We start from the raw sequence: 55,127 nt of genomic DNA on the forward strand, positions 1-55,127 counted from the left end.
TCCCCACGGTCCAGCGGAAGGTCATCGCACCGATCGACGCACCCGACGGCTACGTGCTCGTTGGCGGCGAGCTCGTGCCGTACGACCCGAACCTGCTCGACCCAAACCTGGTCGAGCAGTTCAACAACACCGGAGCCGCTGTTCAGGCCGACGGCGGAAACTGGCTCGTCGACAATGGATTCGCCGACGCACCCCAAGCCGACCGCATCGCCGCAGGCACGGCCACCGGCATCATCGCCGGCGGCGCCACCGGCTTCGCCGCGTCGATGGTTCCTGCCGCAGTGATCACCGGCACCGGAGCCGCGATCGGCGGCGCACTCGGAGTCGCGGCCACCACCGGCACCGGTGCCATCGTCTGGGGCGGCCCAGTGGGCTGGGTGTTCATTCCCGGCGCAGCAGCACTCGCTGGCGCGGGCGTGGGCGCTGCCCTCTCGGCACCGATCGTACTGGGTCTGACCGGGGCAGGGGCTGCCATCGGCGGCGTCCTCGGTGCCACCGTCCTCGGCGGCGAGCAGCAGATCATTGAAGAGCCCGCACCGCTCCCGGCGCCCGAGAGCGTCCCGGCGCCCCCTGCCGCGCCACTGACCGTCGACGCCCCCGGCACCCAGAACGCCATCGACACCACCATCGGCCAGGCGGTCAGTGATGCCCAGGTCTGGACCGAACCCGCCTACGAGCCGGTCAAGGGGTTCACCACGACGGTCCTTGAGCAGCCTGCTGTGGCGGACACCGTAGCCGCGGTGAACACCGCCGTCGCTCCTGTACTCGAGCAGGCGAATGCCGCACTGGCAGGTCTGAACCTCGCGATCTGACCTCCGGGTGCAGCCCGACCACCACCACTGTGGCCGGGCTGCACCCGAAGGTTCGACCCGTTCCTCACCTCAACCCCCGGAAAGGCCTGCTGTGGCACCCCCCGACCGCACCACCGACACCGACGACGGAACCGACGACTGGTTCCCCAAGCCTGTCGTCGACGAGACCGTCACCGCCGCAGCAGCTTCCGGGTATCCAACCGAGCGCAAGCTGACGGTCCTGGCCGAGCATCAGTCCGCCGATGTCGATTCGGACGACGACTGGTACGACGTCGCCGTGGACCAGCCTCACCTCGGCCACTCAGCCGCGCCGGCGGACGCATACGGCTCCTTCGATGCTCGTACCGCCGTGCTCCGTAACCAACGCCCCTACAGCGCACCGCAGCCGCCCGCACCGTCGTCGTGGTGGCGCAGGCATCGCGCGGGTGTCGCGGTCACCGCAGCGATCGCCGTCCTCGGCGGCAGCATCACGGGCGCGGCAGTCCTGGCCACCGGTCTCGGCGGCGAACCGGAACCGGCTGCGCCGATGGCTCGGGGCGACATCGTCACCACCACAGCCGTTCCGACCTCGGCGGCTCCCGCGGCGGCCGGTGCGGCCGCAGCCGATGTCACCTGGTGCAAGGGACAAGCAGACGGCGACCCGGTCACCGAAGACAGCGACGACCCGGGTGCAGTGGCGATCTGGCGTTTCGAGAAGGCCTTCTACTTCGACCGCGACGGAGCCGTTGCACGCGCGGCCGGTGCACCGGATGCGGTGATGGCCTCCGCTGGGCGCCTGCAAGAGGGCATCGACCAGCTCGAACCGGCCATTGAGTTCTGTGTCCTGGCAGACCCTGTTGACGCCGGCGTCTATGACGTGACCGTCGTCGAACGCGGACCGGGGATCGATGGCCGTATCAGCGGTCAACGGATTACCACCACCGCGGCGCAGGACGGCACGGCGCTTATCGCTGCCATCGTCCCGCGGCCCCTATGACCAGGCACATCCGCCAGGCCCCACCGAAGAAGAGAGAAGCCGTGCACACAACCATCGACCAGGTTCGCCGCCTCACCCCTCGCCTGCTCGCCGCCACCGCAGCGGTGACCATCGTGGTCTCCGCCAGCGGTGTCGCGGCCGCGCAGCCGTCCGCGACACCGTCCCCGTCGAGCGGAAGCGAGGACTGCCCGGTACTGCATCTCGTGGTCGTCCCCGGCACCACCGAGATAGACGAGAACTCATCACCGGACACCGATTCCGGCTTCTTCTCCCGCCTGACCGTCCCGGCGATGCGCGACGCGAACTCCGGCGAGGGACCGGCTCTGGAGCGCAGCTACGTCCCGTACCCGGCGAGCTTCGGCGGTAAGCCGGGGGACCGCTCCGCCGTTCCGTACGCCCAGTCCGTCGATATCGGCGTCGAGAACACCACCAACATGATCGCCGACATCGCCGCACGCTGCCCTGGCACCAAAGTCTTCCTCTCCGGTTACTCCCAGGGCGGCGAGGTCGCTTCCCAGGTGACCCGTGAAATCGGCGCAGGTACCGGTCCGATCGACCCCGACCAGTTCGCCGGTGCGGCGCTGTTTTCCGACCCGACCCGTGCCGAAGGTGAAGACGTGCTCGCCAGCGGCAACGCAGCACCGGCACCGGCACCGGGAACCGACGGTGCAGCCGTGGACACCGTCCAGCTCGCCCCCGCTGTGGCCGCAGCGCGGCCTGTCGGTGGCGGTATCGCGCCGACACCGAAGATCGCCGGGTTCGGAGCCGTATCGGACCGTGTCGCCTCCTACTGCACGGCAGGCGATCTGGCGTGCGACACCCCCGTCGACGCCCCGGCCGCGAAGCTCGTCGCTTCCATCGCCGGTCAGTCCTCGATGGACACCCGCGACCCCGTCCGCATTCTCACCGACGTCTCTACCGCTGTCGGACGTACTGCCCTGATGACCGGTGCCTCGGTGATCAACGACAACATCGACTTCGACTCGAAGGCCGGACGATTCGAGGTCAATTCGTCCTCGGAGACGGTGCTGTCGAAGATGGCGAAGTACTCCGACCCGTCCGCGACGTCGCCCGACGAGATGATCGACGAAGGCCTCAGTGCGGTCACCAAGATCGCTGGAATGGCCATCGGCGCAGCGATCACCGTCGCCAAGGACGTCATCACCCCCGAAACCATCGGCCAGCTCGCCACCGTCGGCCTGACGAACCCACCCGCAGCCTTGGGCATCCTCGCGACGAAGGTCCTCTCGTCGGCGGTCAAGCTCGTGCCCCCGGCAACGATCGACTCCGCCGTCGACGTCGCGTTCAAGGAAGTGTCGAACACCATCGACGAAAACGCCGGCCTCGCGCAACTTGTCACCGACACCTCGTACTGGAACACCGCGACCAAACACGGCTCCTACGACAGTGTTCCGGTCGGATCGAAAGGTGAAACCCCCGTCGAGCTGACTGTCCGGTGGATCGTCGCACTCGCTGCCGACCTGACCGGCGATCAGTCTCTCGCCGACAAGGTCGGGGCAGTGATCAACCAAGGCGCGGCATTGTTCGCCACCACCGACACCGTCCGCAGCGCCGGGAGCATCCTCGCCGCCCACGCCACTGTCGGGGCCACCGGTCCCGCCAGGACCGCAGCGGCTACCACCACCTCTGACGTGCCTGCCGCAGCACCCACGACCGTCTCACCGACCACCACTCGGTGACCGAGAACGCCGGAGAAGGAGGTGCGCCCGAGATGGCCGCACAACCAGCAGAGCACCGTGACTACTACCGAGACGGCGATTCGTCGGTCACCCCGGCCGGGCTGCGGATACCGCCGTCGACGCGCCGGGCACCGATCCACGAGAACCCGGTCTCGGTCCACGGTCGCCCGCCCGTGATGTGGCTCCTTGCCGCTCACGGACGCTCCGGCGCAGGCACACTCGCTCAGATCTGGGCCCCGGCGGGCGACGCCCGCCGGGGCTGGCCCGCCGCCGACCGCCACCGAGGCGTCGTGGTCGTCTCACGCACTGACCGCGACGGACTCGCCGCCGCGCACGATCTGCTCCTGCAATCGGCCGCAGGACTGACCGGCGGATGCACCCTCCTCGGGTTGGTGCTGGTTCCCGACGCACCCGGCCCGCTCCCGAAAACACTGCGTAGACGTGCCGACGTCGTCGCCTCCGCAGCACCGGCAGTCTGGCGAATTCCGTATGTCGAGGATCTGCGCACCCACAGCCAGAACGAGCTGGCGATCTGGACTCCTACCGCACCCGACCCACCCCCACCTGGACGAATGACGGCACCGTCGTCCGGTTCGACGGTGCCAAGGAATTCGCGAACCTCCAGGTCGGATACGACCCCGCGCAGCGGTGGGTGCTCGTGTTCGCGGTCACGATGATGACCGGACTACTGGTGTCCCTGGTCATCACACGTCGCCGTGTCTGGTTCCGGGTCCACCCCGGCGAGCGCGGTCTCTCGCCAGTGGACATGGGTGGCCTGGCTCGCACCGATCACGCCGGCTGGGGACCGGAATTCCAGACCCTTCGGTTGAAGATCTGGCCGCACACGCAGAGCCCGTCCGAGAACCACGACAGAGAAACGGTGTAGCACCATGCCGATCGACGACACCCTCGCCCGGTGGAGCGACATCAGCTTCGAGACCGCCTTCGTGGTCTATCTCCTCGCCGCGATCGCATTCCTCGCACAGCTCGCAACGACCCGTAGCGCGGAACTGCACAATACGGAGCGACTTCGTGCTCGGATCATTGCTGCCACGTCGACGACGCCCGGACGCATTCCCGACGCACCCCGGCGAGTTCCATCCGAACGTTTCGGGCGTAGCGGACTCGGGCTGGTGATGGTGGCACTGACCCTGCATATCGGGTCGATCATCCTTCGCGGGATCGCCACCGGCAGGCCGCCGTGGGGCAACATGTACGAATTCGTCTCGGTCACCTGCGCAGCAGGTGTAGTCGCTGCACTGGTGGTGCTGCGCTCGACGCAGCTACGCACCCTGTGGTTGTTCGTTCTGGTGCCGACGTTGATCCTGCTGTTCGTCGCCGGCACCGTGCTGTACGCCGACGCAGCACCGGTGGTACCGGCACTGCAGTCGTACTGGCTGCCGGTGCACGTCTCCATCGTCTCGCTCGGCAGCGGGGTGTTCCTGATCTCCGGGGTTGCGAGCGCGCTGTTCCTGATCCGCATGAAGCATCCCGAGGACTCGGGCAGCCGCGTGAGCCGGATCGCAGCCCGCCTGCCCTCCGCGCAGACACTGGACATCGTGGCCTACAAGACCACGATCTTCGCCTTCCCGCTCTTCGGCGTCGGCGTCATCCTCGGCGCTATCTGGGCCGAAGCCGCGTGGGGCCGGTTCTGGGGCTGGGATCCGAAAGAAACGGTCTCCTTCATCACCTGGATCGTCTACGCCTCCTACCTGCACGCCCGCGCCACCAGCGGGTGGCGCAACACCCGCGCAGCATGGATCAACATCGCCGGATTCGTGGCGATGCTGTTCAATCTGTTCATCATCAACATGGTCGTCTCCGGCCTGCACTCCTACGCAGGCCTGAACTGATGACCGCTATCTGCCTCTCAGCGCGTCCGTACGGTCCTGCGGAATGGGCATCGGCGACATCGGTCCCGCCTCGACCCGGCCGGTGTTACCGGCCGGGTATCGCCCCGACCACGATCCTGGAGCAGCGATCACGATCCGGATCACCTGACCCCAGGATTCGCGCCGATCATGTTCTACCGCCGCAGCTTTCACCATCGCGGCGTGGTTGAGAGCATGCAATCACGGATAGTGCTGCGAGAGGATGTGTGTTCGTTCGAGGTGGTGCCAGCGCACCTCTGTTGTCGATGCCGCTGCTGCTGGGGTCATGTCGATCCCGTAGAGCCTGCATGCAGTCCGATCACCGCCCGCAGGTCTCTACCTTCCCTGACCGAGTTCGCTTCGCGCGGGAGTCGATGTGCAGCAGGTACATCCATCCGAGCACCCGGAGCTGCCATCGTCTGCTCCGATCGCCGATGGTGACGTTGTGGTGGTGGAGGCCAGTGGGTTCCCAGATGCGAGAGGTGCGGTGTTCCTCGGCGTCGGAGCCGGAGCGCAGCAGGCATCCTCGAAGGCCGCTGCGGGTGCGATCGTGACGTTGAGGGCACCGGACGCCGCGGGCGGGGGCACGAAACCGTCCAAGGGGGTGGTGCGGGCGGCGCGAATCGCATTGGCTATGACCAGGACTTCGGCGAGTTCGTGGACGAGCACCACGGTGGCCAAGCCCAGGACACCGGTAGCAGCCAGTGGGACGAGCACGCCGATGATGGCAATCGACAAGGCGATGTTCTCGATCATGATGCGCCGGGCGCGTCGAGCGTGGGCCAGCACCTGCGGTAGATGCCGGAGGTCCTCACCCATGAGGGCAACATCGGCGGTCTCGATGGCAACGTCGGTTCCCATCGCGCCCATGGCGATCCCGACATCTGCGGTCGCCAAGGCAGGAGCGTCGTTGATGCCGTCGCCGACCATGGCAATCTTGCGTCCGGCCGCGATGTCGGTCAGCAGGGCCGCTTTGTCCTCGGGCAGTAGTTCGGCGTGGACGGCGGTGATGCCCGCCTGGGTCGCCAGGGCCTGCGCAGTGAGCGCGTTGTCGCCGGTGAGCATCGCAGTGTCGATACCGAGCGCGGTGAGTTGGCGGACAGCCTCGGCGGCCTCGGGCCGCAGTTCGTCGCGGACGGCGATCGCAGCGATCAGAACTCCGGCGCGTTCGACGAGAACGACTGTGGCACCGCTGCTTTGGAGACGAGCGACGTCGGCGTGGAACTCCTCGGAGCTGGGGTGTGTGTCGAACCAGCTCGGTTTCCCGAGCCTGATCGGGGCTCCGTCGAGGGTGCCGGTCAGGCCGTGCCCGGCGATGGCAGTGACATCATCGGCTGCCGCGACGGTTGATACGGAGGCCAGTACGGCGCGGGCGAGTGGATGCTCGCTGCGCGCTTCGAGCGCAGCAGCAACGGCCAGCGCGTCGTCGCGGCTGATTCCCGCAGCGGTGACGACGTCGACGACCTCCGGTCGTCCTGCGGTGAGGGTGCCGGTCTTGTCCAAGGCGACGACGCGAATGCGGCCCAGCTCTTCCACTGCTGCACCGCCTTTGATCAATGCCCCGTTGCGGCTCGCAGCCCCGATCGCCGCCACCACCGACAGCGGCACCGAGATGGCCAACGCGCACGGTGATGCCGCGACCAGGACCACCAGTGCGCGTTCGAGCCACAACATGGGGTCACCGAGCACCGCACCGACGCCAGCGACGAGTACGGCGAGAATCATGATCGAGGGCACGAGCGGACGTGCGATACGGTCCGCCAGCCGTTGGCCGGCCCCTTTGCGGTCCTGGGCCTGTTCGACGATGCGGACGATGCGAGCAAGCGAACTCTCCGATGCCGGCGCGGTGACGGTGACCTCGATGGCCCCGCCGCCGTTGATGGCACCGGCATGCACCTCGTCACCGACACCGGCTTCGATGGGCACGGACTCGCCGGTGATCGCAGACACGTCCAGATTCGTCGAACCGCGAGCGATGGTGCCGTCCGTGGCAGCTCGCTCACCCGGCCGCAGCACCATGATGTCCCCGATCACGACCTCGTCGGGGGACAGGGCCTGCTCGGTTCCACCGCGCAGGACAGATACCGTCGGCGGCACCAACGACAGGAGTGCGCGCAGTCCGCGGCGGGTCTTGGTGACCGCGTATTCCTCGAGTCCCTCGGCGACGGAGAACAAGATACCGAGCATCGCGGCCTCGGGGATCTGGCCCAATGCGATGGCACCGAGGAGCGCGATCGTCATCAGCGTGCCGACACCGATGCGTCCGTGTCGCAGATTTCTCACCGTCGCGGGAACGAAGGTGACGGCGGCGATCGCGGCAGCGATCAGAGCGCCGACGGTCGCAACCGCATCGGCACCCGTTCGACCGAGCAACCACGATGCGCCCAGGATGATCGCGGCGGCCGACGCGAGTTGCAGCTCGCGGACCTGCCACAACCTCGGGAGTGCATCGGTCGGAGCCGGACCTCCCGTGCCCGCACCGTCAGCAGTGGATTCGGTGGTCGGCGCTGCCGGGGTAGGTCCGCAGCACGCGTCAACCATGATCTACCCCGGTGAGATCAGTGGCGGTCGAGGCGGTGGGCAGTACCTCGGTCAGTGTCGCGAGCAGTCGGGTGCCGCGGTCGGTGAGCGCATACATGACCAACTTTCCCTCTCTGTTCGATGTGACGGCGTCCGCGGCTTTGAGTTTGCGGAGATGGTGGGAGACCAGCTTCTGGCTCTGTCCCACGATCCACGCGATGTCGCAGCCGCACATCTGCCCGCCGGCGTTCAACGCGAGCGCGATGGTCAGTCGGGTGGGGTCGCCGAATGCTCGGGCAGCGTCGGCGACGGGTTCGATATCGCCGAGCGCGGGCAGAGTAGCGCGAACCCTCTCGGCGTGAGGGAGGTCCATACACAACAGATCGCACGAGTCCAGAGGTTCCAAGGCCATGGTCACAATCTAACAATCATGCGATCGTTAGGGAAGGGCTTTGGTCAACGTTCGTACGATTGTTAGTGTCATAACGAGTCGAAACGCCCATATCGGGCCCATTGATCAGTCCGAACGAATCGAGAAGGTAGTTGTATGAGCCGAGCGTTGAAGATTTCCTTGTCCCTGGTGATCGTGTTCGCCGCCGCGTTGGCTGTATTTCTGATGGTGGATCGATCGGGGTCCCCCGATGCTGCCGCCGCCGAGCAGGCCGCGACCGACCCTGCCTCGATTGCGGTGCGCGAGAACAGTCATCGGTTGAACTCGGTGCCCGACGGCCGGGTCACGTTCGTGGAGTTCCTCGACTTCGAGTGCGAGGCCTGCCGATCGGCCTACCCGGCGATCGAGCAATTGCGTGAAGAGTACGGCGACCGGGTGAGCTTCGTGGCCCGCTACTTTCCCATCGCCTCCCACTTCAATGCCGAACGAGCCGCACGCGCAGTCGAAGCCGCGGCCCAGCAGGGCGGATTCGAGGCCATGTATCAACGCATGTACGAAACGCAGGCGCAGTGGGGCGAACAGCAGGTTCCGCAGGACGAGTTGTTCCGCAGCTTCGCCGTCGAGCAAGGGCTCGACATGAGCGCCTTCGATGCCGCCTACACCGACCCTGCGACGCTCGAACGCATCGAGGCCGACGTCGCCGACGGGATCGCGCTCGGCGTCCAGGGCACCCCGACGTTCTTCCTCAACGGCACCAAGATCGAACCCACCACCTACGGAGACCTCACCGATGCCCTCGACGCTGCACTCGGCTGACCGCGCAGCCGCTCTCACCCGACGCAGCGGACCGTTCGCCCGAAGCCTGCCCTGGCTGCTGCTGGTAGGAGGCGTGATCGGACTGGCCGCCGCGTTCGTACTCACGGTAGAGAAGTTCGCCCTTGCGCTCGATCCCGCCTACGCCCCGACCTGCAGTATCAATCCGGTACTCAACTGCGGATCGGTGATGGACACCCCGCAGGCGTCTGCGTTCGGATTTCCCAATTCCCTTCTCGGGATCGCGGGCTTCGCCGTCGTGGCGGCAGTGGGTGCCGCCCTGCTCGCCGGAGCCGTGTTCGCGCAGTGGTTCTGGAGTGCACTGCAGGTCGGTGTCACTGCTGCTGCGGTCTTCGTGCACTGGCTGATCGTGCAGAGCCTCTACGACATCGGCGCGCTGTGCCCGTACTGCATGGCGGTGTGGGCGGTCACCGTACCGATCTTCTGGTACGTCACGCTGCGCAACCTCGACCGCGGGGCTCCGAGTGCGGGCCGGCGGCAGTGGGCGGGAGTGTTGATGCGCAATCACTCGATTGCGCTGACCGTGTGGTTTCTCGTCCTCATCGCCCTGATCGCGCAGCGTTTCTGGTCGTACTGGTCCACGCTCCTATGATCCGCGACGTACCGTTCGCCCCTCTGCCGATCTCTCGAGAAAGAAGGTCACGGCGATGACGCGCGGCTGGTCGATCGTCATGCTCGTCGTTGTCGTTGCATCGATCGTCGCACTGTGGCCCCGCTCCGGTGGCGTCGAGGGCGGCCCATCCGACGTCATCGCCAACAATGTCGCGCCGGTCGGACCCGAACCCACACTGTCCCGCCCGCCGGATGACGCGGCACGAGCAACAGCGCTACCGCTGTGTCCGCAGCCGGTGCCACACGAAGGTGGGCCGCTGGCGGGAGTGATGGCGCGCTGCATCGGCAGTGCCGACGATGTCGATCTCGTCGACGTTCTCGGCAGCGAGGTGACGCTGATCAACCTGTGGGCATCCTGGTGCGGCCCGTGCCGCACCGAGATGCCCGTAGTCGATGCCTACGCCGCAGAACCCGACGCGATCCCAGTCATCGGAATCAACGTCGAGGACCGACCCGCGGACGCGGCCGCGCTGCTCACGCAACTGGGCATCCGCTATCCGAACTACATCGACGGCGGCAGCGTCCAGGACGCGCTCTCGGCACCGCCGGTCCTTCCCCTGAGTTTTCTCGTCCGCCCGGACGGAACGATCGAGCGCATCACCGACCCGACAGTGTTCGAGACGACAGACCAGATCCGCACTGCAATAAAGGACTTCACCTCATGACACGTTTCCTACCCGTGTGGGTCGGTACTCGACGACAAGGCGGCACGCCCACCGCGGCAATCGGATCGATTCTTGCCGTCGTACTACTGATCTCCGGATGCTCCGCTGGTGCCGACGCTGCACCGTCCGGCGGGAGCTTCGACTTCGTCGCGCCCGGTGGCCGAACCGACATCGTCTACGACCCTCCCGAAACACGCGGAACCATAGGCGAGCTCGCCGGCCCCGATCTGATGGAGGAGGGCAAGACGACCGCTCTGGCGGACTACGACGGAAAGGTCGTCGTGATCAATCTCTGGGGTCAATGGTGTGGCCCCTGCCGCGGCGAAGCCGACGACCTCGAAGAGGTCTACGAGGCCACCCGTGAGCGCGGTGTGCAGTTCCTCGGTATCAATGTCCGAGATCCGCAGAAGGACAAAGCGCAGGACTTCGTGGTCGACAACAACGTCACTTACCCTTCGATCTACGACCCCTCGATGCGGACGCTGATCGCCCTCGGCGGGAACTATCCGACCAGCGTCATTCCCTCGACGCTGGTACTCGATCGCCAGCACCGGGTGGCCGCGGTCTTCATGCGAGCCCTGCTCACCGAAGACCTGCTTCCCGTCGTCGAACGGATAGCCGCGGAATGACGACTCTTCTCGCCCAAGACATCGGGTCGACGTTCCAGAACGCGGCATCGAGTGGGCCCCTACTGCTGGCGATCGCGGCATGCATGCTCGCCGGGTTGGTCTCGTTCGCCTCACCGTGCGTGGTGCCGCTGGTGCCGGGATACCTGTCCTACCTGGCAGGCATCGCCGGCGCCGACGCCCAATCAGCCCGCGACGCCCAATCAGCCCGCGGCACCCAATCGGCCTGCGAGGCTCAGTCAGCCGATGCCCGGACACCCAGCACCGCGACCGCCGGTACGTCGTCGACGGGTCTCGTGAATCGCTGGCGTGTGGCCGGTGCAGCGTCGTTGTTCGTCGCCGGGTTCACCATCGTCTTCGTCCTCGCCACAGCCTCGGTCTTCGGAGTCATCGGCACCTTGCGCATCAACGAGCAAGTACTCCAACGCGTGGGCGGGGTCATCACGATCATCATGGGTGCGGCGTTCATCGGGTTGATACCCGCACTGCAACGCGACACCCGATTCGCACCCCGGCAGATCTCGTCCCTTGCAGGAGCGCCGCTGCTCGGTGGGGTGTTCGCGCTCGGCTGGACGCCGTGCCTGGGTCCGACCCTTGCCGGCGTGCTGTCCGTGGCGGCAGGCACCGAAGGTGCAACCGCAGCCCGCGGGGTCACTCTCATCGTCGCGTACTGCCTGGGACTCGGCCTACCGTTCGTCGTTCTTGCGTTCGGTTCGAGTTCGGCGATGCGCGGTGTGGGGTGGCTTCGGAGGAACTCTCAGAGGATCAAGGTGGCGGGCGGTGTCATCATGATCGCCGTCGGCATCGCACTGCTGACCGGGGTGTGGGGGTTGTTCATCGCCTGGATCCGCAACGAATTCGTCAGTGCAGTGATCCTGCCCATCTGATCGTGATGTCGCCGAACCGCCACGCCGCATTGCATTGTTCGGGAGGCCGAACTATATTTTCAGGGTTCTGACATATTGTTGGTGCCGGAGGGTGTGGTCATGTCTGTGCTGCAGCGCCGATCGTCTCGGCCGCCCTCGAGGTTTCGGTCTGGCCTCGTTCTGCTCGGTCCTGCTTTCGTCGCCGCGATCGCCTACGTCGACCCCGGCAATGTCGCCTCCAACGTCAGCGCCGGCGCGCAGTTCGGGTACCTGCTGGTCTGGGTGATCGTCGCCGCGAACGTGATGGCCGGCCTCGTGCAGTTCCTCTCCGCCAAACTCGGCATCGTCACCGGAATGACACTGCCCGAAGTGGTCCGCGAGAAGTCGAGCAAGAGTGTGCGACTGGCATATTGGGGGCAAGCAGAAGTGGTCGCCATGGCGACCGACCTCGCAGAGATCGTCGGCGGTGCGATCGCTCTTTACTTGCTCTTCGACCTGCCGCTCCTGATCGGCGGCCTCATCACCGGAGCCGTATCGATGATCTTGTTGCTGGTCCAGGATCGCCGGGGCCAGCGCCCGTTCGAGTTCGTGATTCTCGGTCTACTCGGTGTCATCGCCGTCGGATTTCTTGCCAGCGTCGTCGTGGAACCGCCATCGTTCACCGCCGCTGCCGCCGGGTTGATTCCGCGGTTCGACGGCGCGGAAAGCGTATTGATAGCCGCCGCTATGCTCGGTGCGACGATCATGCCGCACGCGGTCTATCTGCACTCCGGCCTTGCACGTGACCGGCACGGACACCCCGAGGCAGGGCCTGTCCGGCAGCGGTTGTTGCGGATCACCCGGATCGATGTCGGGTTGGCGATGCTGCTGGCCGGTGCAGTGAACATGTCGATGCTGCTGTTGGCGGCCTCGACGCTGGGAGGCCGAGAGGGCGTCGATTCCATCGAAGGAGCTCACACAGCAGTAGGAGACACTCTGGGGCCGGTGGTAGCGCTGCTGTTCGCGGTGGGCCTGCTGGCCTCGGGCCTGGCATCGACATCGGTCGGGGCATACGCCGGCGCGATGATCATGGACGGCCTACTACGTCAGCGCATTCCGATTCTGGTGCGACGACTGGTGACACTTGTTCCCGCACTGGCAATTCTGGCCGCGGGGGTCGACCCCAGTCGGGCACTGGTCGTCTCACAAGTCGTCCTGTCCTTCGGTATTCCGTTCGCGCTCATTCCCTTGGTGCGGTTCACCTCGGACCGCATCCTGATGGGCGGCGATGTCAATCACCGGATCACGGCATACGCGGCATGGCTCATCGCGGGAATCGTCGTCGCACTCAATGTCGCGTTGATCTATCTGACCGTCGCCTGACTGCGCGCGGGTGGACAAGTCCAGCATGCGCTTATTTCAGGACGATGACCACGCGTAGCGCGTCGACGGACGTCCGGGTCATCGAGTTTCTGCTCGAGGGTGCGGTCAGGGTGCGCCGTTGCCTGCCGTGGTGGGCTCGTGTTGGCTTTTTTCATCGGTATGGAAAGTGATCAGATTGCCGTCGGTGTCGACAGCTGCGAACTCCGTCGTTCCCCAGTCCGTCGAGACGGGACGACCCGCGTCTGCGGGATGGAGCACTCCCGCGCGGGACATCTCGGCGTAAAGGTCGTTGATCTCGTCCACGGCGATGCGGCAGCTGGCTGTGCCGGCAAGGAACGTCTCGGCTCCGCTGCATACCGGCCATGCCGCAGGGTCTGAACGGGTATTCCAGCTGTCGTCGTCGGCGGCCCACAAGTGGATCTCGACGTCGTCGCGGGTAAGTCTCGCGAAAGTCGGGTCGGTGTACCGGGTCGTGAAGCCGAACGCGCGGACGTATATCTCTACAGCGGTGTCGATGTCTCGTACCGGCAGCGCAGGTACCACTTTCGACATGCCCATAGGCAACACTAACGCCGACGAGCCGGAGTAGGAGCCGAACCCACATCAATTGCTGGCGCTCAGTGCATTCGACTTCTGACACAGTGAACGCGACTCCTGAAACTGACAGGATCGATATCGAGACTCAATCGTGATGTGTCTCAGAAACCTGTCTCAAGCTCTGACGCGCCGCCTGTGCCTTGTCGGCCGTTTCTGAGACAGTCATCCTCGTGAGCGCCGTTTTGGGATACATGAGGGTCTCGACCACCGATCAGTCGCTGGATCTACAGAGAGACGCACTGACAGCCGCCGGCTGCTTCCGCATCTGGGAAGAGGTCGCATCCGGAGCAGACAAAGACCGACCTCAGTTGCAGCTGCTCCTCGAGAGCGTGCGCGCCGGCGACGTCGTCGCAGTATGGCGACTCGATCGACTCGGCCGCTCACTGAGCCACCTCATCGAAACCGTCAACCTCATCGAAACCAAAGGTGCAACACTGCGCAGCATCACCGAAGGCATCGACACCTCGACAGTCGGAGGACGCCTGACCTACAACATCTTCGGCTCCCTCGCCGAATTCGAACGAGACCTCGTCAAAGAACGCACCATGGCCGGCCTCGCAGCCGCACGAGCCCGCGGCCGCATCGGTGGCCAACCAGCCAAGATCGACGCCGACAAAGCTCGTCACATCCGCAGAATGCTCGACGACGGCACACCCAAAACCGAAATCGCATCAGTACTCGGAATCGGCCGCGCCACCCTCTACCGGCACCTCAGTTCGCCTGCGGGTTAAGCGATTAGCTCCCATCACGGTGTACGTCCGGCCCCGGGTTCCTTTGGCGAGACACTTCCACCGGGTACACCAAAACGGCGACAGGAGGGGTCGCACGTCCTCTGTCTCTGCCAAGGAAAATTGGCGGCTCGCAAGGTCAGGACCGGAACAAATTTCCGTACAGCTGTGCAATGGATTCGAAGACTTCTACGGGATCCACATAATTGTTCTTGTCTCGTAACGCGTCTTCGAGGGCATCTTCGTTCACGATGTTGTCGGGGACCAGCACGTGCCACTTGTAACCCCGCGGTTGTGGACGAACTCCTGCCGAGGCCAAGTATGCATTGATGTCCTCGTTCTGTGCACGCAAATCTTCTTCAGTGAAGGCCTCGAACCAAACTTCCTGCGGGTCACCGGTTGCCTGGTGACCGCGTGACACTTTCACGGGCGGATGCAGCGCCGCTGGATACGACGTCCGAAAGCATCGGCCCGGACCCGCAGCCCAGGCAGTCAACGCCCCATGACCGTTGGCGACGAGCGGTACGTATCGACCCGTGGGCAGACCTTCAGGTATTTCACCCTCGTCATCCGCGACCGGGTAATCGCCCCAGTATTGAGCCATACCGTCTCCTTTAGGCTGAAACGAACTCTGGCCTCGGCCGCCGAAGCGCCGAGGCCAGAGGCGACGATCAAGATGCTAACCGATCTGGAACGACCCGATGGGGTCCCCGGTCTGTGACAGCAGGGGAATCGTCCGGGGAGCTGGCGTCGCGGCAGCGTCGACTACCGAACCAACCAAATCGTCCGACCTGACGTACCCCAGCTCACCATCGGTACCGATGGCGCTGACCAGGTCAGGGAGTTCAGCATCTGCCTGCGCGGCCTCGCCGGTTCCGTAGCTCTCACCGTCCGGATTTGTTCCTTGTGCGCGCGCAGCGTCGCCGTCTGCGCGAGGTGCAGCCAGGGCAGCGGGGGCAGGGTACTGGAGGGGGTCGGACGGGAAGGTGACGTACTCCGACATGTTTCCACCGGACGGCCACACCGCCACGAATCCATGACTGTTGTAGAAGCCGGGTCCGCAGTCTCGAGTGGACGTAGCGGTCTGAGAACTCGTGTTGAACAGGTTGAACTGGTAGTCCGTCGCCGAGCACAACGCACCCTCCCGGAAGAGGCGGGCTTTGGAGCCGATAACACCCTGCGGCACAGTGCTTCCGAAGGCCGTGTAAACACGCGTCGACGCTTTGGGAACTCCGGCGTTGTTCCTGACTTGTCATTGGTCGACATATTCGAGCGCGAACGGAATCAATGCAGAATGCACCGAATGCGTTCTCTACCAACAGGTCTGCAGCAATCCGCCTCGGTTGCAGACCGGCCGGTTTTACCTACCCTAGCGGCAAAGTTGCCGATTACGCTAGCGCAAGTAATGAAACGGTCAAAAGTATTGAATCGAGTCGAATCATAGACGGTATGGAGGTCTTGGCTGGGGCCCCTCCGCATGTAAGCGTGGGTTGCCGACAGGAGTGGGTCCTGGCCGGTAGAGCCACAGATGTGGGAGGCCCCAGTGAAGAATCATCGTACGAGTGTTGGTTTGGATGTGCACGCACGATCGGTGGTGGCGTGCGGTTTGGATGGCGAGACGGGCGAGTTGTTCGAGCGTCGCATGTCGCCTGATCACAAAGAAATCCTGGAGTGGATTCGTTCGCTGCCAGGACTGGTGCATGTCGTCTACGAGGCGGGCCCGACCGGTTTCGGTCTGGCCCGTTTTCTGTTGGCCGCCGGTGTCGATTGTGTGGTGGCGGCACCGTCGAAAATTCAGCGTCCCCCTGGTGACCGCATCAAGACCGATGCCCGTGATGCCCGGCATTTGGCTCGGTTGCTTCATTTGAGTTCTATTGTGCCGGTTCTGATTCCGAGTACCGAGCAGGAGTCCGCTCGTGATCTGGTGCGAGCAAGGGAGGACTGCCGCGGCGATCTGGTGTCCGCACAGCATCGCCTGACACATGTGCTGCTGCGTCAAGGGATCATCTACAGCGGCGGCAAACCCTGGACCGCAGCCCACGATCTGTGGTTACGTCGCCAGCGGTTCGATTCACGTGCACTGCAGATCACCTACGACACCGCCTACGAGACCGTCATCGCCACCACCGAACGCCGGAATCGTCTCGATACCGCCATCGCGGACATGGCTGCGCATTCGTCGTTCACTCCGGTGGTGACCCGGCTGGGGTGCCTTCGTGGGGTGGCGACGTTGACAGCGTTCGGTTTGGCGACGGAGATCGGTGAGTGGGACCGGTTGACCGGCCGCTCGATCGGTGCGTTCGTCGGGTTGATCCCGACCGAGCATTCTTCCGGTGAATCCCGGTCGCAGGGCGGTGTCAGCAAAACCGGCAATGCTCACGTACGCCGACTGCTGGTCGAGGCTGCCTGGCATCATCGCAAGCCGTATCGGCCGGGGCGTGAACTGGTGGCACGGTGGAAGGCGTCGACTCCCAAAGCCAAAGCGCGAGGACATCAAGCGAACCGGCGGCTGCACGCACGGTGGGAACATTTCGACGAACGCGGTAAACGTGCGGTGGTCGCCAATGCCGGGATCGCACGAGAGCTGGCCGGCTGGTGCTGGTCGTTGGCCACGCTCGAGGAATGACTGAAGCTCCGACGCCGAAGTAGCGATCTGCGTCGGGATAGATGTCCGGAATGAACGGTCGACGACGATGTGGGATGTGGCCGAGCGTCTGGGAGTGACCCGCTAGCCGCCTATGAGCAATCCTCAACTGCGCGTTGGGATCACGCTCGACTCATAGACTTGCGATCCACTCCAGCCGAAACAGTCCGTCCTGCGGTAACCAACCCGCGTATATGAGAGTTGACGACGCGTCGAACACTACGACACGCTCACCTCCCACTCGCATCGATCACCATCCCGGCAACAGGAAGCGGTGGCACACACGACGGTGCGTGCCACCGCTTCACCATGCCGTCGTTGACAGGCCGACCTCCATATGAGGCGACTACCGCACACAACTGCACACGGCCCATCAACTACTATGTTGCATAGTAATTGAGATGCAATCGTCGAAAGGGTGTGGCGGTGTGACAGCTGATCAAACCCCGGCGCTCACATCGCAGGGACGGTTACGCAGAGCAATCGCTGCGGTGCGCAACAGGTGGCGGCAACTGACCTCGATGCGAACGGCACTGGTGCTGCTGTTTTTGCTCGCTATCGCAGCAATCCCAGGCGCCCTGCTGCCACAGCGCAATCTCAACACCCAGGCGGTTGATTCCTACATCGCAGCGCGCCCGGCTCTCGGGGCCGTCATGGACACGCTGGAATTGTTCGACGTATTCGGAAGCTTCTGGTTCACCGCCATCTACGTCCTACTGTTTGTGTCGTTGATCGGCTGCCTGACTCCCCGAATGATCGAACACGGTAAAGCCCTTCGCGCACAGCCAGTTCGCGTACCCCGAAACCTTTCGCGACTACCGCTTCATCATTCGGGCGCTCTCGCCGGTAGCCCGAAAACCGTCATCGACGACATCGCGCCCCACTTGAGAGGGTGGCGTACTGCCGTTAGGCCCGAGCCCGATGGGGCGCTCACCCTCTCCGCCGAGAAGGGCTATACCCGCGAAGCGGGAAACCTACTTTTTCATTTCTCGCTGATCGGTCTGCTCGCGGCCATCGCCATCGGCAAGCTCTTCGGTTACGAAGGATCGGTCATCGTCATCGCCGACAACGGGCCCGGTTTCTGCAACACCTCGCCCGCCATCTACGACTCCTTCCGGGCCGGCAACAGCACCGACGGAACCGGGCTGGAGCCGTTCTGCATCAGAGTCAAGGACTTCAACGCCGACTACCTTGAGAACGGCCAGGCAGAGATGTTCACCTCGAACATCTCCTACCAGTCCGCCGACGACATCGCCGCAGACACCTGGCGCGACTATCAACTCAAAGTCAACGAACCCCTCCGGCTCGGAGATGAACGCATCTACCTCACCGGCCACGGATACGCCCCGGAATTCACCGTGACCTTCCCCGACGGTCAGAGTCGAACCGAGGCCCTGCAGTTCCGGCCCGACGACGCCACCACGTTCCTGAGTAGCGGGGCGTTGCGTTTCGATCCACCCGGCGGGACCTATGCCACCGCCGATGAGCGACGCCGCGGCCAGATCGCCATCGAAGGCCTCTTCGCTCCCACTGCGCAATTCAACGGAACCCTGCTCTCCTCCCGCTTCCCGGACTTGGTCGATCCTGCTGTGGCAGTGGATATCTACAAAGGAGATACCGGCCTCGACACCGGCATACCCCAGTCGATCTTCTCCCTGGACCAGGAGATGATCAACCAGGGCCGACTTGTCAAGCAGGATCGGGTGAACCTGCGTCCCGGTGAATCGACGACCCTCACCGACGGCACCAACATTCGATTCAACGGCGCCAAGGAGTTCGCCAACCTGCAGGTCGGATACGACCCCGCACAGTTGTGGGTGCTCGTGTTCGCGATCACGATGATGACCGGACTGTTGGTCTCGCTGGTGATCAAGCGACGTCGAGTCTGGTTCCGTGTACTCCCGGCCGAAACAGGCCGATCGAGCGTGGAGATGGGCGGGCTCGCCCGTACCGATCACGCCGGATGGGGACCCGAATTCGAGACCCTCCGCACCGAAATCTGGACGCCGCGGACAAAGAACCACTCCGAGACCCTCGATACAGAAACGGTGTAGCGCCATGCCGATCGACGACAACCTCGCCCGCTGGAGCGACATCAGTTTCGAGACCGCCTTCGTGGTCTACCTTCTCGCCGCGATCCTGTTCATCGCACAACTCGCAACGACACGAACAGCGACTCTGAGCCGGGCCTCGAGTCTGCATCCGCAACTGATCGCAGCGACATCATCGACACCGGGATACGTGCCGGTCCCCGAGCGAAGAGCCCCGTCCGAACGCCTGGGCCGCACGGGACTCGCCCTGGTAATGCTCGCACTCACTTTGCATATCGGGTCGATCGTCCTGCGCGGGATCGCCACTGGCCGCCCGCCGTGGGGAAACATGTACGAATTCGTCTCCGTCACATGCGCGGCCGGCATACTTGCCGGACTGATCGTGCTGCGCTCGGAGCAACTGCGCACACTATGGTTGTTCGTCCTCGTGCCGACCTTGATCCTGCTCTTCATTGCCGGAACTGTGCTCTATGCCAACGCGGCGCCCGTCGTACCAGCCTTGCAGTCGTATTGGCTCCCCGTGCACGTCTCCGTCGTCTCGCTCGGCAGCGGGGTGTTCCTGATCTCCGGTGCAGCCAGCACATTGTTCCTGATCCGGATCCGATATCCCAACAACAACGCCGTCCCCGACAGCAGAGTGGGCCGGATCGTCGCTCGTCTCCCCTCGGCGCACTCGCTCGACGTGCTGGCGTACAAGACCACCATCTTCGCGTTTCCCCTGTTCGGAATCGGTGTCATCCTCGGCGCGATCTGGGCCGAGGCCGCGTGGGGTCGGTTCTGGGGCTGGGACCCGAAAGAGACGGTCTCATTCATCGCGTGGATCATCTACGCCGCGTACCTGCACGCCCGGGCCACCAGCGGGTGGCGTGACACCCGGGCCGCGTGGATCAACATCGCCGGATTCGTGGCCATGCTGTTCAACCTGTTCATCATCAACATGGTGGTCTCCGGACTGCATTCGTACGCGGGTTTGAACTGATGTCGCCTGCTAGCCGCCGCCCTGTGCTTCGGCGAGGTCATGCGGCACCGGTCGCGTCAATCCCGCGTCGACCCGGCCGGTGTTGCCGACCGGGTATCGACCGGACCAGGATCCAGGAGCCACGACCACGATCCGAATCAACTGACTGCCTCGTGTCCGTAGTGCATTCCGGAGAGGGAAGTCACAGTGCCCCGAGCTTCGTCACCGGCCAAGACTGGGGCATCGACCGCGTCACCGATCCCACGATGTTCGAGACATCGGCGCAGATCCGTACTGCAGCAAAGGCGTCGACTTCATGAGACTCGGCCGCCCTACGGGGGCTCGCACACGCGAACAGAGCAGTCTGCCCGCCACGGCAACGGCATCCATCCTTGCCGTTGTACTCCTGGTCTCCGGATGTTCCGCAGGCGCCGACGCCGTGCCCTCCGGAGGTAGCTTCGATTTCGTTGCACCCGGTGGTCAAACCGACATCGTCTACGATCCCCCCGAAACGCGCGGAACCATCGGTGAACTCGCCGGACCCGATCTGATGGAGGAAGGTAAGAACACCGCTCTGTCGGACTATGACGGCGAGGTGGTCGTGATCAATCTCTGGGGTCAGTGGTGCGGCCCCTGCCGCGGCGAAGCCGACGACCTCGAAGAGGTCTACGAAGCAACCCGCGAGCGCGGTGTGCAGTTCCTCGGTATCAATGTTCGAGATCCGCAGAAGGACAAAGCGCAGGACTTCGTTGTCGACAACAATGTCTCCTACGCCTCGATCTACGACCCCTCGATGCGGACGCTGATCGCCCTCGGCGGGAACTACCCGACCAGCGTGATTCCCTCGACGCTGGTACTCGATCGAGAGCACCGGGTGGCGGCAGTGTTCATGCGTGCCCTCCTCGCCGAAGACCTGCTCCCTGTCGTCGAACGGATAGCAGACGAATGACTGTTCTTCTTGCCCAAGGCGGCGTTGGCTCGACGTTCCAAAATCTGGCATCGAGCGGACCTCTGGTACTGGCGATCGCCGCATGTATGCTCGCCGGGCTGGTCTCGTTCGCGTCACCGTGCGTGGTGCCCCTGGTGCCGGGCTACCTGTCGTACCTGGCGGGCATCGCAGGTGCCGACGTGCCGTCGCTCGCCGCCGCCTCGACTGGTGAAGCACCGCCGAAGCTGGCAAGCCGCTGGCGCGTGGCAGGTGCAGCGGGGTTGTTCGTCGCCGGCTTCACCATCGTCTTCGTCCTCGCCACCGCCTCGATTTTCGGGGTCATCGGCACCCTGCGCATCAACGAACAGGTGCTTCAGCAGGTCGGCGGTGCCATCACGATCATCATGGGCTTGACGTTCATCGGGTTCATTCCCGCATTCCAACGCGACACTCGATTCGCGCCGCAAACCATCTCGTCTCTTGCTGGAGCGCCGCTGCTCGGTGGCGTGTTCGCGCTCGGCTGGACGCCGTGCCTTGGCCCCACGCTCGCCGGGGTGTTGTCCGTTGCCGCTGGCACTGAAGGCGCAACCGCAGCGCGCGGCGTCACTCTCATCGTCGCCTACTGTCTGGGACTCGGTCTACCGTTCGTGGTCCTCGCGTTCGGCTCGAGTTCGGCGATGCGCGGTGTCGGCTGGCTACGGCGGAACTCGCAGAGAATCAAAGTGGCAGGCGGAGTGATCATGATCGCCGTCGGTGTCGCCCTGCTGACGGGGGTGTGGGGTCTGTTCATTGCCTGGATACGCAATGAATTCGTCAGTTCGGTTGTATTACCCATCTGAGAAGGAAACCGAGCAGCCGCACGTGCAAGACCACGCCTCCCCAACTGCCAGTGCCGGTGGTATCGAACCCACTCTCTGTCGACGGCGCGCCCCCGCCGGGCCGCGACGACCCGATCCGAGAGCCGCCCCCTGTCCCTACCGCGGATCTGCGTGTCCCAAGGACCCCGCAGGCGGGTGCATCAGCAGGGGAGGGCATGTTTCCGGGGCCGTGTTGATCGGTGTGGCAGCTAAAAGGGCCAGGTCCTTCGAAACCGAAGGGCGGGGCTCGGTATTAGCCGAGCCCCGCCCTACGGTTGATAGTTCCCAGAATTGAGAGTTACTGGGCGAGCAAACTTTCCATTGTGGAGATTTCGCTCTGCTGCGCATCGATGATTGTGGAGGCAAGCTCCTTGGCATCAGCATTGGAGCCGTCGGCCAACTCGATCTGAGCCATCTCGATTGCCCCCTTGTGGTGCTCGATCATCATGGTGAGCCACATGGAGTCGAACTCCGCTCCGTTAGCGGCCGACAACATGTCCATGTCTTCCTGGCTCATCATGCCGGTCATGCCACCGCTCCCCATGTCCATACCGCCCATGTCCATTCCGCCCATGTCCATTCCGCCCATGTCGGCGGACGCTGCGGGCTGTCCCCATGCGGTGAGCAGGGCATTCATCTGCTCCATCTCCGGTGCTTGAGCTGCTTCGATGGCCTGGGCCAGCTCGATGACCTGAGCATTCTCGGTTCGGCCGTCGACAAGTGAAGCCATCTCCACCGCTTGTGCATGGTGGGGGTACATCCCTTCGACGAACGTGACATCGGCATCGTTGAATTCGGCCGATGCTTCGGCGGAATTCTCGGAGGACGACGAGGCCGGTGTATCGCTGCTCGACATGCCGGGCATGTTCATTTCGCCGTCGTTACTGCTGCAGCCAGCGAGAACTGCGGCGGCGACAGCGGAAGCCGCCGTTATCGCGATCGTGAAACGGGTAGATCGATTCGAACGCATAACAAACTCCTGAAATTATGGTGGGGTGGTTCGGATCGACAGGCACACTGACCCGTCGACATCTGTGTCTCACACAACGGTGAGTCACCTGTCAGATCCGAAGCACAGACAATTCGGAGAGAGTGAAAATGGTCCAGGGCGGCGGGTGCCCGGTTCGACGACGAACTGCCGACAGCCGCGCAGCGTGGACGAGAGAACCGGCGAAGCCCACAACGATTGCCCGTAAGACGGCCAACGCCGCGACAGCACCGATGATAGCCAGACACAGATGCATGACCGAGCTGTGATCGCCACAGCCGTTCCCGCAGTGTGCTGCGGAACCACTCTCCGATGCTGTCGCAGATGATGCTCCCGAATGCTCGTCGACGGCAGGTGGAGCGCTCACCGTCGAGGTCATCGAGTGTTCGCCGATACTCGTCGCCGTTGCGAACGACATCGGCGCAGAATGCATGAGAAGGACTCCGAACAGCACTATCGAAGCGCAAACAGCACCTAGGAGCCACTTCTGGTTCATAGGTTCCGTGGCTGAAGTCCTCACCGGTTCGATCTTACCGGTCTGCCACACGGGCATCCGGTCTCCTCGCAGTCGCGGCGTCCGGACCGTGGACATCGAATCAGGTGGCGATGGGCCGGTTGATTGCGGTCACTTCATCCCAGGGAACGGGCGCGACTTTGACGACGTCGCCGCCGGTGGGGGCGTTGACGTATTTCCCGTCGCCGATGTAGATCCCGATGTGTCCGATCGGTGAGTAGAGAGAGATGAAGTCACCCGGTTGCACTGATTCGCGGGAGACAGGTGTGCCCGCTCGTGCTTGGTCTGCGGCCACGCGTGGAACGGTCAGTCCCAGTTGTTTGTAGGCGAAGTAGATCAGTCCGGAGCAATCGAAGGACCCCGGCCCGGTAGCTCCCCAGGAATAGGGTTTGCCGAGTTGGTCGAGGGCGATGCGCATCGCCTCCGCTGATGTTCCACTCGCAGCCGAGACGGCGGCGGGTAGCTCGGAAGGATTCGTGGTGCCGGGGCTGACGATGGCAGCTCGATCCGCATCGGTGAGGGCGGCGAATTGGTCGGTGATTTTGGCGATCTGATCGGCCAGGTCGGTCTGGCGTTGCTCGAGGTCGCGTTGTGTACGTGCGGCGTCCGCCTCGGCTACCGCAGCGGACGCCTGTGCTTGCCGGGCTTGTTCGAGCTGGTCTCGCGCTTCGTCGTCGATCTGTGTCGAGTCGGCGAGTGCAGCGGCTCGATCGGCGAGGATCCGGTCCAACAACACCATCTGATCGAGTAGTTGCTGTGGGCTGTCCGCGACCAGAACGGCCCCGAGAGGGGATTGCGGTACACCTTTGTACGCGGCGTCGACAGCTGTGGCCAGTGCTCGACGGTTGGCAGATGCGGCCACTTCGGCTTCCCGAGCCGCCGCCGAGGTCTCGTGGGCGAATTGAACTGCGGTACTCAGTTCGCCGCGGCGACGATCGAGGGTGTCCTGCGCGGCGTACATGCTCTCGGTGAGAGTGAAGGCGGTCGCATTGAGTTCAGCGAGTTGTCGTACGGCTTCGGATGCGTTCACCGGGGGTGCAGCAGGGTCCGCCGAAGCTGGAGCATTTACCGAAAATGCCGCGGCAACAACGATGATCGAGGCGATCAGGGTAGCGCGGACACGCCGCGTCGGGCCTGAAAAAGAATGCACAGAAGAAATCCTCTGGGGTCGGTGTGGGTTCCCTGCGTCACCAGCGAAGGAAACGGAGCGCGGCGAGAGCCGCATGGGACTGTGTCCGGCCTCGCCGGTCACCATTGTCGGGTATCGGCAGTCGTAGACGGTTCCTCACGGTCGGCTGAGGCTCGCGTCGACGCTCGACGCCTGTGCCGTATGGGCGGCGAGTCGGCGTCGATTGACGCCGACTCACCGCACCTGCAAACTACTATCATTCATAGTAGATGGTGGGGTGGTATCCGCTGACCGGGAGAGGGATGACGACTGTGACGATGCGTGACTGGCCGGCGCGGCGTTGGGTGGCCGCGTTACTGGGCGCGACGGTGGCCGCGCTGGTCGTGGCGATCCCCACCGGGATCATCCACACTGCGTTCTACGTTCGAATGACCCCGGTGTTGTGGTGGAACTATCCGGTGTGGATTGCCACCGCAGTTCTCAGTGGCCTCATTCTTGCGACATACGTGAGCACTGGGCTGGCGTCGTCGGTTTCTTCCCGTGTAGGGGTCAGTGCGAATGCGTTGTCGTTGTTGGCAGTCGGATGTCCGATATGCAACAAACTGGTAGTGGTGGCGGTCGGGGTGAGCGGTGCTCTGGATCTATGGGCACCCGTGCAGCCCGTGATCGGAGTGATGTCGGTGGGGGTGATGGTGTGGGCTCTTCGACTGCGAATCCGCGGGGAACGCGCGTGCCCTACTTCTCGCGTAGGTCAGGAGTTCGGCAACTCCGCTGGCTTTGGCGGTGCAGGCGCAGCAAAATTGTAGGATTTCTCGCCACGTCCTATCCGCGGTCCGGCAGCAACAGACGACGAAGGCGACCGCTTCTCGATGCGCCATCTGCGGTGTTGGGCTGTGCCTGCGACACCGGCAGGCGGGCGTCGGCCAGCAATCCTGCCACCCCGGCGGCCACGCAGGCCGACGTCACCACTATCAATGCCGGATTCGTTCGCCCGGTCAAAGCGTCCCCGAACAGCACCGCGGCGATCGTACCGGGCAGAATCCCCACGACAGTGGCCGTCGTGTAGGGCAGCAGGCGCACCGCGGAGAGTCCGGAGCAGTAGTTGACCAGGGCGAACGGTGCCGGGGCAATGAGCCGCAAGGACCCGACGGCCAGCCACCCCCGCCGAGCCAACCGGGCATCGATGGACTTGACCGCAGGATTCGTCAGCCGCTCCTGCACCGCGGTGCGCCCGAGCGCGCGCACCAGCAGCAACGCCAGCACAGCGCTGACAGTTGTGGCGGCGATCGTGACGGCGACCCCGGTGGCGGGACCGAACAACAGTCCGGCGCTGAGGGTGAACACCGTGCGCGGTACCGGGGCAATCGTCAACACCGCCTGGGTCAGAAAGAACACCACCACGAACGACGGGCCCATCGACTCCGCCCACTCGCGCACCACAATGATCGACGGGCGGGGTACGAGGGCGGCAGCCACTGCCAGTATTGCCAGCGCTGCCACGGTGGCGAGGACTCGGCGATCGCGCAGAATCGCCGATACGGTTTCGGTCATGACGGTCTCTGCCTGCGCCGCCTCGCCGAGGTTTCCGACAAGCACGCGGGAGTGGACGGCGAGGAATGGCTTCGCACTGCCGGTGCTCAGGAGCGGACGAGCCGTGAGATCGCGTCGGTGGCCTCTTTGATCTTCGCGTCGGCTTGGGGACCGCCGGCGATGGCGGCGTCGACCACGCAGTGGCTGATGTGAGCTTCGAGCAGGCCCATGGCCACCGCCTGCAAGGCTTTGGTCATCGCCGAGACCTGGGTGAGGATGTCGATGCAGTACTTGTCTTCCTCGACCATGCGCTGCAGTCCTCGGGCCTGGCCTTCGATGCGCTTGAGGCGTTTGAGGTAGGCGTCCTTTTCGGTGATGTAGCCGTGCGCGGCGTGATCATGGCCGTCGGTCTCGGCGGGTGCCTGCGCGGCCGCGGGAGTGGCCATGGTGTCCTCCTGGAATCCGAGTGTCATGCCGAGCATCCTCGATTATGCCCGCCCGGGGTATGGCGCGAGAGGGTCGGTCCGTCGAGTCGTCGCTGGGCCGCCGCCGCAGCGCACATCACCGCGCAGCGGGCCACCGCTCGGGTCGCCGGGTGCCGGGTGATCTGCACCAAGGTCGTTGTCACGAAGGACATGGCCCTCTCCTTTCGTAGGCTGCATCGGGGTTGTAGCGGTGGGGTGGGGTGGCGCGCCTGCATGCCACGCCCACCCCAGCCTTTTGGGTGCTTGTTCTACCCGCGCGGTTATCCGGTGAGGGACTTGAACCGGCGCAACCGCAAGCTGTTGCTGACCACGAACACCGACGAGAACGCCATCGCTGCACCGGCCAGCATCGGATTGAGCAGCCCGGCCGCAGCCAAGGGGAGGGCGGCCACGTTGTAGGCGAACGCCCAGAACAAGTTGCCCTTGATGGTGCCCAACGTTCGGCGGGACAGGCGGATAGCATCCGCTGCTGCGCGCAGATCACCGCGCACCAACGTCAGATCGCTGGCTTCGATCGCAACGTCGGTACCGGTGCCCATCGCCAGACCGAGGTCGGCCTGCGCCAACGCGGCGGCGTCGTTCACGCCGTCGCCGACCATCGCCACTACCTTGCCCTGCTCCTGCAGCCTTTTGACGACGTCCACCTTGTCTGCGGGCAGCACCTCCGCGATCACTTCGTGGATGCCGACCTGGTCGGCGATGGCACGCGCGGCGGCTGCGTTGTCGCCGGTGAGCATGATCGGCGTCAAACCCAGGCCCCGCAGCTGCTCGATCGCCTCGGCGGAGGTGGGTTTGACCGCGTCGGCGACGACCAGTACTCCGCGAGCCCGACCGTCCCAACCGACTGCGACGGCGGTCTTGCCCTCGGATTCGGCTGCACGCATCGCACTTTCGAGTTCGTCCGGCAGCTGCTGCGCCCGGTCGGCGAGGAGGCGGGCCCGTCCGACGATCATTGCGTGGTCGTCGACTATGCCCTGCACCCCGAGGCCTTCGATATTTATAAACTGCTCCACCGGTGGCAGGGCTCCGACCTTCTCGCGGGCACCTTTGGCGATGGCCTGGGCGATGGGGTGCTCGGACGAATCTTCGAGTGCACCGGCCAGGCGCAGCACCTGCGCGGTGTCCTCGCCGTCGGCGGTGATCACGTCGAGCAGAGTCATCTTGCCGGTGGTGACGGTGCCGGTCTTGTCGAGTACCACGGTGTCGACACGGCGGGTCGATTCGAGCACTTCGGGACCCTTGATCAGGATGCCGAGCTGAGCGCCGCGGCCGGTGCCGACCATCAGCGCGGTCGGGGTGGCCAGGCCGAGGGCACACGGGCAGGCGATGATCAGGACGGCGACGGCTGCGGTGAACGCGGCCGCGATCCCACCGCCGGTGCCGATCCAGAAGCCGAGTGTCGCCGCGGCAAGGGCGATCACGATCGGGACGAAGACTCCGGAGATCTTGTCGGCCAGACGCTGAGCTTGGGCTTTACCGGTCTGAGCGTCTTCGACGAGTTTCGCCATCTGTGCGAGCTGGGTGTCCGAGCCGATGCGGGTCGCCCGGACCACGATTCGGCCACCGACGTTGACCGTCGCGCCGACGACCAGATCATCGGGTCCTACCTCGACGGGCACGGATTCGCCGGTCAACATCGAATTGTCGACCGCGGAAGAGCCGTCGGCGACCACGCCGTCGGTGGCGATCTTCTCCCCGGGGCGGACGACGAACTCGTCACCGACGATGAGTTGATCGGTGGGGATGCGCTGTTCGACACCCTCGCGCAGGACGGAGACTTCCTTGGCACCGAGCTCGAGCAGGGCACGCAGGGCGGCACCGGCGCGTCGCTTGGAGCGTGCTTCGAAGTAGCGGCCGGCGAGGATGAAGGTGGTGACTCCGGCTGCGGCCTCGAGGTAGATGTTGCCGGCCCCGTCGGAGCGGGAGATGGTCAGCTCGAACGGGTGTGTCATGCCGGCCGTTCCGGCGGTGCCCCAGAACAGGGCATACAACGACCACCCCAGTGCTGCGATGGTGCCCATCGAGATCAGGGTGTCCATCGTTGAGGTGGCGTGCCGCAGATTGGTGAAGGCGGCCTTGTGGAACGGCCATGCCCCCCACACCACCACGGGTGCGGCGAGGGTCAGGGAAAGCCACTGCCAGTTGGTGAACTGCAGTACCGGAACCATGGCCATCGCGATCACCGGCACGCTGAGCACCAGCGATATGAGCAGGCGTTGGCGCAGCGAGGCGGTGGGGTCGATCTCGGCTGGCCCGGCCGCGTCGGGGTCGGTGGAGGAGGCGGCGGGCGCGGGGACCGTGGCGGTGTAGCCGGCCTGCTCGACGGTGCCCACGAGATCCTCGGTCGAGACATCACCGACGTAGTCGACGCGTGCTTTTTCGGTGGCGTAGTTCACCGTCGCGGTGACACCGTCGAGCTTGTTGAGCTTTTTCTCGATCCGGTTCGCGCAGGAGGCGCAGGTCATACCACTGATGTCGAGTTCGACCCGGCCGTCGGCGGTGGGGTGGTGCGTGACGGGATTCATCGTCGCTCCTCTCGGGGTGTGGTGGTGTGTCAGTGTCCGTGCCCGGCGGGCATCGGCTCCGAGGCGGCGGGCACCGCGGCGTATCTGCTGTCGGTGACCATCAATCCTCCAGGTCTCTGATTGGCGACGGGCCCGCCCGCAGTGGACACCGCGGCGGCGTCGTGAGTCGAGGTGTCGTGTGTGTCGGGTGGTGCGGCACCTTCGGGGCCGAAGGCGTCCCCGGCTCCGAAGGCGAGCCCGAAGACCGCGGCTAGGGCGATGGTGAATCCGACGAACTTCGATGATGCGTTCATCGTGCGAATCTCCTGTCCGGGTCTGGTGTCGATCAGGAGGCGAGCTGGTAGCCGGCCTCGTCGACTGCGTGGGCGATGGCCGTCTGCTCGATCGGGGTGTCCGAGTCGATATCGACTCGGCCGCTCGCGAGGTCGACATTCACGGCGGTCACACCGGGGATGCCGCTGATCTCCTCTCGGACCGAGGAGACGCAGTGCCCGCAGGTCATTCCGGTGACGGTGACGGTGGTGTTCATCGATGCCCTTCTTTCTTCGATTCGGAATGTGATCGAGGTCGTCGCGACCCACTTACAGATTTACCATACCCCCCTACGGTATGCAACGAGATGTGCCGCACCGGTGCTACGGCATGACCCTGGGCACTGACCGGAACACCGCCCTCGGATGCGGGAGCGGCACCCAGAATCGAACGTCGCACCAGAGCCTGCATCGGCGGGCGTCCTCGACTCCGGCTACTACGAACGCGGATTACGCGCGCGCAGAGATGCCCACAATCTTCTCGATGATGTCGCTTCCGTCCTTGCCGACGTCGAATCTCGTGCGGACAGAGTGTTCTTTGGGTGATGATCATCGTCATCGCCATACTGGCCACGATCATGCTCTTCGTATACGAGCGTTCGGCCATCACACCGGTAGTCGGTGCGCAGGCAATCCATTCGGCGTTCTGTCCTGGCTGCGGTCGGCGTCGCTGCGTTGACCGTACTGGCGTTCGACCTCGGGATGGGTGGTTGGATGCTGCTGCTGTACTACACCGAGACCATGCCACCGGCCACCGATGCTGCGTTCTGGATGCTCATGCAAATCGGTATCGTCCTCGGGGTGGTCACGGGTTACCCCGTCGTCCGTCGCCTCCAACGTCACCGCAGTACCCCCGCCTGAGGTGTGGGTGGCCCGCATTCGTGTGAATGCGGGCCACCGGTCGGTGGATAGTCGTGAACGGTGCCGCGTCGATACCCTCGTGTTCGGCAATCATCGTCGAGGTCTCGGGTGTGGGCAATGCAGGCCACTTCTCGGCGTGCACTGCCGCTAGCCGGTGGCCGGTACCTCGCCGCTTTCGGTCACCGTGGTCTCGGTGGGGGGTGGGGTGAGCCGGTCGGATCGATCGAGCGCATAGAGAGCGGCCACAGATGCCGCCCCGACCAGGGTCAGTATCGCCCAGATCAGTGCACCCAGATGCGCGTCGCTGAGAAGCCCGAAGACGGCTCCTGTACCCAGGTTGCCGAGCAGGATGCCGACCCCGACGATGGTGTTGTAGAACCCGTAATGGGTGGCCACCAGCTTCCCGCCCGACAGGGTCACCACCGTGTCCATCTCGAACGGAAACACCGCGGCGGTGCCGACCGCCAACAGTGCAGCGGTGAACACCAGGGCACCGGCGGCGGCCCACCCGCCCAGCGCGGCCGGGCTCGGCAGCACGATCAGCGGGAGGAACGCCAGCGCCATGATTGCCATACCGACCACCACGCTTCGCCCCGAACCCCACCTGCGGGACAACCAGGACGTGATCCGGAACTGCCCGGCGATCGCGACCACGCCGGAGACCACGAACAACGAGGTCACCAGAGCGGTGTCGGACCTGCCGTTACCGACTACCACCGCAGCCTGCAGCGGCAGCGCAAGATAGATCTGGAACGAAAGCACGTAGGATCCGATCATCGCCAGCGCGAACAGCACGAAGGGTCGGTTGGCCATCACCACCCGCCAGTCCTCGAGTACCGATGTCGTGGCCCCGGTCGTCTCGGCCCGGTGCGCGGGGAGCGTCCAAATCTGCACGATCGTCAGAACAGCAAAAATCGCGGCCGCTGCCAGTGAGGTGACTCGGAAGTCGAGGGTGGTCAGAGCGAGACCGATCAACGGGCCCAGCAGAATCCCGGCCTGATAGAACACGTTGAACACCGCGAACGCCTCGACCCGCCGTGGCCCTGCGTCGGCGGCCAGATACGCCCGCACGGCCGGGTTGAACAGCGCACCGGCGAACCCGGTCGCGGCCGAGGCGAGCAGGATCGCCGGCAGCGATTCCACGGCCGCGAGCAGTACGAAACCGGCAACTCGCAGCAGGCAGCCGGCGACGATCAGGGGTTTGTATCCGAGGCGGTCGGCGAGGGTGCCGCCGAGCAGGAACATCCCTTGCTGGGAGAAGTTCCGCATCCCCAGCACCAGCCCGACCGCCCACGCCGCCAGGCCCAGGGAACCGGCCAGATACCCGGCCAGGTACGGCATCAGCATGTAGAAACCGACGTTGATGGAGAACTGGTTGACCATCAACACCTGGCTGGGCCGGTCGAAGCTACGGAACTTGGTCAGAAAAGTTTTCATCGAACGCTCTCGGTGGGATCGACGACGGTGGGATCGACGACGGTGGCGCACCGCGTCCACGACGTCACAGTCTCATCGGTGGGGTGGGCGATGGTCGTCGGCTCGGTCGGCGGGTCAACGTCGAGCAGGCCGTGCTCGGTGCAGTAGTCGTCGTTGTAGATGGTGTCGAAGTAGCGCTGCGGTCCGTCGGGGAAGACGGCCGCGACCCGGGTCTCCGGCGGGCTGGTGCGAGCGATCCAGCCGGCCGCGAGGGCGACGGCCCCGACGCTCCAGCCGCCGCTGGCGTGGTGCGTCGCCGCCAGGGTGCGGCACGACCACACCGCTTCGTGCGGGGCCACCCAGTGCACCTCGTCGAAGGCGGGATAGTCGATGTTGTCGGGATAGATGCTCGAACCCAACCCGCGCATGAGCCGAGTGCTGGCGGGTTGCCCGAAGATCGTCGATCCGATGGTGTCGACACCGACCAGTTTCAGGTCGGGGCAGAACTGCCGGAGCACCCGGGCCACCCCGGCGGAGTGCCCTCCGGTGCCCACCGAGCAAACCAAGGTGTCGACGCGTCCGAGCTGGGCGATGAGTTCGTGAGCGAGCGACTCGTACGCCTCGACATTGTCCGGGTTGGTGTACTGATCCGGGCACCACGACCCTGGATGTGTATCGAGGAGCTCACGGACCTTCTCACGCCGGGCCTGCTGCCAGCCGCCGTCGGGGTGCGGTGTGGTGACCAGTTCGACGCGGGCACCGTACGCGGCGAGCATCCGGTGCACGATCGGTTCCAGTCCCGGGTCGGCGACGAGGGTGACGGGGTGGTGATGGGTGATCCCGGCCAGGGCCAGACCCAGGCCGAGGGTTCCGCTGGTGGATTCGATGATCATCGCGCCGGGAGCGAGGTCGCCGCGGGCCTTGGCTTTTTCGACCATGTGCAGCGCGGGGCGGTCTTTCATCCCACCGGGATTGCTGCCTTCGAGTTTCGCCCAGAAGCCGCGGCCGGAGTCCGCGAACGGTTCACCGATCCACAGAACGGGCGTGTTGCCGACCATTGTGCTCGGTTCCGGGCAGTTCTTGGCGGTCGCCAACATGTGGCCGGCGGAGGACGGTGGCACGAGTGTGGAGCGAACAGCACTGTTCATGATGAGTAGTCCCTGTATGTGATCTGCGAGGAGCGCAGTAAGTGAGTGATGGGCAGCACGAACTGGGCCATGAGAGGAGAAGTCCTCGGATGGCCCGCGGGCTGCTGATCAGCACCTGTTGATACAGAGTTCGTTCAAGACGGTTCGGCCGTGCCGGATCGGAATGGGTAGATCCGGTGGGGCTCGCGAAATGCGCGGGGCAGACATCGCCACCAACACCACAGCGAAGGCCATCGCTGCGACCGCGGCGATGGTCGATGGGCGGGGCGGGTTGTCGGATCGGGGCATTGCGATGACGGTGTTCGTATCGTGCGCCATGTGGGGCGATCCGTCGTCGATGTGCGCGTGGTTGGGGGAGAGTTCCGCGGCGGCCTGAGACGAGGACGAAACGATGTGTACGCCGTCGCTGTGATGGTCCTGTTCCCAGGCGATGCCGCATTGAGCGATGGTGTGAGCCAACAAATACAGGACAGCGGCGACTGCGATAACCGTCCGCAGGCGCGGCGGGCCCAGCGCAGAGATTCTCACAACGCCTCGACGGTAGCAGCCGGAAACTGGGTTGGCCCAAACCCATTCAGGGTGCCCCTGATGTGCCGCCGCCGAATCGGGCGGTCACACCGCCCGCCCGCAGGCACCACATGTTTCTGGTCACGTCGAACACGGCCAGGACGATCGGGGCGGTGATCATGATGGCCGCCAGAGCAGATGCACCCGCATATGTCGGCGTGCTGCGGCGCGGTAGAAGCCAGTCTCCATCCCGGGGTCCAGCACGCATCTTGTGCGAGCCGAGGGTGGTCCGTGCACCGGTCGATGCCCGGCCACGAAGGGCACCGCGAAGGACAAAGGGCACAGCGAAGGTGCGCGGTCGATATCCCGGGGTATGCATCGACGTCGCAGAGGCGCGGTGTCGGCGGGGGAGCCGGTCCGGGCTCACCGCTGTTACTACTATCGTGCATAGTAGTAACCGAGGGTGGTCAGGTGGCGCTATGCCGTACATGAGAAAAGAGCCATGCAGGCATGCTCGATATCGAGTCCAGCGCAACAACAGTGAACCGTCACCGACGAACCCGACGTCGCCGTGTGTTCACCGCGATAGCAGGCAGGTCATCGTGTGCGGTATCTGCTGGTGTGCTGTTGTACGCGGGCTTTCCACCTCGGTCGCTGTGGTTCCTCGCGCCGTTGGGTGTCGGGGTTCTTGTTCTCGTCATCCGCGGCCGTTCCATCCGGGCGGCGTTCTTCTACGGGTATCTGTCGGGATTGGCGTTCTTTCTGCCTCTGCTGCCCTGGGTGGGTGTCTACGTCGGTGCCCCGCCGTGGCTGGCGCTCGCGGCGATCCAAGCGATAGCAGTGGCACTGTTCTGCGCTGCAGCGGCCGCAGTGTCCGGGTTGCGCTTCGAACCGCTGTGGATCGCCGCGATCTGGACCGCCACCGAAGGTCTGCGCGCACGGATTCCGTTCGGGGGATTTCCGTGGGGGAAACTAGCTTTCGCCCAAGCAGACGGCCCTCTGCTCTCGCTTGCCGCGTTCGCCGGTGCGCCCGGTGTATCTTTTGCAGTCGCAGTGATCGGCGCGGCACTGGCCAGTGTGGTCCGCCAGGTACGCCCGCCGACGCCGCGATTCGCAGTCGGGTCGGTGGCCACTGTGGTGATCGTGCCGGCTCTGGCTTTCGCGCTCACTCCCGCTGACGATGCAGGCGCAGCGCGTGCGACGGTCGCCGTTGTTCAAGGCAACGTTCCGCGGTCGGGTCTGGACTTCAACTCGCAACGTCGAGCAGTTCTCGACAATCACATCGAGCGAACAATGCAGCTCGGGGACGACATCACCGCCGGCAGGGTGCCCGCTCCCGACCTGGTGATCTGGCCGGAGAATGCATCCGATATCGACCCACTGCGCAACGCCGACGCCACTGCCGGGATCGACGCTGCAGCGCGGTCGGTCGGGGTGCCGATTCTGGTCGGAGCTGTGCTCGGTAACGACGACGGCACCTCGATGAATACCTCGATCGTGTGGGATCCGGTACTCGGACCGGGGGAGCGACACGACAAACGCAAACTTGTTCCTTTCGGAGAGTATCTCCCGATGCGATCTGTGATGACGAGGTTGTCCTCCTACGCCTCGCAGGCCGGTAACTTCGTTCCCGGGTCGGGCGACGGTGTCGTCGATATCGCCGGAATTCCGACGGCCGTCGCCACCTGTTACGAGGTCGCGTTCGACGAGCTGGTCACCGACTCCGTGCGTGCGGGGGCGCAGCTGATCACGGTCCCCACCAACAATGCGACGTTCGGGCGCACCGATATGACCTACCAGCAGTTGGCGATGTCGCGGCTGCGGGCGGTCGAGCACAACAGGACTGTTCTCGTTGCGGCGACCAGTGGGGTCAGTGCCGTCATCGACCCACAGGGGAAGGTCGCAGATCGTTCGGGCTTGTTCGCTGCGCAGACGTTGGTCGCTGATGTTGCCCTGGAAACGAGATCGACGTGGGCGACAAAGCTGGGACCGCTTCCGGAGTACGCCGCGGTCGTTCTTGCTGTCGTGGGGTGTGCTCTCGCATGGAGAAGGCAGCGTTCGCCGGCCGATGGTCTCCGACCGTCGACGTCCGGTGCTACCGCGCTGTGAGGCACGAAACCACTGCGGGGGACATCGAACTACTAACCATGATAGTAATTACCCCACTCGTCGTGTATCTTTTCGTTATCGCGTCGTGATCCGTTCGATACATCAGTGAGGTGCGCACGTCGATGATTACGCCTCGCTCCATTCGATTACCGAGGACTCTGCTGTGGCACAACACCGTATGACCCGCATGACCGACCGACGTCGACAGTTGTCGGACTGTGACGTGCCGGGAGTGGCGGTGACGCCGAGAGGGCGGCATCGCGCTCGGGCGCGCGCCACCGAGCGCCGCGGCAGTGTCGCTGTCGGTATTGCGGTGGCAGCGGGCGCTCTGGTCACGGCGGGTGCCCAATATGCGAGTCCCGCCCAGGCGCAGGCAGTCCCCGTGCACGAAGCGACACCGATGCAGGACCCGGTGGCCGAATACTTGCCTCAGATCCTCGCCATACCGGAGATCTCCAATATCAACGATGCGATCGAGCAGTTGGCGAAGGGGCAACGAAGGGCAGAGGAGAGCGCTGCGCGTGATGCAGCGGCGCTGCGACCACTGTTCGTTCGTCCGGTCGCCGGGACCCTGACCTCGGATTTCGGTCCACGATGGGGGACTACGCACACCGGGCTCGACATCGCCAACGCTATCGGAACTCCCGTCTACGCGGCAGCCGACGCTACCGTGCTCGACTCCGGTCCTGCAGACGGTTTCGGCCTCTGGGTACGTCTTCAGCATGACGATGGAACGACAACGGTCTACGGGCACATCGATCAAACCTTGGTGACCGTGGGGCAACGAGTGCAAGCCGGTGAGCAGATCGCCACTGTCGGCAATCGTGGCCAATCGACCGGGCCTCACCTGCATTTCGAGGTCGTCGACGCGGCGGGGAGCAAGGTCGATCCTCAGGAGTGGCTCGCCTCTCGGGGTGTCGCGCTGTCCGACGCGGCTGTTCGGTCGTAGGCCCCCGTTTCACCTCTCGGGCTCGCAGTAGGTACGGCGAACTTACCGGAATGCGGGCGATCGTACTGCGCGCCCGCTGAACATGTCGAGGCACCGAGGGTTCAGGTCTGATGGTGAAAACGAGACCGCAGAGACGCATCCGAAGTCAGTGCAACAGTGCGGAATTCGTTCCCATCGGCGGGCCGTGCGGTCGAGGCTCGACTACGAGTCACGGTCCGAACCGGTGATGGTGGCTCCGCGTTCCGCGAGCCAAAGTCTGGGGTCGACCTTGTTGCCGGCGGGTGTGTCGACCTCGAAGTGCAGATGTGGACCGGTGGAGATACCCCGGTTTCCTACCGTCGCAATTTCTTCACCAGCAGTGACGCGTTGACCTACGGTCACGAGGTTGTCGTTGTTGTGCCCGTAGGTCGTTACGGTGCCGTCATCGTGGCGTATGCGCACCCAGAGTCCGAAGCCCTGGGCCGGTCCTGCGCTGATCACGTCGCCGTCCGCAACGGCGACGATCGGTGTACCGGTGGAGTTGGCGATGTCGATTCCTTGATGGGCGCGGCCGTCGCCGAAGGTCGAGGTCAACGTTCCTGTTGTCGGCGCACGATACTTTCCGTTGCTCGACCCTGTTGTGCCGGTAGGGGATTGCGGGGCGGCCGACGGATGATCGCCCGCCTCGGGTGTCGTGGTTTCGGGTGTCGTTGTTTCAGATGACGTGCCGGGTGCCGACGTTTCAGGCACAGTGGCGTCGGGTTCGAGCGCGGGCAGTTCGGGCGTCGACGGGTCGGCGGCCGACTCGGGGTCCTGAGTGTCCTGAGTGTCCTGAGTGTCCTGGGTGCCTTGGGCGGTCGGTTGTTCGGTCGAGGGCTCGGCGTTCGACCTGCCGGGTGGGACCGCCGCATGTCCGCGCGACGAGGTGTGCGGGGTGGCCGGATCGTGGGGAGTCTCGGCGGCCGCGAGTGTGGATGCAAGTGTGGCGACGTCCATCGACGACACCAGTCGGGGGAGAACTGTGGGGTCGATGTCGTCGATCGGCGCGAGACAGGGGATCAGTCGCGAAAGGGCTCCCGTTGGTCCGTCAGCTGTATCGGTGGCTCCGATCGTGCCCACGAGGCAGGAGACGATGCGGCTCTGTGGGCCGGCCAGGTCGTCGAGAGCGCCGTTGGCGCGAATCTCGCGTAGTGCGCCGACGACGAGATCGAGGACCTCCTGTTGGACGTGCGGGTCCGATTGGGCCTGCGCGGGGAAGGCAGGCGGCGGCGCAGCCGGATCGGCGTCCGGGGCTGCAGACGCCGTGGGTGCCAGCGCGAGGATGCCTCCCACGAACGCGGTACCGACGAGGATGCGAGTACCCCACCGAGTTCGGTGCGCCATGTACGAGGACGAGGGCAGAGGTCTCATGTCGGTGGTCCTCCTGGACGGCAACTGCATACCTGGCAGTAATTCAGGTCGCCTTCGAGTCAAGGCGACACGCCGCATCACTATTACACCCTTTCCGCACAAGCACCATCAGTCACAGTGAATTACATCGGTAACATTCGCACCCTGCGACCCATTTCGATCGTCGGGTTGTTTCTCGGGAGCCGAAGTTCATGTACGTAATATCTTCTGCGCCAGAAGGACTCGGCGTCGCTGGACGGCCTTCATCGTGCGCCTCGATGGGGACGGTCGTCTTCGGCGAACGGCCGGAGAGCTGTGTGCTGGCACTGTGAGGCCCGAGGGTGAAGGGGCCGCGAAAGCGTTGACGGCGTGCAGGATCCACGTTGCTACTATCGAAGATAGTAGATCGTGTAGTATGACGCTGACAGACCGGAAGACATCGTCGAGGTGAACGAGACAGAGGTGCAGGGTGCAGCGGGTGACGACACGCTGGTCCCTACTTGCGATCATCGTCATCGTGACAGTTGTTGGAGCGCTGGCATTGTGGTCTCGAGATCCCTCGACCCAGTCGGTGGGGTCCGCAGGATCGGCACCTCACGTCGAGGACGAGGATCTCCCGTCGGCAGTGATCGCTACCCGTGCTGCCCTCGAGCCGTGCCCGACCTCGTCGCCGGTTCCGTCCCCCGTAACTGGCGAGCTCGTCGGTACGTCCGCACGATGCTTGGGAACGTCGGACTTATCCGATCTGGGGACCTCCCTGGCTGGGCAACCCACATTGCTCAATGTCTGGGCGTCGTGGTGCGGTCCGTGTAGACAGGAGATTCCGGTTCTGGCCCAGTACGCCGCAGAACCGGATGCGGTTCGGGTCGTCGGTCTCAACGTCCAAGACGATGCCGATGCGGCATTGAGCCTGCTCACCGAGCTGGGAGTGCACTATCCCTCGTTCGATCAGGCCGACGCGGCGTTGCAGACACTTGACGCGCCCCCTGTCCTGCCCCTGAGTTTCTTGGTCCAGAGCGATGGAACGATCGAGCGCATCACCTCGACGCCGGTGTTCTACGACCCGAGTCAGGTGCGGGAGGCGGTAACAGCGCTTGTGCGCTGATCTCAGCACGAGCACGAGCACGAGCACCAGCACCAGCAACGCGGCGAGGATCGAACGCCCGCCGGCGGACGGACTTCTACAGAATTGGGAGATGTGTATGACCAGGCAGCGGGCAGGTGCGTTCTCGCTCACGCGCCGCAACTTTCTCGCGCTGAGCGCGGCCGGAACGAGTGCCGTCGTGTTGGCGGCATGCGGCAATGGCTCGTCCGCAGCGACAGTTGTCGGACCGGACTCCGATGTGGTGGGACAGGCCGAGGACGCGCGGCGCTCGGCCGTCGGCAGACAAGTCGATATTTCCTTGAGAGCTCAGTCGAGCACGATCGACCTCGGCGGAGTGCAGGTACAGACCTGGACTTTCGGCGACAGACTCCCCGGTGCCGAGATTCGCCTGAGCCGAGGTGATGTGTTGCGCGCACAGCTCGACAACCGCCTCGAGCAGGAGACGACGATCCATTGGCACGGAATCGCCTTGCGCAACGACATGGACGGAGTGCCGGGCCTGACTCAGCCGGCTGTGGCTTCCGGTGACTCGTTCGGCTACGACTTCACCGTGCCCGACGCGGGCACGTACTTCTTTCACCCTCACGTCGGTACCCAACTCGACAGAGGACTGTATGCACCGCTGATCGTCGAGGACCCCGCCGACGGCTCGGACTACGACCTCGAAGCCGTCCTGGTCCTGGACGACTGGCTCGACGGGGTAGCCGGCGACCCCGATCGAGAACTCGAACGGCTGCGCAGCGAGGGCATGTCGATGGGCGGCATGTCGATGAGCGCGCCCACCGCCCAGTCGCCTCTCGGTGGCGACACCGGCGACGTGAGCTACCCGTACTACCTGATCAACGGCAAGATCGCCGCCGACCCCATCGTGCTCGGCGGACGGCCGGGCCAGCGGCTGCGCCTGCGCATCATCAACGCAGCTGCCGACACGGCCTTCCGTTTCGCAGTGGGGGGGCATCCTCTCACTGTTACTCACAGCGACGGATTTCCGGTTCAGCCCGAGCAGGCGCAATGCTTGTTGATAGGGATGGGAGAGCGTTACGACGCAATCATCACCTTGCAGGACGGGGCGTTTCCGATTGTCGCCGCCGCGGAAGGTAAGGACGGGAGCGGGTTCGCTGTGTTGCGTACCGGGCCAGGCGCCGCGCCGCAGTCCTCAGTCCGGCCTGCCGAACTCTCTGCAGCCCCGGTGATGGCTGATCAACTGATGTCGCTCGATACGGTCCGCTTGTCCGCACGCGAGCCGGATCGCACGTACGACATCGCTCTCGGGATGGAGATGGGCGGGTACACCTGGACGCTCAACGGTGAGACGTACGAGCAGCACACCCCCCTCGACGTTCGCGAAGGCGAAAGAGTACGACTTCGCTTCGTCAACGCCACCACGATGTTTCATCCCATGCATCTGCACGGACACACCTTCGAGGTTGTCAACGGTGCCGGATCAGGCCCCCGGAAGGACACCTCGCTGGTCTTGCCGAACCAAACTGTCGAAGTCGACTTCGACACCGACAATCCCGGCCAGTGGCTTCTGCACTGCCACAACCTCTATCACGGGGAAGCGGGAATGATGACATCGGTGTCCTACCTGGCGTGAGCCTACGGCCGCATTCGTATTCGAGGCATGCAAACCTCTCGGACCAGGGTGCTCGCTACCGAAGGATCACGTGGCTGGCTCGTTCGACGGGATAGAGTGAACACGCGCCTAGGAGGCACTCATGCAGGGTTTGGGAGAGCTCGAAGCTCTGGTGATGGACGTGGTGTGGAATACCAGCGCCGCAGTCCGGGTTCGTGATGTCATCGATCAACTCGAGGACGGTCGAGAACCGGCGTACACCACGATTCAGACGGTGCTCGACAATTTGCACCGTAAAGGCTGGGTACACCGACAACGCAACGGACGGGCATATTGGTACGAAGCCACCCGAAGCAGGGAAGAAGCCGCCTCCGACGCCTTGCGAATACTTCTCGAATCGACCGGCGACCCGACGAGCGTGCTGCTGCACTTCGCCCGCGGCGCTTCCGATGACGAATCGAAGGTGCTCACCCGCGGTCTGAAAGAGCGTCAGAGGTGACTGCCGTACTCCTGTGGGCCCTCGGTGGGCTGTTGGTTGCGGCTGCCGCGCCATTGCTGATGAGGTCGATGATCGACAGAGGTATCGATGCGCACGTCACGCTCTTGACGTGGTCGGCGCTCGTTGTGGGCACCTTGGTCAGCATTGCGGTACCGGTCGTGCTCAGTGCGATCCCCAGTCATGGGGGCGTGACGACCCTGGTCGACATCGCACACCAATGCTGGCTCGCCCTTCAGGGCGACATACCTGCCCGCGTCGAGGCCATCGTCGGGGTTGTCGGGATTGCGATGTTGGGCTGCGGCGCAGTCCGCTGGATCGTCCACCTGAGGCGCGCAGTGTGTGAGCGACGGCGAGTGTACGAGCGGCACATCGATCTGCTGCGCATCATCGCTGGAGGCGTCGGGTTTTCCGGTTCGAATCAACCCGCGTCGACCTTGTGGCTTCCGTTGGACAGTCCTCTCGCGTACAGCGTCGCGGGACGACCGGCGATGGTCGTGGCCAGCGAGGGGCTGCGTACGCAGTTGACGCCTGCTGAAGTCGAGGCGGTCCTCGCACACGAACGTGCACACATCGATGGCCGGCATCATCTGCTCGTAGGCATTGCCGAGTCGGTGGCCTATGCGTTTCCGTGGCTACCGATCATGCGAGCGTCACCTTCGCTCGTGCGCGCTCTGGTCGAACTCGACGCGGACGCCCGCGCAGCCCGCTCGCACGGACGAGACCCCGTGCGGCGCGCTCTGACTTCGCTGCGCCCGCACCCTGTTCCTCTGCCCGCCCTCGGTATGGTTTCCGATGCCACCGTTGTGCGGCTCGATCGTCTCGCCGTGGACCGAGTGATCCCGCATGCTCCCCTCCGGTGGGCGCGGGCGTTCGTAGCGTGCACCGCCGTTGCCCTGCCTGCGTTACCAGTAGTGGCCCTGCTGGGGGCCATGACGTTGGCATCCTGCGCGGTGGGATGAAATGCCCCGCGCGGCACTACAGATCACGGGAGCGAGTCCGCAATACTCGCCCCTCGGCTTTCGGGTGCGGGAAGCGATCATCATGAGACCGACGAGCGCGAGGACCATCGCCATCGGATAGCCGACCGCGAGATCCTGCCATCCGGCGCTCGGAAGAAACCGAAGCTGCCCGAGATGAATTACGACGTGGGTCGCACCGATCACGACACCCGCCATCAGGGACCACCCAACCCCGACCTTGACGGCGGCGCTCACGCTTGTACGCCTCGGTGTAGGGGCCGCCCGCGTCTTCCGACGACCGGCCGTCTCGTTCTTCGCCTGACATCGCGCGCTGCCAGCACGTCCATACGTTGTCGATCGTGAGCGAGTCGGCCGACGGAGCCGAACCACCGCCGAGGAGAAGGCAACCTGGGGCGAGGGCACGCCTGCGCTGGTAGCACTGAGGGTGACAGCGGGCGAGGTTCTGATTCGCCGGTACAGGCCGGGGCCCGTTCGACGTCGTTTGCGCCCGCTGGCAAACCGATAGGTTCACTTCCCGGCAGTAGCGGGACCATCGGCGAAGTGTCCGGTCCCGACCTGGTAAACCCTGACCAAGACGATCTCGGCATTCGATTTCACCGGATCGGTTCTGGTGCTCGACCTTCGGGGGCGGTGGTGCGGAACGTGCGTGATCATTCTCCGATGGTTCGTCCGGTGTTTCGCCACGCGAGCATGCCGCCTTGTAGTTCGACGACATCGGTGTAGCCGAGAGAGGCCAGTTCTTTCGCAGCGGTGGCGCTCATTGTCCCGGTACGGCAGTAGATCGCCAGCGGCGTGGTCCGGTCGGGCGGCAACGTCGCGGCCTGTTGTCGGATCTGGTCGAAGGGAAGGCTCGAGTCGGTTCCCGGGAGCTGGCCCTCGTCGGGGGTATGGACGTTGATCGTGACTCGGGCGGGATCGGCGATTGCGGCGGCGAAGTCAGCGGGATCGAGCAGTTCCGCCCGTGTAGCAACGGGCATCGACGCGGTGGGCTCAGAGACCTCGCCGCCGGTACATCCAGCGAGTGCAAGGACGAGGACAGTCAGTATCGATGCCGGACTACGGAGCGTCGATCGGGACACCGAATGCGGTGCCATCGCATCGAGGTGATCACCGAAAGGCACACGCATAAAAATACGTTCGGTGATCACGAGAGCACCTGCGACGCTGCGAGGACGCCGATGAGGACCGCGCAGCAGATGAGCGAGACAGTGAGTCGGCCTCGACGAGTGTGCGCGTCCACTCGAAACAGAAACAGGCCTTGCCGGACCAATGTGTATGCGGCAATACTCCCCAGGAAGACCAGCCCTCCGACGGGAAGGTCGACCTGAAGTACCGCGGCGAGCGCAACTCCCGCGATCAACAGGGCTGCAGCGGCCTCGTAGAGCTGAACCGGAATCCTCCTCGTCGCCAGGGTGCGATCGGACGAAAACAGGCCCCACCGAGATCGAGTCGGACGCCCCGAACAGCAGCCCGCCAAGAAGCATCCCGGACGACCGATCGCCATGCCGAGAAACAATCCCGGGGTGGTTGCATCCAGGACTGCGCCGACGTCCATACCCCCGAGTGCTCCGCCGATGACCAAGGTGCCGAGCGAAACGAGGAGGAAGCCTTGTATGCACGCTCCTGCGCGGATGAAAGTAGATATCGGTCGACGGTGCAAGATCAAGTACCAAACCTTGGCACCGATATATCCCAAAACGCAACTCAGAGCTGAAATTGCAACAGCAGCAGCAACATTGGCATCCATGCGTGAGAGCAGGAATCCCTGAACAATCAATGCAACCACCGCTCCCGCGGCTACCAACGCCGGCCAACTCCACACCCGCACAGCGGGACCGTATGTCAGTAGCGCAGTGCGCGCGGTGAGCACAGAGTTCTGCTGCCGTTCGCTACTGTCTGCGCCCCCGTCGATGCGTCGCGCACTCACCTCCCACTCCCCGCTGGCAATGCCCTGAATACGGGTGGTCGCGGCGAACCGGCCTCCAGCGGCAGGACGTGATTTCACGACCAGAGTCCGATCGAAACCGACCTTCTCGGTCGATGCATGGCCCTCGACTTCCACCCGCGATCCAGTGAAGCGAATCGCCACGTCGTGGCTGGGCTCGGCATCGGCCCCGCCGACACCCCAGTACGTCACCGCAAGCCCCAGCGGCTCGACCTGGGAAATCTCATCGGTACAACTGGTGGCTGGTGAGCGCTTGGGTGCGTAACTCTGCGGTGCGGGCGCAACAGCTTCAGGCGTGCGGGCACGTGGGCGCTCCGGCGGCGCTGCAGTATCGATCGTCGGTTCTGCGGCCTGGGCCGACGCTCGCGGTGGGGTAGTGGAGTCCGGCGCGAAAGCCCGGGCGACAGTGGGATGGAGTGCACCGCTGCCGGGCGAGTGGCCCCTGCTTCGAAGATAATCGGCGGCGGCGACGCTGACCGCAGAATGTGGGGCCACCGCTGAGAGGGGATGCCTTGGCTGGGGCTCAGTACGTATGGCACCGGGGTGGGGAGCCGGTGGGCCGCCCCCGAATCGTGTCGCCGTGGTTCGTCGTTTGTGCGCTTTCGATCGCGACTTGCTGGATTTCTTTCCCACAGGTTGCCTCCATCATCGCCTGTCCGGGCGACGGCGTCTCGACAGCAGTCAACTACTATGCTCGATAGTAGCTGAACTACTAAGCGTTATAGTAGGAGCTGCGGGATGACCACACTCCGCAGGTCAGCAGGTGGCTGGTGCGAGAGTGAGGAGCAGCAATGATGAATATGGGCACCATGAGTGGCGGATGGACGATGATGGCAGGAATGGCCGCGTTCTGGCTGGTCGTGATCGCTCTGTTGATCTGGGGTGCGGTTCGGCTGATGTCCGCTCGCCCGCAATCGGGGGAGGACGCGCAGGAAATCCTCGATCGTAGATTCGCGGCCGGGGAGATAGATCGAGATTTCTATCGCGCAGCGGTCGCAGAATTGGCGACCGCTGCGCTGCGCAAGCGTGCCGACACTCGGTAAAGAGCAACTGCGGTGTGACGGGCAGGCATTTTCACCGCATGTGACCGAGTTTGCGGACTGGATATGTCGGTGCGCGCCGGCTGGCCGGTAGGGCAGGGCTCGCCCGGGGCCGGTGAGCGGCAACTGTCGGCGCGTTCGAAGGCGCACCGAAACGATCAGATCGAAAGTGGAACCGAACGTGAGTGATACACCCATCTACGACTTACTCAACGCTACATCGGCGGCGCCGCAGCCCCATGGTGAACGAGACAGTATCGCTCCACCGTCCGATCTGCGGCGTCAGCGATCGACCGAACGAGCAGTTCCGCGATCTTCGAGAGTCGACACGCGGGCTCGCCATGCGCGCCGTGACACGGCGTAATTCGCCCTGCCCTGCCTCCAGTCGGTGAGAAGACTCGTAACGGAAATCGCAGCGAACGCCGATGATCCACGCGCGTGTGCAGGTACGCCCGTCGCTGTAAGGCTCAGCTGTGCCGCGGATGCATGCGCCCCTTGACCGAATCGGTATCGACATCCATGCCCGTCCGTGAGCATGACAGCGACCGCGGGTGCACCTGGTGGCCAGCCGACTGGCGCTCACGCGTTGACAACACCCTGACGGTTCTTCCCAATGGGATCAGGAAGGGGTATGGTTCGACTTGATCAACATATACCCCTATGGGGTATATGTTGTCCGAGATGTCGAAAGCTACGCATGATCATCACGCACTGTCAGTTACGCCGGTATTGATGTACGGCCACTGTGAGCCGTCGGTCCGCAACGACGTCAACGCCGTGATCGGAATGGACACTGTCGCGTTATCGGCGGCGGCAGGGACATTCACGGTCACCAGTGCAGCCGCGCTCGTCCAGGCGCAGATCATTGTCGCCCTCGACGCCGAATGCACAGCCGAACCAGAACCCACGAGTTCATGGGATGAATGGATATCGAACTCGATGGATGAGAGGACTGCACGATGAACGATCACACACACTCCGACGTCGACTCCGCGCGGACGGATCCGCCGAACAGACTGCAGCACAGCGGGCATGAAGAAGGACCCGAAATGCACACGGACGGGGCAGAGAAGGCGACTCCGCAGTCGGACCACGACACCGGCGGGCACAACGCAGAGCACGGCGGGCACACCGGTCACGGTGATCACGTCGGTATGTTTCGTCGCCTGTTCTGGGTCATGCTGGTCCTTGCCGTTCCGGTGATCGTTGCCTCGAACATGTTCGCGATGCTCCTCGGCTACTCATTGCCCGACGCAGCGTGGATTGCCTGGGTCTCTCCGGTGTTCGGAACGGTGATGTACGCCTGGGGCGGGTCTCCGTTCCTCTCCGGAGCAGTCAGCGAAATCCGTTCCCGTGCACCGGGAATGATGCTGCTCATCGCCCTGGCGATTACCGTCGCATTCATTGCGTCGATGGGAGCGAGCCTCGGCCTGCTCGATCATCAGCTCGACTTCTGGTGGGAACTGGCCCTGCTGATCGTGATCATGCTGCTCGGGCACTGGATCGAGATGAGATCACTCGCCCAGACCACCTCCGCTCTGGACTCGTTGGCGGCGTTGCTCCCGGATGTCGCCGAACGCGTCGAGGGCGACGATGTGGTGCCGGTGCCCCCGTCCGAGCTGCAGCTCGGTGATGTCGTTGTCGTCCGCCCCGGCGGCCGCGTACCGGCGGACGGCACCATCGTCTCCGGATCGGCGAGCATGGACGAATCGATGATCACCGGGGAATCACGCACCGTCCGCCGCAGCGACGGCGATCAAGTCGTCGCCGGCACTGTCGCCACCGACTCAGGTCTGCGCGTCCAGGTCACTGCAGTAGGGGAGGACACCGCCCTCGCCGGCATCGGCCGCTTGGTCGCCGACGCCCAGAACTCGACCTCGCGCGCTCAGCGCATCGCGGACACCGCCGCTGGCTGGCTGTTCTGGTTCGCTCTCGGTGCCGCGATCATCACCGCTGCGGTGTGGACTCTGGTCGGGATGCCCGACGACGCCGTCATCCGCACCATCACCGTGCTGGTCATCGCCTGCCCGCACGCACTCGGACTGGCGATTCCGCTGGTGGTCTCCATCGCCACCGAACGCGCCGCCCGCGGCGGTGTTCTGGTCAAGGACCGGCTCGCACTCGAAACCATGCGCACGGTGGACACCGTGCTGTTCGACAAGACCGGGACCCTCACCAAGGGTGAACCCACCGTCACCGCAGTCGAGGTGACCGGCGGGCGCACCGCCGACAACGTTCTCGCGCTGGCCGCTGCCGCAGAAGCAGATTCCGAACATCCACTCGCCCGTGCCATCGTCGAGGCCGCACGCGCGCGGAACCTGACGGTCCCGGCTGCAGCCGGCTTTCAGTCGTCCCCCGCCGTCGGGGTCGCAGCCGACGTCGACGGCGTCCGGATCCAGGTCGGCGGGCCGGCACTGCTCGAGCAGGAACACGGATCCGAACTCGCTGTCGCCGACCGGTGGCGCGGGGACGGGGCGATCATCCTGCACGTCCTCGCCGACGGGGCCGTGATCGGTGCCCTCGCGCTCGCCGATGAGATCCGGTCCGAGTCACGCACTGCGGTAGACGCGCTGCACGCGCGAGGAATCGCGGTCGTGATGATCACCGGTGATGCCGACGCCGTCGCGAAGTCCGTCGCCACCGAGCTCGGTGTGGACCGCTACTTCGCCGGGGTGAAACCGGAAGACAAGTCGCACAACGTCGCTGAACTCCAGAGCGAAGGCCGTACGGTGGCGATGGTCGGCGACGGAGTCAACGACGCCCCGGCTCTGGCGCAGGCCGATGTCGGTATCGCGATCGGGGCCGGCACCGACGTCGCAATCGCATCGGCCGGAGTGATCCTCGCCAGCGACGACCCGAGGTCGGTGTTGTCGGTGATCGAACTCTCGCGCGCCTCGTACCGAAAGATGAAGCAAAACCTCTGGTGGGCAGCGGGATACAACCTCATCTCGGTTCCGCTCGCGGCAGGAGTGCTCGCGCCGGTCGGGTTCGTGCTGCCGATGTCGATCGGCGCGATCCTGATGTCGCTGTCGACGATCATCGTCGCTGCGAACGCACAATTACTGCGTCGACTCGACCTCACACCCGACACCATCACCGGAGCGGTGAACGAGGGGAGTTCCAACCCTCCGTCGCAGCGCACACCGTCACTGTGAGAGCTGATCTCGTACCGGGAACGCAGCCCTGACAATTGTGGAACGTTGATGGCCGCACCTTCTCCGCCGGAGAGGATGCGGCCATCGTTGTCTATAGCGGGCCGGGTCAGCCGAGCAGCCGCTGCATGGTGTCGATTTCCTGCTGCTGGGTGGCGACGATGGTGCGGGCCATCTCCAGGGCGTCAGGATTGGAACCGTCTGCGATTTCGGTGTTGGCCATCTCGATGGCGCCGGTGTGGTGGGCGATCATCATCGTCAACCACTGGCGGTCGAATTCCGGTCCCGACGCTGCCATCAACGCGTCCATGTCCTGAGCGGTCATCATGCCGCTGCCGGAGCTGTGGTCCATCCCGCCCATGTCACCCATGTCACCCATGTCACCCCTGTCCATGTCGGGCATGGGCTGGCCCCACTCGGTGAGCCAGGTGGTCATCTGGTCCATCTCGGGCTGTTGCGCGGCGGCGATCGCCGATGCCAGCGACAGCACCTCCGGGTTGTCGGTGCGGCCGTTCGCCATGTCGGCCATCTCGACTGCTTGGGCGTGATGCGGGTACATCATCTGCGCGAACATCACGTCGGCATCGTTGAACTCTGCGGACGCGCTTGCTTGGGCCGAGGACATCGGTGCCGAGGACATCGATCCCATCGCATGGCCGTCCATCGACGAATCGGCCGCGTTGTCGCTACAGCCGACGACGAGGAACGCGCTCGCGGCGGCAGCAGCGATCGAGGCAATGACTTTGGTACGCATGAGGAAACTCCTTGCAAGAGTGGGTAGTGCAGAGAATTGGATGTCGTTCGATCCGCCGACAGACACGCGTCTGCCGGGCTCCCTGTCACACTGGCAAGGTCACCGATCTGTCCAACTCCCATAACGTCCACGGCGGCGCACGCTCAAGCGTGGAGTCGGCCCGTCCAATGATCCGGTTCACCGATGTCGGCGCCAGGTCGAGGGCTGCGCTCATCGCCGGGACCGTCAGCGCGGGCCACGACACCGTCGTGCCGACGCAGGGATGCATCATCTGGTGCCCCGACGGGCAGTCATGTTCCCCGGTCATCACCGGAACCGTGGCGTCCGTGTGGGACGGTGCTGCGAACGAGGCATGGCCGCCGCTCATCGATGTGGACATCGAGCCGGTCACGGGCATCGACATCGGTGTCACCGAATGCATCAACAGGACACCGAACACCGTCAGTGCAATCAGTAAAGCTGCCGTCGGAGCTGTGCCCCGTCGACCGTGCCGATTCACTGAGTGCATGCGGCCGATGATACCAACATATACCCCCTGGGGGTACGCCTGTCTCGTCGCGTTCGGTCGTCGAAGCATTTCGTCATGTCTTCGAGGTGTCGAGTCCGAGATCTGTTGCGCGGTTGTAGTCGTCGTCGATGAGCACCACGCTGCGATGTTCCCGGTCGAGTAGTGAGGCCGCGATCGAGGCGCGATAGCCGGAGGCGCAGTGCACCCACACTTTGCCGTCGGGAACTTCTGCGAGTCGGTGCGGCAGTTCGTGGAGGGGAATGTTGATCGCACCGGGGATGTGGCCGTCCGCGTATTCGGACTGTTGACGGGTGTCGAGCACTGCAATGTCCGAGTCCTCTGCGGCGAGTCCGGCGAAGTCGGACACTTCGTAGGACCGTACGCGCCCGTCGCTGGCGAGCGAATGAATCTCTCCGACAGCGGAGCCGGAGGGGTGGTCGATGCCGATACGTGCCAACTCCCTTGTGGCCTCGTCGATTTGATCGGATGTGTCGCCGATCAAGGTCAGCGGCGCACCCCACTGGTAGAGCCAGCCGAGGTAGGTGACGAATGTCGTCGACAGCTCGAAGCCGAGGGAACCGTCGAGATGTCCGGCAGCGAAGGCGGTGCGTGCGCGGAGGTCGACGACCCATTGTCCGTCGTCGATGCGGCGGCGTAGTTCGTCGGGGTCGACGGGTTCTGGGGTGGACAGGTCGATCGGTGCGGGGCCTTCGGTGTTGATGACGCCCATGTGGGCGTAGTACGCGGGGTAGGCCGACAGTCCTGCGATCAACTCGTCGACGTAGGTTTGTTCGTCCTGGGTCAGCGCGGGATTGGACTGTTGCTGTTCACCGATGGTCGACGAGTCGCCGCTGGTGGGGGTCGCGGAGCAGAAGCTACCGAATCCGTGGGTGGGGTAGACCTCGACGTCGGCGGGGAGTTCGGCGGCGATTCGACGGACCGAGTGGAACTGGGCATGGGTGAGCTCGTCGGTGTGTTCGGAGCCGAGTAGGTCGGTGCGGCCGGTGGATCCGTAGAGCATCGAGCCGCCGGTGAAGATCGCGATCGGTTCGTCTCCGAGTTGCAGTACGTAGCTGACGTGATGATGTGTATGGCCCGGGGTGTGCATGACCTGAAACGTCGCCGATCCCGCGTCGACGACATCGCCGTCCCCCACTGCCCGTCGCTCGAATTCGACCGGGTCACCCTCGGGCACAACGTATTCGGCTCCGGTGGCGCGTGCGAGTTCGAGGCCGCCGGTGACGTAGTCGTTGTGGATGTGGGTTTCGAGTACGTGGGTGATGGTGGCGTTCTTCTCCGCTGCCAATGCCAGGACGCGGTCGATGTCACGTTGGGGATCGATCACAACGGCGATGCCGTCGTGGCTGACCAGGTAACTGCGGTCGCCCAGGCTCGAGGTTTCGATGATGGCGATATCTGGATCGGTCGTGCTCATGGGGTACTCCTACGGTGTTGTCGGGTCGGCCTCGTTTCTGACGTGAAATGTGTCGTTCAGGCCAGTGCGAGGAAGAGTTTTTCCAGTTCCGCTTCGGTCATGGGTTCTTTGTTGTCGGCGGTCTCGCCGGTCATGCATTCGCGGAGGCCGGTGGCGACGATCTTGAAGCCGGCTTTGTCGAGGGCGCGGGACACTGCGGCGAGTTAGGTGACGACGTCTTTGCAGTCGCGTCCGTTCTCGATCATGCCGATCACTCCGGCGAGCTGGCCGTGTGCGCGGCGCAGACGGTTGAGTACCAATGCGATGCTGTCTTCGTCGCCGACCATTGCGATCTCCTGATGGTGTGAGGGTGGTAGTCGTTCCAGATTACCCCTGGGGGCATCGGGTCGGTGTGTGCGTCCGGTCATGAAAGAAAGAGTGTGTCGACAAGTACGTAGCCTGCGACGGCGAACACCAGGTAGGCGAACCACGTGCGCAGCTTGTCGGTGTCGATGCGTGTGCTCGGTCGCCCGGCGACCAGCGAGCCTGCGATCGCCGCACCGGCGAACGCGGCTGTCAGCGGCCAGTTCCCGCCGAGCCCGTCGGCCTGAGCGATCAGTCCGGCGGCGGAGTTGGCGACGATGACCACCAGCGATGTTCCGACGGCGACACTCATCTCGATTCCCAACAGCAGCACGAGTGCGGGGATGATCAGGAATCCTCCGCCGACGCCGAACAGTCCGGTGAGGACTCCGACGCCGAACCCGGTCGGGATGGACCGTGGTGCGCACCGCCGCCAGTCGATCCCGGAATTCCCTGTTTTGCAGGCAGTTCCGACATCGTCGGTGCTTCCCAGCATCCGCGCCCCGGCGATGATCATGACGATCGCGAAGCCGATCATCACGGCGGCCTCGGGCAGATGTCTTCCCAGGGCGCTGCCGACCAGGGTGCCGACGATACCGGTGGCCGCGAAGATCGCCGCCAGTCGCCACTCGACGAGCTTCGCCCGCACCTTGGGGATGGCCCCGGTCGCCGAGGCGACACCGATCACCAGCAACGAGGTCGGTATCGCCTCCGCCAGGGGCAGGTCGAGGGCGTAGACCAGAACCGGGACGGCGACGATCGACCCACCGCCGCCGAGGAGACCGAGCAGGATGCCGACGGCGACGCCGAGAACCAGGGCCAGCGTCAGGGTCATCAGCTGTGTGCTGTGTCCTGGCCACCGAGTGCGTCGATAGCGGCCTGGAGCTTGGTGGTGGCCTCGGCGGCGACGTCGGAGAGTGCTGGTTCGCCTGTCGCTTGTACCATGATGTCGGGGTTCATGGCTTCGACGATGATCGATCCGGGTGCGCTCGTGTCGGCGCGGACGACGACATTGCACGGCAGCAGCAACCCGATCTGGCGCATGACTCCGACGGCGCGGTGCGCGAGGGTGGGATTGCAGGCACCGAGGATCAGATACTGCTCCATGTCCTCGTCGAGTTTGGCCTTCAACGTGGCCTGCATGTCGATTTCGGTGAGAACACCGAATCTCTGATCGGACAGGGCTGCTTTGACGGAGTCGACTGCGGTGGCGAAGTCGGTGTCGGTCAGGGTGGTCGAGAGTGCGATGTTCATGAGGGAAATTCCTTTCGATTATCAAACTGCGGTGATGTAGGTCTACCCGTTCAGGGGCCGACGAATACTCGGCACGCCGACCCGGCTGAGGAGTGCGCTCGCCGGACACCAGCCGACCGCTGCGTAGAGGGCGAGGTTCGCGGCAGCGAACGCGCTCAGTAGTCGCCACTGCGGTGCGTGTAATTCGCCGAGTGCCAGACCGGTGGCGGTGACACCGGCAGCAAGGGCGGGGACGATACGTTCGATCGGCCATCCTGTGAATGCCGCCGAGTGGGTTGTGTTCGGATCGATCATCAGTGCTCCGTTCGGTGTGGTGAGGGTGTCAGTGAGAGAAGCTGATCGACGGCAGCACCTTGCGCAGCCAAGCCGGTGACCACCATGCGGCGTGACCGGTCAGACGCAGCAAGACCGGCAGCAGGATCAGCCTGATCAGGAAGGCATCGAGCAGTACCGCGACACCGAGAATGATGCCCATCTCTTTCGGTGGGAGCGGATCGGACAGTGCGAAGGTGAAGAACACGGCGACCATCACCGCGGCGGCGGCGAAGATGACCCGGCCGGAGTGCGCGAGCCCGTCGACCTGAGCTGCCTTCGGGTCCCCGGTCTTCTCGTAGTGCTCTTTCGCGGTGGCGAGCAAAAACACGGTGTAGTCCATGGCGATGGCGAAGATCATCGCGAAGAAGAACACCGGACCCCAGCCGTCGAGGAAGCCTTGCGGGGTGAAGCCGAGCAGTGACGCACCGTGCCCGTCCTGGAAGATCAGCTTCGCGACCCCGAACGCTGCCGCGGTCGAGAGCAGACTGACGGCGGTGCCGAGGATCGCGATCAGCGGTGCTTGGAGCGCAACGAGCAGCAGGATGAAACCGAGCGCCAAAATGATGCCGATCACCAGCGGTAGGTAGTCGTTCAGTGCTTGCTGCAGATCGAGGTTCTCCGCCGGCGCACCGCCGACCAACGCCGACTCCGGCAGCTGTGCGCGCAGGTCACCGAGGATGGCGCCCATTCTCTCGTCCGAAGGGTCCACGGTGGGAAGTGCTTGCAGCAGTGAATAGTTCGAGCCATCGGACGCAGGTTGAGGCGGGGTGACCATCGAGATTCCGTCGACGGTAGTGGCTGCGGTGGCGGTCGCGGCCGCATCCGACGCTGGCACGACGATCTGCAGTGCGCCGGGCGCGCCGTCACCGAACTGGGCCTGGACGAGCTCGTAGCCCTGGCGAACCGGTGCGTCCTCGGGCACTACAGAGATCGAGGGCATTGCCACTTTCAGTCCGAGGACCGGAAGAGCCAGCGCGATGAGGATGCCCACGGACACCAGAGCGAACGGCCAGGGGTGCTTGTGCAGCAGTTCACCCCAGGCTGCGAATTTCGGGGAGCGGTGCTGCTGACGCTTGGCGTAGGGCAAGGATGCGGCGTTGACCTTGGAGCCGAGTGCACCCAGGGTTGCGGGGAGCAGGGTCATGGTGGCAATCAGCACGAACGTGACAGCGAGCATGATGCCCACGGCCATGGTGCGCACCGCCGGTGCGGGAACGAGCAGGACGGCCGAGAGGCTCACCAGGACCGTCAGACCGGACAGGACCACGGCCTTGCCTGCGGTGTCCATGGTTTCGGCGACCGCAGCCCGTGGATCGGCGTTGCGCAGTGCGTCGCGGAACCTGGCGACGATGAACAGGGCGTAGTCGATTCCGAGGGCGAGGGCGAACATCATCGCGAAGTTCATCGCCCACACCGAGATCGGCGTGACGCCGTTGAGCAGAACAAGTCCGCCTGCGGATGCGACCAGGCCGGCGACGGTGAGTAGCAGCGGCAGACCCGCGGCGACGAGAGAGCCGAACGCGAGCACCATGATCGCCAAAGTGACCGGCCAGGAGAACAATTCGGCCTGGATCATCGCGTCGTGGTTGGCTTTGTTGAAGTCCGACCACAGTGCTGACGACCCGGTGGGGTAGACCTCGATGCCGTCACCGGACAGTGCGGTCAGCTCGCCTTTGACCTCGTCGACGGCTTTGACCATGTCGTCGGTACTCGCGTCTGCGCCGGCGATGAGGATGCCGGTGTGACGGTCGGGGCTGATGGTCATGCCCGGCTGGGGGGCGACGATCTCGCCGAAGCGGGTGTCGCTGTCGAACACAGCCGCGACGTCGGTGAGTGTCTGCTGCATCGCCGGGTCGTCGATCGAGGCGGTGTCGGAGTGAACGACGACCTGCACTGCTGCAGAGGAGTTGCCGCCGAAATGCTGCTGGGCGAGTTCGCGTACCTGGACGGATTCGGATCCGTTGGCCTGCCAGCCGGCCCCGGCCAACGACGAAAACACCGTTGGTGCAGCTGATCCAAGGGCGATTAGGGTGATCAGCCAGATACCGAACACCCAGCGGCGACGCGTGACCATCGCGCTCCCCAGGCGGCCGAGTGCGCCAGGTGCAGGTGGCCGGTCACGGTCGTGTCGGTCGGTAGCCGCCGCGGTAGCGGGAACGGACATAGCATTCTCCTAAATACGGGTGGGGGTATATGACAAGGCCACGAAGGCCCAAAAGCTTCCTCGAAGACTTAAAGGTGAGGTGTCAGCGATGAAACAGGGAGTGAAAAAAGCCGGTGCGCCTAGCTGGATCGGGTGCCTCGCTCGACGAGCAGGTGCACTGCTGCGGCCGTGGGACATTCTTCATGACGCTGTCGATGTGGCGCCCGCAGCCGGCCCAGGT

At 64.5% G+C, this 55,127-nt stretch carries 57 protein-coding genes and 4 pseudogenes; 30 read left to right on the forward strand and 31 right to left on the reverse strand.

Features of this window, described 5'->3' with window-relative positions:
* The 6 genes and pseudogenes from J1M86_RS20100 to ccsB (J1M86_RS20120) form a co-directional block, all read left to right on the forward strand.
* Nucleotides 1–812: hypothetical protein (locus tag J1M86_RS20100; RefSeq protein WP_206511177.1), on the forward strand; the 812-nt coding region annotated here is incomplete at its 5' end.
* A 91-nt stretch (nucleotides 813–903) separates the two neighbouring features.
* Nucleotides 904–1,788, forward strand: coding sequence for a hypothetical protein (locus J1M86_RS20105; protein ID WP_206511178.1), 885 nt, complete (start codon nucleotides 904–906; stop codon nucleotides 1,786–1,788).
* A gap of 41 nt (nucleotides 1,789–1,829) precedes the next feature.
* Nucleotides 1,830–3,488, forward strand: a complete 1,659-nt coding sequence (locus J1M86_RS20110; protein WP_307786697.1) for a cutinase family protein — start codon at nucleotides 1,830–1,832, stop codon at nucleotides 3,486–3,488.
* 32 nt (nucleotides 3,489–3,520) lie between these two features.
* Nucleotides 3,521–4,165 (forward strand): DUF6668 family protein, encoded by a 645-nt coding sequence (locus J1M86_RS26490; protein WP_241260417.1) that lies wholly within the window; start codon nucleotides 3,521–3,523, stop codon nucleotides 4,163–4,165.
* A pseudogene (locus J1M86_RS20115) lies at nucleotides 4,063–4,374 on the forward strand (cytochrome c biogenesis protein ResB); the annotation flags it as partial. The gene J1M86_RS26490 and the pseudogene J1M86_RS20115, both read left to right, overlap by 103 nt.
* A 4-nt stretch (nucleotides 4,375–4,378) precedes the next feature.
* Nucleotides 4,379–5,341 (forward strand): c-type cytochrome biogenesis protein CcsB, encoded by a 963-nt coding sequence (gene ccsB / locus J1M86_RS20120; RefSeq protein WP_206511180.1) that lies wholly within the window; start codon nucleotides 4,379–4,381, stop codon nucleotides 5,339–5,341.
* Between the two features lie 6 nt (nucleotides 5,342–5,347).
* On the opposite strand, the pseudogene J1M86_RS20125 reads toward ccsB (J1M86_RS20120), so the two are convergent.
* From J1M86_RS20125 to J1M86_RS20135, 3 genes and pseudogenes are all read right to left on the reverse strand, one after another.
* Nucleotides 5,348–5,647 (reverse strand): annotated as a pseudogene (locus J1M86_RS20125) (DUF3703 domain-containing protein).
* A 48-nt stretch (nucleotides 5,648–5,695) separates the two neighbouring features.
* Nucleotides 5,696–7,900, reverse strand: coding sequence for a cation-translocating P-type ATPase (locus J1M86_RS20130; protein WP_206511181.1), 2,205 nt, complete (start codon nucleotides 7,898–7,900; stop codon nucleotides 5,696–5,698).
* A complete protein-coding gene (locus tag J1M86_RS20135; protein WP_094650924.1) occupies nucleotides 7,893–8,291 on the reverse strand; it encodes a metalloregulator ArsR/SmtB family transcription factor in 399 nt (132 codons plus the stop codon). The genes J1M86_RS20130 and J1M86_RS20135 overlap by 8 nt, the downstream gene beginning before the upstream one ends.
* Nucleotides 8,292–8,426: 135 nt before the next feature.
* Here J1M86_RS20135 and J1M86_RS20140 point away from each other — a divergent pair, with 135 nt between their 5' ends.
* From J1M86_RS20140 to J1M86_RS20165, 6 genes are all read left to right on the forward strand, one after another.
* Nucleotides 8,427–9,086 (forward strand): thioredoxin domain-containing protein, encoded by a 660-nt coding sequence (locus tag J1M86_RS20140; protein WP_206511182.1) that lies wholly within the window; start codon nucleotides 8,427–8,429, stop codon nucleotides 9,084–9,086.
* Nucleotides 9,061–9,696, forward strand: a complete 636-nt coding sequence (locus J1M86_RS20145; RefSeq protein WP_008720128.1) for a vitamin K epoxide reductase family protein — start codon at nucleotides 9,061–9,063, stop codon at nucleotides 9,694–9,696. The genes J1M86_RS20140 and J1M86_RS20145 overlap by 26 nt, the downstream gene beginning before the upstream one ends.
* A gap of 55 nt (nucleotides 9,697–9,751) precedes the next feature.
* Nucleotides 9,752–10,381: a TlpA disulfide reductase family protein gene (locus tag J1M86_RS20150; RefSeq protein ID WP_008720130.1), complete on the forward strand. Its 630-nt coding sequence runs from the start codon at nucleotides 9,752–9,754 to the stop codon at nucleotides 10,379–10,381.
* Nucleotides 10,378–11,010, forward strand: coding sequence for a TlpA disulfide reductase family protein (locus J1M86_RS20155; protein WP_080733221.1), 633 nt, complete (start codon nucleotides 10,378–10,380; stop codon nucleotides 11,008–11,010). The genes J1M86_RS20150 and J1M86_RS20155 overlap by 4 nt, the downstream gene beginning before the upstream one ends.
* Nucleotides 11,007–11,894 carry a cytochrome c biogenesis CcdA family protein gene (locus tag J1M86_RS20160; protein WP_032373339.1) on the forward strand — a complete coding sequence of 296 codons (888 nt, stop codon included), beginning with the start codon at nucleotides 11,007–11,009 and terminating at the stop codon, nucleotides 11,892–11,894. The genes J1M86_RS20155 and J1M86_RS20160 overlap by 4 nt, the downstream gene beginning before the upstream one ends.
* A 99-nt stretch (nucleotides 11,895–11,993) precedes the next feature.
* Nucleotides 11,994–13,235: an Nramp family divalent metal transporter gene (locus J1M86_RS20165; RefSeq protein ID WP_008720147.1), complete on the forward strand. Its 1,242-nt coding sequence runs from the start codon at nucleotides 11,994–11,996 to the stop codon at nucleotides 13,233–13,235.
* Between the two features lie 105 nt (nucleotides 13,236–13,340).
* Here J1M86_RS20165 and J1M86_RS20170 read toward each other — a convergent pair whose 3' ends face one another.
* On the reverse strand, nucleotides 13,341–13,787 hold the full coding sequence (locus J1M86_RS20170; RefSeq protein WP_197077431.1) for a VOC family protein: 447 nt from the start codon (nucleotides 13,785–13,787) through the stop codon (nucleotides 13,341–13,343).
* 215 nt (nucleotides 13,788–14,002) lie between these two features.
* Here J1M86_RS20170 and J1M86_RS20175 point away from each other — a divergent pair, with 215 nt between their 5' ends.
* Entirely contained in the window at nucleotides 14,003–14,563 is a 561-nt protein-coding gene (locus tag J1M86_RS20175) for a recombinase family protein (RefSeq protein ID WP_094642704.1), read from the forward strand.
* A gap of 136 nt (nucleotides 14,564–14,699) precedes the next feature.
* Here the strand turns inward: J1M86_RS20175 and J1M86_RS20180 are convergent, their stop codons facing one another.
* Together J1M86_RS20180 and J1M86_RS20185 are read right to left on the reverse strand one after the other, a co-directional pair.
* The gene (locus tag J1M86_RS20180) at nucleotides 14,700–15,164 is read right to left on the reverse strand and encodes a DUF5956 family protein (RefSeq protein WP_032373337.1); all 465 of its coding nucleotides are present in this window, start codon (nucleotides 15,162–15,164) and stop codon (nucleotides 14,700–14,702) included.
* A gap of 75 nt (nucleotides 15,165–15,239) precedes the next feature.
* Entirely contained in the window at nucleotides 15,240–15,746 is a 507-nt protein-coding gene (locus J1M86_RS20185) for a hypothetical protein (RefSeq protein WP_032373336.1), read from the reverse strand.
* A gap of 342 nt (nucleotides 15,747–16,088) precedes the next feature.
* Here J1M86_RS20185 and J1M86_RS20190 point away from each other — a divergent pair, with 342 nt between their 5' ends.
* The 3 genes from J1M86_RS20190 (at nucleotide 16,089) to ccsB (J1M86_RS20200) (ending at nucleotide 20,234) form a co-directional block, all read left to right on the forward strand.
* A complete protein-coding gene (locus tag J1M86_RS20190) occupies nucleotides 16,089–17,186 on the forward strand; it encodes an IS110 family transposase (protein ID WP_032375655.1) in 1,098 nt (365 codons plus the stop codon).
* Nucleotides 17,187–17,632: 446 nt separating this feature from the next.
* The gene (locus J1M86_RS20195) at nucleotides 17,633–19,258 is read left to right on the forward strand and encodes a cytochrome c biogenesis protein ResB (protein WP_032375698.1); all 1,626 of its coding nucleotides are present in this window, start codon (nucleotides 17,633–17,635) and stop codon (nucleotides 19,256–19,258) included.
* A gap of 4 nt (nucleotides 19,259–19,262) precedes the next feature.
* Nucleotides 19,263–20,234 carry a c-type cytochrome biogenesis protein CcsB gene (ccsB, locus tag J1M86_RS20200; protein WP_032375699.1) on the forward strand — a complete coding sequence of 324 codons (972 nt, stop codon included), beginning with the start codon at nucleotides 19,263–19,265 and terminating at the stop codon, nucleotides 20,232–20,234.
* Nucleotides 20,235–20,243: 9 nt separating this feature from the next.
* On the opposite strand, the pseudogene J1M86_RS20205 reads toward ccsB (J1M86_RS20200), so the two are convergent.
* Nucleotides 20,244–20,378, reverse strand: a pseudogene (locus J1M86_RS20205) (DUF3703 domain-containing protein); the annotation flags it as partial.
* An 8-nt stretch (nucleotides 20,379–20,386) separates the two neighbouring features.
* Between J1M86_RS20205 and J1M86_RS20210 the strand changes: the two are divergent.
* The 3 genes from J1M86_RS20210 to J1M86_RS20220 are packed head-to-tail and all read left to right on the forward strand — an operon-like array spanning nucleotide 20,387 to nucleotide 21,980.
* Nucleotides 20,387–20,533: a hypothetical protein gene (locus tag J1M86_RS20210; protein ID WP_155288776.1), complete on the forward strand. Its 147-nt coding sequence runs from the start codon at nucleotides 20,387–20,389 to the stop codon at nucleotides 20,531–20,533.
* Nucleotides 20,530–21,162 (forward strand): TlpA disulfide reductase family protein, encoded by a 633-nt coding sequence (locus J1M86_RS20215; protein WP_080736598.1) that lies wholly within the window; start codon nucleotides 20,530–20,532, stop codon nucleotides 21,160–21,162. Before J1M86_RS20210 ends, J1M86_RS20215 begins: the two co-directional genes overlap by 4 nt.
* A complete protein-coding gene (locus J1M86_RS20220; RefSeq protein WP_032375700.1) occupies nucleotides 21,159–21,980 on the forward strand; it encodes a cytochrome c biogenesis CcdA family protein in 822 nt (273 codons plus the stop codon). Before J1M86_RS20215 ends, J1M86_RS20220 begins: the two co-directional genes overlap by 4 nt.
* A 316-nt stretch (nucleotides 21,981–22,296) precedes the next feature.
* Here the strand turns inward: J1M86_RS20220 and J1M86_RS20225 are convergent, their stop codons facing one another.
* The 3 genes from J1M86_RS20225 to J1M86_RS26900 form a co-directional block, all read right to left on the reverse strand.
* The gene (locus J1M86_RS20225; RefSeq protein ID WP_032375701.1) at nucleotides 22,297–22,968 is read right to left on the reverse strand and encodes a DUF305 domain-containing protein; all 672 of its coding nucleotides are present in this window, start codon (nucleotides 22,966–22,968) and stop codon (nucleotides 22,297–22,299) included.
* A 91-nt stretch (nucleotides 22,969–23,059) separates the two neighbouring features.
* Nucleotides 23,060–23,578 (reverse strand): DUF6153 family protein, encoded by a 519-nt coding sequence (locus J1M86_RS27010; RefSeq protein ID WP_353852273.1) that lies wholly within the window; start codon nucleotides 23,576–23,578, stop codon nucleotides 23,060–23,062.
* Nucleotides 23,579–23,582: 4 nt separating this feature from the next.
* Nucleotides 23,583–24,650, reverse strand: a complete 1,068-nt coding sequence (locus J1M86_RS26900; RefSeq protein ID WP_206511183.1) for an NlpC/P60 family protein — start codon at nucleotides 24,648–24,650, stop codon at nucleotides 23,583–23,585.
* Between the two features lie 281 nt (nucleotides 24,651–24,931).
* Between J1M86_RS26900 and J1M86_RS20235 the strand changes: the two genes are divergently transcribed.
* A complete protein-coding gene (locus tag J1M86_RS20235; protein WP_176457804.1) occupies nucleotides 24,932–25,435 on the forward strand; it encodes a hypothetical protein in 504 nt (167 codons plus the stop codon).
* Nucleotides 25,436–25,451: 16 nt separating this feature from the next.
* On the opposite strand, the gene J1M86_RS20240 is transcribed toward J1M86_RS20235, so the two are convergent.
* The 6 genes from J1M86_RS20240 to J1M86_RS20265 all read right to left on the reverse strand — a co-directional run bounded on the left by J1M86_RS20240 (nucleotide 25,452) and on the right by J1M86_RS20265 (nucleotide 29,698).
* Nucleotides 25,452–26,180: a TVP38/TMEM64 family protein gene (locus J1M86_RS20240; RefSeq protein ID WP_045841173.1), complete on the reverse strand. Its 729-nt coding sequence runs from the start codon at nucleotides 26,178–26,180 to the stop codon at nucleotides 25,452–25,454.
* Between the two features lie 86 nt (nucleotides 26,181–26,266).
* The gene (locus J1M86_RS20245; protein WP_032375786.1) at nucleotides 26,267–26,605 is read right to left on the reverse strand and encodes a metal-sensitive transcriptional regulator; all 339 of its coding nucleotides are present in this window, start codon (nucleotides 26,603–26,605) and stop codon (nucleotides 26,267–26,269) included.
* Nucleotides 26,606–26,628: 23 nt separating this feature from the next.
* Nucleotides 26,629–26,796, reverse strand: coding sequence for a hypothetical protein (locus tag J1M86_RS20250; RefSeq protein ID WP_155288777.1), 168 nt, complete (start codon nucleotides 26,794–26,796; stop codon nucleotides 26,629–26,631).
* 108 nt (nucleotides 26,797–26,904) lie between these two features.
* Nucleotides 26,905–29,169 (reverse strand): cation-translocating P-type ATPase, encoded by a 2,265-nt coding sequence (locus tag J1M86_RS20255; protein ID WP_032375703.1) that lies wholly within the window; start codon nucleotides 29,167–29,169, stop codon nucleotides 26,905–26,907.
* A gap of 29 nt (nucleotides 29,170–29,198) precedes the next feature.
* Nucleotides 29,199–29,462, reverse strand: coding sequence for a hypothetical protein (locus tag J1M86_RS20260; RefSeq protein WP_032375704.1), 264 nt, complete (start codon nucleotides 29,460–29,462; stop codon nucleotides 29,199–29,201).
* 32 nt (nucleotides 29,463–29,494) lie between these two features.
* A complete protein-coding gene (locus tag J1M86_RS20265; protein WP_032375705.1) occupies nucleotides 29,495–29,698 on the reverse strand; it encodes a heavy-metal-associated domain-containing protein in 204 nt (67 codons plus the stop codon).
* A gap of 403 nt (nucleotides 29,699–30,101) precedes the next feature.
* Here J1M86_RS20265 and J1M86_RS20270 point away from each other — a divergent pair, with 403 nt between their 5' ends.
* Nucleotides 30,102–30,341, forward strand: a complete 240-nt coding sequence (locus J1M86_RS20270; protein WP_032375706.1) for a DUF4396 domain-containing protein — start codon at nucleotides 30,102–30,104, stop codon at nucleotides 30,339–30,341.
* 147 nt (nucleotides 30,342–30,488) lie between these two features.
* On the opposite strand, the gene J1M86_RS20275 is transcribed toward J1M86_RS20270, so the two are convergent.
* The 4 genes from J1M86_RS20275 to J1M86_RS20290 form a co-directional block, all read right to left on the reverse strand.
* Nucleotides 30,489–31,778, reverse strand: a complete 1,290-nt coding sequence (locus J1M86_RS20275) for an MFS transporter (RefSeq protein ID WP_032375707.1) — start codon at nucleotides 31,776–31,778, stop codon at nucleotides 30,489–30,491.
* Nucleotides 31,775–32,854 carry a PLP-dependent cysteine synthase family protein gene (locus J1M86_RS20280; protein ID WP_230558241.1) on the reverse strand — a complete coding sequence of 360 codons (1,080 nt, stop codon included), beginning with the start codon at nucleotides 32,852–32,854 and terminating at the stop codon, nucleotides 31,775–31,777. The genes J1M86_RS20275 and J1M86_RS20280 overlap by 4 nt, the downstream gene beginning before the upstream one ends.
* Before the next feature lie 159 nt (nucleotides 32,855–33,013).
* Nucleotides 33,014–33,433, reverse strand: a complete 420-nt coding sequence (locus J1M86_RS20285) for a hypothetical protein (protein WP_230593569.1) — start codon at nucleotides 33,431–33,433, stop codon at nucleotides 33,014–33,016.
* 46 nt (nucleotides 33,434–33,479) lie between these two features.
* Nucleotides 33,480–33,839, reverse strand: coding sequence for a hypothetical protein (locus J1M86_RS20290; protein WP_206511184.1), 360 nt, complete (start codon nucleotides 33,837–33,839; stop codon nucleotides 33,480–33,482).
* 83 nt (nucleotides 33,840–33,922) lie between these two features.
* Between J1M86_RS20290 and lnt the strand changes: the two genes are divergently transcribed.
* Complete coding sequence (lnt, locus tag J1M86_RS20295; protein WP_080733460.1) at nucleotides 33,923–35,521, forward strand: apolipoprotein N-acyltransferase; 1,599 nt, start codon at nucleotides 33,923–33,925, stop codon at nucleotides 35,519–35,521.
* Nucleotides 35,522–35,708: 187 nt separating this feature from the next.
* Complete coding sequence (locus J1M86_RS20300; RefSeq protein WP_176460367.1) at nucleotides 35,709–36,470, forward strand: M23 family metallopeptidase; 762 nt, start codon at nucleotides 35,709–35,711, stop codon at nucleotides 36,468–36,470.
* A 201-nt stretch (nucleotides 36,471–36,671) separates the two neighbouring features.
* On the opposite strand, the gene J1M86_RS20305 is transcribed toward J1M86_RS20300, so the two are convergent.
* On the reverse strand, nucleotides 36,672–37,859 hold the full coding sequence (locus J1M86_RS20305; protein ID WP_230593571.1) for a M23 family metallopeptidase: 1,188 nt from the start codon (nucleotides 37,857–37,859) through the stop codon (nucleotides 36,672–36,674).
* 457 nt (nucleotides 37,860–38,316) lie between these two features.
* Here J1M86_RS20305 and J1M86_RS20310 point away from each other — a divergent pair, with 457 nt between their 5' ends.
* The 4 genes from J1M86_RS20310 (at nucleotide 38,317) to J1M86_RS26905 (ending at nucleotide 41,977) form a co-directional block, all read left to right on the forward strand.
* Nucleotides 38,317–38,943 carry a TlpA disulfide reductase family protein gene (locus tag J1M86_RS20310; RefSeq protein WP_032375710.1) on the forward strand — a complete coding sequence of 209 codons (627 nt, stop codon included), beginning with the start codon at nucleotides 38,317–38,319 and terminating at the stop codon, nucleotides 38,941–38,943.
* 91 nt (nucleotides 38,944–39,034) lie between these two features.
* Entirely contained in the window at nucleotides 39,035–40,540 is a 1,506-nt protein-coding gene (locus tag J1M86_RS20315; protein WP_045841174.1) for a multicopper oxidase family protein, read from the forward strand.
* Nucleotides 40,541–40,661: 121 nt separating this feature from the next.
* Nucleotides 40,662–41,018, forward strand: a complete 357-nt coding sequence (locus J1M86_RS20320) for a BlaI/MecI/CopY family transcriptional regulator (RefSeq protein ID WP_032375711.1) — start codon at nucleotides 40,662–40,664, stop codon at nucleotides 41,016–41,018.
* A complete protein-coding gene (locus tag J1M86_RS26905; RefSeq protein ID WP_032375712.1) occupies nucleotides 41,015–41,977 on the forward strand; it encodes a M56 family metallopeptidase in 963 nt (320 codons plus the stop codon). The genes J1M86_RS20320 and J1M86_RS26905 overlap by 4 nt, the downstream gene beginning before the upstream one ends.
* A 671-nt stretch (nucleotides 41,978–42,648) precedes the next feature.
* On the opposite strand, the gene J1M86_RS20330 is transcribed toward J1M86_RS26905, so the two are convergent.
* Both J1M86_RS20330 and J1M86_RS26910 read right to left on the reverse strand, forming a co-directional pair.
* Entirely contained in the window at nucleotides 42,649–43,125 is a 477-nt protein-coding gene (locus J1M86_RS20330; RefSeq protein ID WP_231578189.1) for a rhodanese-like domain-containing protein, read from the reverse strand.
* Between the two features lie 17 nt (nucleotides 43,126–43,142).
* On the reverse strand, nucleotides 43,143–44,438 hold the full coding sequence (locus tag J1M86_RS26910; protein ID WP_230595438.1) for a prolipoprotein diacylglyceryl transferase family protein: 1,296 nt from the start codon (nucleotides 44,436–44,438) through the stop codon (nucleotides 43,143–43,145).
* Nucleotides 44,439–44,734: 296 nt separating this feature from the next.
* On the opposite strand from J1M86_RS26910, the gene J1M86_RS20340 reads away from it, so the two are divergent.
* From J1M86_RS20340 to J1M86_RS20350, 3 genes are all read left to right on the forward strand, one after another.
* Nucleotides 44,735–44,986: a hypothetical protein gene (locus J1M86_RS20340; protein WP_032401334.1), complete on the forward strand. Its 252-nt coding sequence runs from the start codon at nucleotides 44,735–44,737 to the stop codon at nucleotides 44,984–44,986.
* Nucleotides 44,987–45,664: 678 nt separating this feature from the next.
* The gene (locus J1M86_RS20345; protein WP_068051046.1) at nucleotides 45,665–45,946 is read left to right on the forward strand and encodes a hypothetical protein; all 282 of its coding nucleotides are present in this window, start codon (nucleotides 45,665–45,667) and stop codon (nucleotides 45,944–45,946) included.
* Nucleotides 45,947–46,032: 86 nt separating this feature from the next.
* Nucleotides 46,033–48,138, forward strand: coding sequence for a heavy metal translocating P-type ATPase (locus tag J1M86_RS20350; RefSeq protein WP_230593579.1), 2,106 nt, complete (start codon nucleotides 46,033–46,035; stop codon nucleotides 48,136–48,138).
* A gap of 106 nt (nucleotides 48,139–48,244) precedes the next feature.
* On the opposite strand, the gene J1M86_RS20355 is transcribed toward J1M86_RS20350, so the two are convergent.
* From J1M86_RS20355 to J1M86_RS20390, 8 genes and pseudogenes are all read right to left on the reverse strand, one after another.
* Complete coding sequence (locus J1M86_RS20355) at nucleotides 48,245–48,889, reverse strand: DUF305 domain-containing protein (protein ID WP_008720034.1); 645 nt, start codon at nucleotides 48,887–48,889, stop codon at nucleotides 48,245–48,247.
* A gap of 85 nt (nucleotides 48,890–48,974) precedes the next feature.
* Complete coding sequence (locus J1M86_RS20360) at nucleotides 48,975–49,397, reverse strand: DUF6153 family protein (protein WP_206489955.1); 423 nt, start codon at nucleotides 49,395–49,397, stop codon at nucleotides 48,975–48,977.
* Between the two features lie 73 nt (nucleotides 49,398–49,470).
* Nucleotides 49,471–50,832, reverse strand: a complete 1,362-nt coding sequence (locus J1M86_RS20365; protein WP_094639403.1) for a rhodanese-like domain-containing protein — start codon at nucleotides 50,830–50,832, stop codon at nucleotides 49,471–49,473.
* A gap of 56 nt (nucleotides 50,833–50,888) precedes the next feature.
* Nucleotides 50,889–51,158, reverse strand: a pseudogene (locus tag J1M86_RS20370) (metal-sensitive transcriptional regulator).
* Nucleotides 51,159–51,235: 77 nt separating this feature from the next.
* Complete coding sequence (locus J1M86_RS20375) at nucleotides 51,236–52,009, reverse strand: sulfite exporter TauE/SafE family protein (protein WP_206489954.1); 774 nt, start codon at nucleotides 52,007–52,009, stop codon at nucleotides 51,236–51,238.
* Entirely contained in the window at nucleotides 52,009–52,428 is a 420-nt protein-coding gene (locus J1M86_RS20380) for a DUF302 domain-containing protein (RefSeq protein WP_206489953.1), read from the reverse strand. Before J1M86_RS20380 ends, J1M86_RS20375 begins: the two co-directional genes overlap by 1 nt.
* A gap of 42 nt (nucleotides 52,429–52,470) precedes the next feature.
* A complete protein-coding gene (locus J1M86_RS20385) occupies nucleotides 52,471–52,722 on the reverse strand; it encodes a YgaP-like transmembrane domain (protein WP_094639406.1) in 252 nt (83 codons plus the stop codon).
* Between the two features lie 28 nt (nucleotides 52,723–52,750).
* Nucleotides 52,751–54,817: an MMPL family transporter gene (locus J1M86_RS20390; RefSeq protein WP_241256896.1), complete on the reverse strand. Its 2,067-nt coding sequence runs from the start codon at nucleotides 54,815–54,817 to the stop codon at nucleotides 52,751–52,753.
* Nucleotides 54,818–55,127 lie beyond the last annotated feature (310 nt).

It is taken from the genome of Rhodococcus sp. KRD197 (assembly GCF_017168235.1).
In the GTDB taxonomy this organism is placed as follows: Bacteria; Actinomycetota; Actinomycetes; order Mycobacteriales; family Mycobacteriaceae; genus Rhodococcoides.

What these genes read in the sequence shown, in the direction of transcription:
- J1M86_RS26490 (WP_241260417.1), top strand. Translation starts at nt 3,521, where the DNA reads ATGGCCGCACAACCAGCAGAGCACCGTGACTACTACCGAGACGGCGAT.
- ccsB (WP_206511180.1), top strand. Translation starts at nt 4,379, where the DNA reads ATGCCGATCGACGACACCCTCGCCCGGTGGAGCGACATCAGCTTCGAG.
- J1M86_RS20130 (WP_206511181.1), bottom strand. Translation starts at nt 7,900, where the DNA reads ATGGTTGACGCGTGCTGCGGACCTACCCCGGCAGCGCCGACCACCGAA.
- J1M86_RS20135 (WP_094650924.1), bottom strand. Translation starts at nt 8,291, where the DNA reads ATGGCCTTGGAACCTCTGGACTCGTGCGATCTGTTGTGTATGGACCTC.
- J1M86_RS20140 (WP_206511182.1), top strand. Translation starts at nt 8,427, where the DNA reads ATGAGCCGAGCGTTGAAGATTTCCTTGTCCCTGGTGATCGTGTTCGCC.
- J1M86_RS20145 (WP_008720128.1), top strand. Translation starts at nt 9,061, where the DNA reads ATGCCCTCGACGCTGCACTCGGCTGACCGCGCAGCCGCTCTCACCCGA.
- J1M86_RS20150 (WP_008720130.1), top strand. Translation starts at nt 9,752, where the DNA reads ATGACGCGCGGCTGGTCGATCGTCATGCTCGTCGTTGTCGTTGCATCG.
- J1M86_RS20155 (WP_080733221.1), top strand. Translation starts at nt 10,378, where the DNA reads ATGACACGTTTCCTACCCGTGTGGGTCGGTACTCGACGACAAGGCGGC.
- J1M86_RS20160 (WP_032373339.1), top strand. Translation starts at nt 11,007, where the DNA reads ATGACGACTCTTCTCGCCCAAGACATCGGGTCGACGTTCCAGAACGCG.
- J1M86_RS20165 (WP_008720147.1), top strand. Translation starts at nt 11,994, where the DNA reads ATGTCTGTGCTGCAGCGCCGATCGTCTCGGCCGCCCTCGAGGTTTCGG.
- J1M86_RS20170 (WP_197077431.1), bottom strand. Translation starts at nt 13,787, where the DNA reads ATGTCGAAAGTGGTACCTGCGCTGCCGGTACGAGACATCGACACCGCT.
- J1M86_RS20180 (WP_032373337.1), bottom strand. Translation starts at nt 15,164, where the DNA reads ATGGCTCAATACTGGGGCGATTACCCGGTCGCGGATGACGAGGGTGAA.
- J1M86_RS20190 (WP_032375655.1), top strand. Translation starts at nt 16,089, where the DNA reads ATGTGGGAGGCCCCAGTGAAGAATCATCGTACGAGTGTTGGTTTGGAT.
- ccsB (WP_032375699.1), top strand. Translation starts at nt 19,263, where the DNA reads ATGCCGATCGACGACAACCTCGCCCGCTGGAGCGACATCAGTTTCGAG.
- J1M86_RS20215 (WP_080736598.1), top strand. Translation starts at nt 20,530, where the DNA reads ATGAGACTCGGCCGCCCTACGGGGGCTCGCACACGCGAACAGAGCAGT.
- J1M86_RS20220 (WP_032375700.1), top strand. Translation starts at nt 21,159, where the DNA reads ATGACTGTTCTTCTTGCCCAAGGCGGCGTTGGCTCGACGTTCCAAAAT.
- J1M86_RS20225 (WP_032375701.1), bottom strand. Translation starts at nt 22,968, where the DNA reads ATGCGTTCGAATCGATCTACCCGTTTCACGATCGCGATAACGGCGGCT.
- J1M86_RS27010 (WP_353852273.1), bottom strand. Translation starts at nt 23,578, where the DNA reads ATGTCCACGGTCCGGACGCCGCGACTGCGAGGAGACCGGATGCCCGTG.
- J1M86_RS20235 (WP_176457804.1), top strand. Translation starts at nt 24,932, where the DNA reads ATGACGACTGTGACGATGCGTGACTGGCCGGCGCGGCGTTGGGTGGCC.
- J1M86_RS20240 (WP_045841173.1), bottom strand. Translation starts at nt 26,180, where the DNA reads ATGACCGAAACCGTATCGGCGATTCTGCGCGATCGCCGAGTCCTCGCC.
- J1M86_RS20245 (WP_032375786.1), bottom strand. Translation starts at nt 26,605, where the DNA reads ATGGCCACTCCCGCGGCCGCGCAGGCACCCGCCGAGACCGACGGCCAT.
- J1M86_RS20250 (WP_155288777.1), bottom strand. Translation starts at nt 26,796, where the DNA reads ATGTCCTTCGTGACAACGACCTTGGTGCAGATCACCCGGCACCCGGCG.
- J1M86_RS20255 (WP_032375703.1), bottom strand. Translation starts at nt 29,169, where the DNA reads ATGAATCCCGTCACGCACCACCCCACCGCCGACGGCCGGGTCGAACTC.
- J1M86_RS20260 (WP_032375704.1), bottom strand. Translation starts at nt 29,462, where the DNA reads ATGAACGCATCATCGAAGTTCGTCGGATTCACCATCGCCCTAGCCGCG.
- J1M86_RS20265 (WP_032375705.1), bottom strand. Translation starts at nt 29,698, where the DNA reads ATGAACACCACCGTCACCGTCACCGGAATGACCTGCGGGCACTGCGTC.
- J1M86_RS20275 (WP_032375707.1), bottom strand. Translation starts at nt 31,778, where the DNA reads ATGAAAACTTTTCTGACCAAGTTCCGTAGCTTCGACCGGCCCAGCCAG.
- J1M86_RS20280 (WP_230558241.1), bottom strand. Translation starts at nt 32,854, where the DNA reads ATGTTGGCGACCGCCAAGAACTGCCCGGAACCGAGCACAATGGTCGGC.
- lnt (WP_080733460.1), top strand. Translation starts at nt 33,923, where the DNA reads ATGCTCGATATCGAGTCCAGCGCAACAACAGTGAACCGTCACCGACGA.
- J1M86_RS20300 (WP_176460367.1), top strand. Translation starts at nt 35,709, where the DNA reads ATGACCGACCGACGTCGACAGTTGTCGGACTGTGACGTGCCGGGAGTG.
- J1M86_RS20305 (WP_230593571.1), bottom strand. Translation starts at nt 37,859, where the DNA reads ATGAGACCTCTGCCCTCGTCCTCGTACATGGCGCACCGAACTCGGTGG.
- J1M86_RS20315 (WP_045841174.1), top strand. Translation starts at nt 39,035, where the DNA reads ATGTGTATGACCAGGCAGCGGGCAGGTGCGTTCTCGCTCACGCGCCGC.
- J1M86_RS20320 (WP_032375711.1), top strand. Translation starts at nt 40,662, where the DNA reads ATGCAGGGTTTGGGAGAGCTCGAAGCTCTGGTGATGGACGTGGTGTGG.
- J1M86_RS20330 (WP_231578189.1), bottom strand. Translation starts at nt 43,125, where the DNA reads ATGCGTGTGCCTTTCGGTGATCACCTCGATGCGATGGCACCGCATTCG.
- J1M86_RS20340 (WP_032401334.1), top strand. Translation starts at nt 44,735, where the DNA reads ATGATGAATATGGGCACCATGAGTGGCGGATGGACGATGATGGCAGGA.
- J1M86_RS20345 (WP_068051046.1), top strand. Translation starts at nt 45,665, where the DNA reads ATGTCGAAAGCTACGCATGATCATCACGCACTGTCAGTTACGCCGGTA.
- J1M86_RS20350 (WP_230593579.1), top strand. Translation starts at nt 46,033, where the DNA reads ATGCACACGGACGGGGCAGAGAAGGCGACTCCGCAGTCGGACCACGAC.
- J1M86_RS20355 (WP_008720034.1), bottom strand. Translation starts at nt 48,889, where the DNA reads ATGCGTACCAAAGTCATTGCCTCGATCGCTGCTGCCGCCGCGAGCGCG.
- J1M86_RS20360 (WP_206489955.1), bottom strand. Translation starts at nt 49,397, where the DNA reads ATGCACTCAGTGAATCGGCACGGTCGACGGGGCACAGCTCCGACGGCA.
- J1M86_RS20365 (WP_094639403.1), bottom strand. Translation starts at nt 50,832, where the DNA reads ATGAGCACGACCGATCCAGATATCGCCATCATCGAAACCTCGAGCCTG.
- J1M86_RS20375 (WP_206489954.1), bottom strand. Translation starts at nt 52,009, where the DNA reads ATGACCCTGACGCTGGCCCTGGTTCTCGGCGTCGCCGTCGGCATCCTG.
- J1M86_RS20380 (WP_206489953.1), bottom strand. Translation starts at nt 52,428, where the DNA reads ATGAACATCGCACTCTCGACCACCCTGACCGACACCGACTTCGCCACC.
- J1M86_RS20385 (WP_094639406.1), bottom strand. Translation starts at nt 52,722, where the DNA reads ATGATCGATCCGAACACAACCCACTCGGCGGCATTCACAGGATGGCCG.
- J1M86_RS20390 (WP_241256896.1), bottom strand. Translation starts at nt 54,817, where the DNA reads ATGGTCACGCGTCGCCGCTGGGTGTTCGGTATCTGGCTGATCACCCTA.